This window comes from Mesorhizobium sp. BH1-1-4 (assembly GCF_020165665.1).
GTDB lineage: Bacteria > Pseudomonadota > Alphaproteobacteria > Rhizobiales > Rhizobiaceae > Mesorhizobium.
On record NZ_JAIUIN010000004.1, the window covers coordinates 115,343 to 173,013 of the forward strand.

A 57,671-nucleotide genomic window follows, 5' to 3' on the forward strand; every position below is an offset into this window, starting at 1 on the left:
TTCTTTATCAGGTCCAAGCTGTGCACGGAAGAATGGATCCGTTTCCGGACTGTTGCGCTGAGGGCTGAGGAAGTCGTTTTTTGAAACGCTTTGGAGTTTTTCTGGGAGTTCTACGGAGAGATAAGTGATGCTCTCGTTAAGCGGGAGGCACGCTTTGCCGAGTTTATCTGGAGTGGATGCCGTCACGCCGGTGGGAATCCCGACGCTACAGAGCATGGCAATGCCAAGAAGCCTGCGGGCCGCCAGATGCAGTTGAGAGAGGCTCATTTTGGATTCGCAATGAAATCCGGAATGACAATCGAAGGCATTGTGGCCGCGCTCTTGGCAATCGCACTCAAGGCGTCACGTCGAGCCTGGTCTTCCTCGGCCTGCTTCTGATTTGCAATTGTCGTTAGGGTCTGGCTGCCTTCCCCATTGCCGGCGCTCAGATCACCATTTTCAAGGCGACGAGCGAGATCCTGCGGGCCGTCATCAATGCCTTTGCCTTGCTCGTCTTCACTGCTGCCTAGGTTTCCCGAAAGCAGGCGGGCCGCGAAATCCGCCTCAGACTCCGTTTGCCCATTGCTTTTTTGATGAGACGAATCCCTGGTCGGCTTTTTTGTATCACCGGCGTTCGCGTGGCCCATGGAGAATACAATCACGAGCGTAGCCAAGGCTGCGCCGACCCAGTACTTCGACGGCCCCAATTTTGTATTGAATATCAAGTGTTCCCCCAAAGTCGCCCCAAGGGCATCATCGGACAAAATCTACCTAAAGGTCAAATCGTTTCCTGTCCCAGTGCCTATAAAAAAAGGCGAAGTTAGACGACAACCACACGCCGAAACTAGGGCTAAATGAGAATGCTCGCTTCTGGGCCTCATTGAGGTGGTCGATGATAATGCAAGGGATGGCCAGTAGCCCGGCAAGGATGGCTGCTTCGACACGTGCAGGGAGAACAGCCGGCCTGGCACAGTTGGCTGCTAGCGCGCGCCATGACCAAAACGGGCGCAATCGCGTCACTGCATGCTTTGTGCACTAGTAGCGGATAGTTGCACGCTACCGGCTTCGTAGTTCGCACACCAAGGTAGACCCAGTCACGTGCGCGCCGCGGCAGCATTGCCTCCGCCACCGCAGTGTTCGAGGTTCATCCAGCAGGCCAGTCGCATCGTCGTTGTGCCGTCAAGGCGTGGCCGTGACCATCTGCTGGAAGATAATATGGGGCGGATGTCAGCTTAATTGCGCAGCCATCTCCCGAGATAGCCAGATTATGGACACCCATAATTCTCAAAAAATGGAAATATAAATATCTTTTATTGATAAGAAGTGTGGACTTCCAAGAAGGCGTGTGACCTGCTTCAGAGGCACCTTGAACTCGCTTTAAAGTTCGACTCCGAAACTGGGCCCATTAATCAAAAGAAGGGGAACTCACATGCGCCTAACGTCCTCTATCGCGTATCTTTCCGCCGCGCTTGCGCTCGCAGGTGGAGCAACCACGGCGGCACATGCTACCGTGCTCGACAGCGTGAAGCAGCGCGGCGTGCTCAACTGCGGGACTGACAACACCACCCCGGGATTCGGCTATCTCAATCCAAAGACCTCCAAGATGGAGGGAGTGGATGTGGACCTTTGCCGCGCAACGGCGGCGGCGATTTTTGGTGACCCGGAAAAGGTCAACTTCGTGGTCGTCACAGACAAGAGCCGCTTCAATGCCGTTCAGACCGGCCAGGTCGATATCGTCTATGCGCACACCTCTGTGTTTGCATCTCGCGCAGCGGCGCTTGCGGTCGACTTTCTCCCGGCGTATTTTTTCGATGGTGGTGGCGTCATGGTGACGGCTGCGTCCGGCGTGAAATCGTTCAACGAACTTTCAGGCGCGGCGGTCTGCACCACACAAGGGTCCGGCAGCGAAGCCACGATTGCCCAAGAGGTCAAGGCTCGGAACATAGCGAACACAAAGATTCTGACGTTCGACAGCAGCGAGAAGCTCTTCTCTGCGCTGACCAGCGGGCGGTGCAATGCAATGTTCACTGACAAATCAGCTCTTGCTGCCTGGCGCGGAAGCTCGCAAAAGCCGTCCGACTACGTGATCCTGCCAGAGACCCTAGGGGTCGCGCCATTCGCGGGCATCGTCGTCCAGAACGACCCGGAGTGGCGAAAGCTGATGACCTGGACACTGTATGCATTGTTTCAGGCCGAGGATTGGGGCATCACCACAGCTAACCTGGCCGAGATGCAGAAGTCTGCTGATCCCTCAATTCAAAAATTCTTAGGTGTCAACGGCGGGTTCGGCGCGGACTTTCACGTTCCGGACACCTTTGTCTCCGACATGATCAAAGGCGTTGGCAATTACGGGGAGATCTATGATCGGTCTTTGGGGCCGAAGACCCCGCTCTATCTCGAGCGCGACAAATCGCCAAACGCACTCTTCAAGAACGGCGGTCTCTTGTACTCGATCCTGTGGCTCTGAAGGTCACATTCCGACGCCTCACGTTTTTACCTAGGGTCGCAATGGGATGAACAACGTTACGCAATTGCGGCTTGAGCCGGTTGCGCCGCCGTCGCGACGGCGGCGCGCCGCTCGCATCCGCCACAAAATGATACACGCCAGCGTCGTCATTGCCGCAATTGCAATCGTTGGACTCGCAGGTCTGGCAATCCAGCAAAGCCTGGGAGAGCGTGGGATCGCCTTTAGCTTCGGCTATCTATCGCGGCCCTCGCAGTTCAACGTCAGTGAGGGATTTGCAACTACCTGGCAGGGGTGGTGGCCCACATTTGCAGAAGCTACCTCCGCATCTACGAACCTGCAGATGCTTACCGTGGGCATATTCAATTCGATCAAAGTAGCGATACTCGCGATTATATTCTCCACGGTCATCGGTGTGCTCTTCGGCGTTGCCCGCCTGTCGACGAACTGGCTGATCCGACAGGCCGCTTTCATTGCGGTAGAGTTCGTTCGCAATACGCCTCTGCTGATACAGGTGGTCTTCTGGTATTTTGCCGTCTTCCTGCGGCTTCCGGCGGTCACAGGCGGGACGAACGTCGAGAAGTGGATCGTGTTTGGCCAATCCGGCCTGTTTTTGCCGTCGCTTCAAATATCCGATGGGACGGCGGCAGTGTCCTTGGCTCTGGTCGCACTCGCCATAGGATGCATGGTGTTCGCTTGTTCCCCGCGTTTCTCATCTGGCCGTCGTTTCGCTTTGCTTGGTGCGGGGATCTTGGCTGCCGGTACCGGGTACGCGACGGGCTTTCGCATGGACGTGGCCTTGCCCGTAATTGGACGCTTCGGTGCTACTGGCGGAATACAGCTGTCGCCCGAGATGTCGGCAATCCTGATTGCCATCACCGTCAACAGCACGGCCTATATTGCCGAAATTGTTCGCGGCGCGATCGAAGGATTGCCCAAAGGTCAGTGGGAGGCCGCCGCCGCGGTCGGACTGTCCCGCAGAGACACGATTCGAGATGTGATCCTTCCCCAGGTCTTCCGAATCATTCTGCCGTCCCTTGCGAACCGCTATATCAGCCTGACAAAGGACACGTCCCTTGGGATTGCGATCGGCTTTCCGGATCTTTTTAATGTAAGCGGCACGGTTGCCAATCAAACTGGGCACAGTCTAGAGACAGTCTTGATCGTCATGGCGATATATCTTGTTATCAGCTGGATGATCAGCGCTTTCATTCACGTCCTGAACAGGCGCGTTGTTTTGGATGGGGTGCGGTAATGAAAAAATCATTTAGGTGGCTTCGACGTAACCTGTTTGGAAATGCGCTAGACTCGGTTCTGTCAATTTTGGTCCTTGTGCTGGTTGCCTGGGTGATAGCGCGTTTTTCGAAATGGGCCGTCTGGGATGCGCATTGGCTAGGGATTTATGAGAGCCGCCGACTTCTGCTGGTTGGATTGTATCCGCCCGATCAGACGTGGCGAGCCTGGTTGATGCTGGGCATTCTTTGCACCGCAATTTGCGCCGTGATGGTACCCAAACTGCGCCGCTTCGCGGTTGTCGTATTGCTGACAGCCTGCGCGGCTGCCGTGCTTGTTTTGGCACCTCCCGGGCTCGATCGTTGGGGTGGGCTACTGCTCAGCCTGATGCTGGCTATCGTTGTCTCGGCTGCATCCTTGCCGCTTGGTATCCTCCTCGCGTTAGGCCGCTCCAGCCGCAACCCAAGCCTGAGAGCCTGCTGTGCTGGATATATCGAGGTGATGCGGTCGGTTCCGCTAATTCTCGTTGTGTATTGGATCTGGATTACCGTGCCGCTGTTTCTCCCGGAGATCTCGATCTCTTCTCTGCTGCGCGGCATGGTCGGCTACACGATATTCAATGCAGCGTATGTCGCCGAGTTTGTCCGCAGTGGCCTTCAGGCCGTGTCTCGTGGACAAAGGGAAGCAGCTCAGTCTCTGGGGATGTCGAATTGGACAGTCTCAACCGAGATCGTGTTGCCGCAGGCGATACGGGTCGTCCAGCCAGCTCTCGTCGGCAATGTGCTCGACGTTTTCAACGGTGCCACACTGGTGTTTATCATAGGGCTGACAGATTTCCTCCGAGCCGGACAGATGATCCTAGCCGACCCAGCCTCCAGCGGCGCAGTATATGAAGTATACATCTTTATGTTTGGTGTTTACTTCGCGATAGGATCGGCGATTACATTCGGAGCCCGGCGGATAGAAGCTCGTATGCAGAGGAGTACTCAGTGATGCTCAGGCAATCCAGTGGATCGATGCCGATTGTCACATTCGCCAACGTGAACAAATACTACGGTCCATTCCAGGCGCTATCGAACATCAGCCTTTCTGTTGCGACTGGCGAGGTCGTCGTGCTCATCGGTGCCAGCGGCTCAGGCAAGTCCACGCTCATCCGGTGTGTCAATGGCCTGGAGACGCATCAAAATGGCTCGTTGATGGTAGATGGGTTCTCGATGCCGACCACAGAAGATCTGGATCTTGGCGGCGCCAAGGCCTTGTCCCAAATCAGGCGTGGCGTCGGAATGGTATTCCAACAGTTCAACCTTTTTCCGCACAAGACAGTGCTGGAAAACATCACCCTTGCGCCGATGCGCGTTCGTCGCAAATCTCGCAGTGAGGCGCAGGATGTCGGCTTGCGGTTGTTGGAGCGTGTTGGCCTGCAAAGCCAGGCGCACAAGTACCCGGGGCAACTGTCGGGCGGTCAGCAGCAGCGTGTGGCTATAGCTCGATCCTTGGCGATGGAACCCCACGTCATGTTATTCGACGAACCCACATCAGCGCTTGATCCCGAGTTGGTGGGAGAGGTGCTTGATGTCATGCGTGAGCTGCGAAACGAGGGTATGACCATGATGATCGTTACCCACGAAATGGCTTTTGCCCGCGAAGTTGCTGACCGCGTGATCTACATGGATCGGGGCGCCATTGTTGAGGTGGGTCAACCCGAACAAATTTTCGATGAACCTCAAAATGACCGCACCCGGACCTTCCTGTCGCGGGTCTTGAAACACTAGGAACCGACGGCCGCACATAAGGGCAACCTTGTCCGTGCTGGCCGAGGCGACAAGTCACCGGTTAAGCGCTACCCGCTCTGGCTGGCGAGGTCCTTGGCCGACACGTGCGGGCACTCGTACGCAGCTTGAGCTGCAATTCGTAACTGATCCGACATGTGAGACTTTCGGACAGCGGACGCTGGGAACAGAAGAATGGAAACTGACAAGGGAAATATCCTCGTTTTGGCAACGGGTGGATCAATCGCGCAGACGTCGCCGAGTGATCCCACGTTGACTGGTGAGGCGTTGCTAGCGGCCAATCCCGAACTCAAGGAAAAGTTCGGCATTGTCGTAGAGCAGATCGCTCAGGTGTCTAGTCCCGACATCACCGCCGAACACTGGCTGGGACTGGCAAACCGTATCAACAAGGCGTTCACACACGACAAGGTCCGCGGGATCGTGGTCATGCACGGGACCGACACGCTCGAAGAGACCGCCTTTTTTCTCCATCTCATTGTAAAAAGTGACAAGCCGGTTGTCATCGTCGGAGCCATGCGTCGACCCTATGCGCTCGGTGCAGATGGGGCGGCCAACCTTTACCACGGCGTCGCCCTTGCCGATTGCCCAGAGGCGAGGGGTAGAGGTGTCCTCGTCGTGCTGAATTCAGAAATTCACTCGGCGCGTGATGTCACCAAGACCACCATCAATCTCGATGCTTTCAAGTCACCTGGTTGCGGGCCTCTTGGCCAAATGGTGAATGGGCGGCCGATTTTTTATCGGAGATTAGAACGCAGCCATACGCTTTGGAGCGCTTTCGCATCGGATCTGCGTCGCTTGCCCAGCGTTGCGATTGTCTGCAGCTACGTCGGCGTGACGCCTGATATACTCCAGGCAGTCGCGTCGTCCGCATATGAAGGGATTGTCTGGGCTGGAACGGGTAGCGGGAGCCTTCCCAAGGCAATCGTCCCGACTGCCAGAGCGATTGTGAAGAACGGGTTGGCGTTTGTCCGGTCTTCGCGTGTGAACTGCAGTTATATCCGGCGCAACGATGAGGTTGACGACGACGCGCTTGGTTTCGTCACCGCAGATTCTCTCAGTCCGCAAAAGGCCCGCGTCCTGTTGATGCTTTCCCTGAACCAGACCAATGACCCGGTGAAGATCCAAAGCTTTTTCGACACCCACTAGCAAAAAGGTGGCGTCGATGAATTGAAACGCACCCCTGGTCGCAGGTGCATCTCATCCGCGAGGAAGGAAACTAAACATATGTCATTTGGGAAACAGTCTTCCGCTGCGCACCTGCCGGAGCCAAAGCGGCTGCTTGTCGAAAGCGTTTTGAGTTACGCGGACGGCAATTTAGACGCCAGTTTAGATCGGCTGTTTGAGTTGTTGCGCATACCTTCTGTGTCTTGCGATCCGCTTCTCGCTCATAAGTGCCAAGAGGCGGCGTCGTGGCTGGCAACTAAGTTGGCCGACATTGGATTTGACGCCTCTGTTCGTCCGACAGCCGGCCATCCGGTCGTCATCGCTCACCAAAAAAAAGCAACGGGTCCTCACGTCCTATTCTACGGCCACTATGACGTTCAACCAGTTGAGCCGCTTGATAAATGGGAAGCAGATCCTTTTGATCCACAACTGAAGGTGCAGCCTGATGGCGATACCCAGATCATCGCCCGCGGCGCCTCGGACGATAAAGGCCAGCTTCTGACCTTCGTCGAAGCGTGCCGGGCATGGAAAACCGTTACGGGAGGTCTGCCTGTGAGCGTGTCCATGTTCTTCGAAGGGGAGGAAGAGAGCGGCAGTCCCAGCATGGATGAATTCCTGGATCAGGTCGGTGATGAGCTGCGCGCAGACACCATGCTGCTTTGCGACACCTATCTATGGAATGACGCTATTCCGGCAGTCACCGTGATGTTTCGTGGCCTGCTCGAAGGAGAAATTGAGATCGCCTGTGCCAGTCGCGATTTGCATTCGGGAGCTTACGGCAACGCTGCTCGCAATCCGATCCAGGTCCTGGCCGCATTGATCGCTAGCTTGCGAGACGACAGCGGGGCAGTGGCGATCGAGGGATTTTATGACGACGTCCAGGAACCTGATGAAGACCTCAAGTCCGAGCTAAAAAAACTCGATTTTGATAGCGACAGGTTTTTGCAGAATGTCGGCCTTTCACAGTCTGCCGGCGATCAGGCATATTCAGCCCTGGAGCAAATTTGGACGCGACCGTCCTGCGAAATAAATGGCATCGCCGGTGGCTATCATGGCGATGGGTTGAAAACGATCATTCCTTCGAAGGCTGTGGCCAAGATATCCTTCCGGTTGGTCGCAGGCCAGGATCCAGAAAAGATCCAGGCGAATTTCCAAGAGCATATCCGTGCCAGGCTGCCGGCCGACTGTACTGCGAAGTTCACCGCATTTGGTGGCAGCAAAGCATCGGTCATCCCTTCGAAAAGTGAATTCCTTCGACGTGCCCGTGTGGCTTTGAGAGATGAATGGAATTGCGAGTCCGTGCTGATTGGCAGCGGGGGATCGATCCCAATCGTGAGTGTCATGCAGAACCGATTTGGTCTGGCTTCCCTGCCGATTGGCTTTGCGCGCTCTGACAATCGTCACCACAGCCCGAACGAAAAGTACGATCTCTCCAGCTTTCACAAGGGGATCAGGACATGGATCAGGGTACTGGCCGAGCTTTCTGGTTGCGAGGACAATGGGCCGGAACGCTAGACGCAAATTCGTGGGCTGCGGATAAACCAGCTTAGCAGACTTCGAACAGCGTGGCGCTTCTGCGGCAGATGAGCTGCCTGCCCAAGAGACGAGCGGAGTAATGAAATGAACAGCAAAGCGGCTCAAGGTTTGGACCATCTGGGTCCCTTCCTCTCAAAACAACACCCTGAGTTCCTGGAAATCTTCGAAGCGGTCAATGCGCTGCCGATCGATGACGCACATTGCCATCTGGTCACCGATCGTGAGCCCTCCATGACGTCGACGCGGTTCCTGGAGCGCATGTCCCTGGCGGCCATGGACACTGTGCCTGCATATTTCCCCGCAGGGGTCTACGAGGAATGGCTCAGTGGTGACGAAGCCACGCGACATGACCTCAACAAGCGGTTCGGGATTCAGGAAAAGATCGACGGGATCATTGGGGACATTTCCCAAAGCATCTTTGTCAAATTTGTTGTGAAGGAGATGGCGCAATTTCTGAGCTGCGACCCACATATCGAAGCCGTTATGGAAGCCAGGAACGCTCGCACCAAAAATTACTGGGGCTACGTCAGCACTCTACTCCAGGACGTCGGATACGAAAACGTCATGGTGGATACCGGCTATTGTGAAGGCGCATCGGTGGAGGAGATCAATCGATATGACGACGGGATAAGGCCTTGTCGGATGAACAGGCTCGCCCGCATCGAGATGGTCCAAAAAGAACTCTTTCCTCTGGAAATTCCGTTCGACGAGTATGAGCAGCGCTACATCGCCCGTTTGTTGGAGCTGCTGGACGGCAAAGGAAATTACGGCAAGAAATCCTATGGGATGAAATCCTATCTTCTTCCCTACATCGGATTGATCGAACCGCTTCACGACAGGGAAACGGCTCGAGCATCCTGGGAGGCGCTGAGGCAATCCTATCACAAGATCCCGAAGATGGACCGCCAGTCCGAATACAATCTGTCCAAGGATCTGCGTCGATACAATTTCACACTTGCTCTTGAAGAATGCCTCAAGCGGGACATGCCCATGCAGATCCATACGGGCGACGGTGAGGCACCATCAGTTATCCTGCGTAACCAAGACCCGTTTTATCTTGAGGAAGTCTGCCGGTTTGATCGCGACGGGGTGATGCGCATGCCGAAGATTATTCCGCTTCACGCGGGCTATCCGTCTGTCGGCAAAGCCGCCTGGCTCAGCCACCTTTATCCGAACTGCTACTTCGAACTCTCGATCATGACACCGTTTGTGCACCAGAATTTGTTTCAACGGTATATGCAGGTGATGGAGGTCGTCCCGCTGTCGAAGATCCTATACGCCAGCGACGCGTTTCATGTTCCTGAGCTTTATTGGCTGGCCGGCCGCTGGGGCAAGCGCTACCTGGCCAAGGCGCTCACCGAGTATGTCGTTGGCGGAAGCCTAGACGTCGAGGAAGCAATCGAGGGCGCGAGAATGATCCTGTATAAGAACAACCGGTCATTGTACAAGCTCGGCTAAAGGTCGGGGCCACGTAACTAGAAGATATTCGACGGGGCTCCCTCCAAATTAGCAGTCGATTGCGAGCCGCCCGTGCCATGGCACGGGCGGCTTGATGCTTAACGCCTTTCTGTTTTTCGAGCTGAGACTAGAAGCATCATCGGACGCTCGAGCTCCTCGGCAAGTTCAGGCAACCGCTCAATCTGTTCGCGCGTAGGAGCGAATTCCTCAACCCGGCGTGACTCGAAGCCCGCATCAATCAGTGTGGTGAGCGTCGTGCCGAGGGTCCGATGGTACTTCAAAACGCCCTTGGCGAACCAGTCCGTGCGGCGTTCGCCCTCAAGTGAATAGCGGTTGACCGGCCAGGTCTTGCGGCCGTCTTCATCGGTGATCCAATGCGGATGCGCGGCAGCCATGAAGATCGGATGCTCTGCCGTAAAGACCAGATCTCCTGCGGGAACCAACGCCTTGTGGATCATGCGCGTGAGCCGCTGGAAATCCGCGACATAGTGGAAACTCAGAGCGCTGTAGACGAGGTTGAAAGCTGCCTCGGGCAGTTCCAACGTCGCGAGATCCGCGATTAGGTATTCAATGGTGGGGTCTGAGGTATCGGCCTTGGCGCGAGCGATCATGTTCTGGGACAGATCGACGCCAAGCACCGAGACTGCACCTTGCGCGCGCATCCACCTCGAGGCCCAGCCGAACCCGCAGCCCAGATCGGCTACGTGCTTGCCGGTCAGCTCAGGCAACATGGCCCGGATAGCCGGCCATTCGGGAGCGGCCTCCAACCCATGCACCTGGCGCGGCAACTGGCTGTAGCCAGAGAAAAAATCGGGGTTATCGTAGATATTCTGTGCCATGTTCAACTCCATCGTGAAAGGAGGACGAGGCACGTTTCACAGCCGAAGACCTCGTCCGCTAGGGGCGAGGCCTGGGTTGGCGATCCGCTTCTTCAGTTTGCGTGGTCGACATCCCGGCACCCCGCCGTGGGGATGCCGGCCAAGCGGGCGACAATATGGATGTCCTTCTCGACCATGGGCGCTATTTTGGCGAGACCTCGGCAAGTGTCAAGCCTGGGGCATTGATGGGAACTGCCTGGTCAGACAAGCCAGCCTTTGGCTGGTCCGTCACTTTGTACGTTGATGCAGGGGACGGCAAAGGACGATCGATGTAAGTCCACCTGTGGGCACATTAGCTGTCGTCTGGCAAAAAATCGCTACTTGACTCAAGTATCGTCTCGGACAGCAATTTGGCTGCGCGAACCAATGGTTCGCGGAAGTGCTGGAGGTCGTCAAAGCTGACGCGGGCAACTGGAACTGATACGCCGAGGCAGGCGATTAATGTACCGCCGGGCGCAAGGATTGGGACGGCGCAACCGACGACGCCCTTGACAAACTCCTCATTGGTGCGAGCCCATCCTCTTTTGCGCGTCTCCTCCAAAACTGTCAGAAGGGTATCGGGATCGGTTATCGTCTGGTCAGTATGCTGCTCCAGCTGCAATGACCGAACGAGCTTTTCGCGGGGCTTGGCAGGAAGCGTGCTCAAATAAATCTTGCCGGTGGACGTGCAGTGAAGTGGAGCACTGTGACCAGGATCAAATTGCAGGCTTTGCGGGGCCTTCACCCGTACGCTGTCAACATAGACAACGGCATTGTTGCGCACTATCCCGATCTCGCATTGCTCGCCGATTTCAGCCGCGACGTTTTGTAGAACGGCATGCCGGCGCGCTGTTCGGAATGCTGATCCGATCGTTTTGCCCGCTAGAACAACAAGGTTGTTTCCCACGACGAATCGCTTCGTTCCCGCGGCCCGCTGAAGCAGCCCGCGGGATTCGAGGTTGCCGATCAACCGGTGAGCGGTCGGCAGCGGCAGGTCGAGATTCTTGGCAATCTCTGCTGCCGTCACAGCCTTAATTTGTGTCGCGACGAAATCGAGAATTGCAAATGCCCGATCAAGTGGACCGTCGCCAGTGATGTTGTCGCTCATGGCCTAATTCACTCCAGGCATCTGGCTCAAAAAATGGACAAAATCGGATCGAAAATCGAGCATAGCAGCGAAAGGTGGGATTGGAAATTCCGATCACAGTCAGCGCCGTCGCTGCGAAGCGGGAGGTGCCGATCCGCTGCCAGATTGATTTGACGCTGACCAGTTCTGTCCTGTGCAGGTGGGGATGATCGTCCACGTCAGTCAGTTCCAAACCGTCTATAATTATCAAAAACCGGAATAAATAAAACCAAATAACGATATTACGATAGACCAGCACGCCTTTTTCAATATGCTCCGACTATCGCTGCCGGCATTGGCAGTGCGAGGCGCCGAGGGGGCAGTTTGGTCTCCGCCCGGATATGGAAGTGGTTCGCTCCGCCAGCAGCGTGGGTGGCCAGTCGGAGATCTAGATGAAGCAATACTATGATGTTGAGGCGGTGAGGAAGTTGTTCCCTGTCGCCGAGAAAATGACCTATCTCGACTCTGGCTTCCAGGCGCCAATGTCGACACCCGTGAAGCAAGCCCTCGAATTTTTTGTCAACGAAAGCTACGAGACAGCCGGCCCAAAGTCCGTATGGCTCGAGCGTATGGAAGCCACGCGGGCAAAGCTCGCGACCCTCCTCAACGCGACTGCAGAGGAGATCGCCTTTACCAAGAATACATCCGAGGCAATGAACATTGCCGCAAATGCATTGCCGCTGAAGGCCGGCGATAACGTCCTGATGATCCATGGAGATCACCCGAACAATGCATACGCGTTCTTGAACCTCAAAAAGAAGGGCGTTGAAATTCGGCTGATTGCGATGACGGACATCATCAACGGCGAAAGCTTCCGCTCTCAGATTGATGCAAATACCAAAGCCATCTCGATGTCGTACGTGACCTTTCATGCCGGACACCGCTTCAACATCGAGAGCGTAGGCGAGCTGTGCAAGGAGAAAGATCTCTATTTCATTATCGATATCATGCAGGCGGTCGGCATCGTTCCGATCGATGCAAAAAAGGTGGGCGCAACCTTCCTCGGATGCGGTACGCACAAAGGGCTACTCGTCCCGCAAGGTTTGGGCCTTCTCTACTGGGATCGCGCGCGAACCGAGTTGGAGCCGGCCTATCTCGCGGCAATCAGTCTCGACAATCCTCCTTCCGACTTCATCGCGCGCCCGAACGATTTGGTGGTGGCGGCAACCGCCGCAAGATTTGAAATCGGAAACTTCAACTTGCCGGCCATCCACGCCCTGGATGCCGCTCTCGATCTGATCGCCAAAATCGGGATCGACAACATTCAAGCGCATTGTTTTGATCTGGGTGACAGGCTCATCGCCGGGCTCGATGCGCTCAATGTCAACCTGGTAGGCCCCCGCGATCGCTCTCTTCGGGCGCCTCATATCTATGTGGCCGCACTCCCGGCAGATCAATGGATGGACTACTTCGCGTCAGCCGATGTGCGTGTCTCGCCAGAGCGCGACGGGATCCGGATCTCATTCGGGATGTTCAACAATGCTTCGGACGTTGATCGCCTCCTTGAGGTCATCAGAGCTCGAAACCGGACATCGGGCCAGTCGCCCAGGGCGGCCTAGTGTTCTGCGGTCCGTGGCGCTTGGACCGAGGGCTGTTCCCTATCAGCCCCTTCGTAAACATGCAGCCACGCAAGCTTGATGGATTGCCTGTTCCAGCGGTTCGCACCGAGGAGAGACACATTGACCAGCGCCCCACACGTTGAACGGATCGAGAGAGATTCACTTGGACCGGTCAGTATCCCAGCGGCTGCGTATTATGGGCCGCAGACGGCGCGAGGAATCGCCAACTTTCCGATCTCAGGGATAGCAATCAATCATTTTCCGAACTTCATCCGGGCGCTGGCCTGCGTGAAGATGGCAGCAGCGCGAGCAAACGCCAAACTCGGTGACCTCGACGCAGGCAAAGCCGATGTGATTTGCCAGGTATGCGAGGAACTCATCGTCGGCAAGCATCTTGGAGAGTTCCCGCTCGACGTTTTCCAGGGCGGTGCAGGCACATCGACCAACATGAACATCAACGAGGTGATTGCAAACCGCGGCCTTGAGATCATGGGGCTGCCACGGGGCAGGTATGACGAGCTACACCCCAACAACCATGTAAACTTCGCCCAGTCGACGAACGACGTCTACCCGACCGCGATCCGGGTAGCGATCCTGCTCTCGCAGGGGACGTTGCAACGTGCCCTGGACCAGCTCGCCAGCGACCTGGAAGAGAAGGCGCAGCAGTTCTCGAGCATCATCAAGCTTGGCAGAACCCAGCTACAAGACGCAGTTCCGATGACCCTGGGGCAAGAGTTCCAAGCGTTCGCCACCACACTGCGCGAGGACGTCGCACGCCTTGGTGAAATCGGCGCGTTTTTCCACGAAGTGAACCTCGGGGGAACTGCCATCGGAACGGGCATCAACACGAACCCCGACTATCAAGCCGAAGCGGTCGCCGAGCTGCGCTCGATTTGCGGACTGCCGATCGTGGCGGCCGGCAATCTGATCGAGGCCTGCTGGGATACCGGCGCCTTTGTCCTTTTCTCGGGAATGTTGAAGCGAACTGCCACGAAGCTTTCGAAGATTTGCAACGACCTGCGGCTGCTCTCCAGCGGTCCGCGTGGCGGCCTCAACGAGATCAACCTCCCGGCCCTCCAGCCAGGTTCGTCAATCATGCCCGGCAAGGTCAATCCCGTGGTTCCCGAAGTCGTCAACCAGGTTGCCTTCCAGATCATCGGCTATGACCTCACGATCACGCTTGCCTCCGAAGCGGGCCAGCTGCAGCTCAATGTCATGGAGCCGGTTATTGCTTACAACGTCCTGCATTCGCTTGAGCTTCTGACCAATGCCATTGACGTGCTCCGGACGAAGTGCGTGACGGGTATTACTGCCAATGCCGAGACATGCCGCAAGCATCTCGAAGCCAGCACTGCGGTCGCAACCGCGCTTACGCCAACGATCGGGTACGAGCGCGCCGCCGAACTGGCCAAGCAGGTGTTGGCGTCCGGCAAGACGATCCGCGAGGTCCTCGCCGAGCAGCCAGACCTTTCGGAGGATCTTATCGCACAAACCGCTGATCCGCACCTTTTGACGCGCCCAACGCGTTCACGCATGGCGTCGTGAGCGAGCCGCCGGTCGCACTGGATTCGAGGAACCCTATTTATGAAGAGCAGAGCAGCAGTTGCGTGGAACGCCAATACGCCTCTCTCCATCGAGACGATAGAGATCGGCGGGCCCCGGGCCGGGGAGGTCTTGGTCGAAGTCATGGCCACCGGCGTCTGTCACACGGATGCCTACACGCTTTCCGGCCTTGATTCCGAGGGAAAATTTCCTGCCATTCTGGGTCACGAGGGTGCCGGCATCGTTCGAGAGGTCGGCGCCGGCGTCACGATGCTGAAGCCAGGCGATCACGTCATCCCGCTCTACACACCAGAGTGCCGCCAGTGCAAAACCTGTCTGTCACAGCGGTCCAATCTCTGCACGTCTATTCGAGCCACCCAGGGCCTGGGGCTGATGCCGGACAAGACGACACGGTTTTCCTGCGATAGCGGTGAGATCTTCCACTACATGGGCTGCTCGACCTTTTCCAATTACACGGTCTTGCCTGAAATTGCGCTTGCCAAGGTCCGCGACGACGCGCCCTTCGACAAGATTTGCTACATCGGCTGCGGCGTCACGACGGGCATCGGAGCCGTGATCTACACGGCGAAGGTCAGGCCCGGATCGAGCGTCGTGGTCTTCGGCCTCGGCGGCATCGGTCTTAATGTCATTCAGGGTGCACGCATGGTTGGCGCCGACAAGATTGTCGGTGTCGATGTGAACCCTGCCAAGGCTGAAATTGCCCGGAAATTCGGCATGACCGATTTCATCAATCCCAAAGAGGTCGGCAACGACAAGGTCGTACAAGCCGTCCAGGATCTAACCGACGGCGGGGCGGATTACTCGTTTGACGCGACGGGCAACGTTGAAGTCATGCGTCAGGCCCTTGAGTGCTGTCATCGCGGATGGGGTGAATCCATCATCATTGGCGTTGCGGAAGCCGGCAAGGAGATTTCCACGCGCCCGTTCCAACTCGTGACAGGCCGCGTTTGGAAAGGCACTGCCTTCGGCGGGGCCCGCGGACGCACAGATGTTCCGAAGATCGTCGATTGGTACATAGAGGGCAAAATCAATATCGACGATCTCATCACGCACACAATGCCCTTGGAACAGATCAACACGGCATTCGATCTTATGCACGAGGGCAAATCGATCCGTTCGGTGATTATCTATTAAAAACGGGAACAGACTGCGCGTTGCAGCAAGCAGGAGGAAAATATGAGCACTCGACTTCTTCACCCATCTTTCCAAAACGGCATCCGCAAAGGGGGCGGCGAAAACGCTGGCGGGATTCTCACCTGCAAATGTTCCGACAGGCCTGTGAAAGTAAAAGTGTCAGGCGGAATTGCTCATAACCACGCCTGCGGGTGCACCAAATGCTGGAAGCCACAGGGTGCTGCATTCTCGGTCGTTGCGGTCGCACCGAGCGAGAACGTCTCCGTAATCGAGAATAGTGACAAACTGGTTGTCGTTGACCGTTCAGCGCTGATCCAGCGCCACGCATGTGGTGCGTGCGGCACGCACATGCATGGTCCGGTTGAGCGCGAACACGCCTTCCAGGGCTTGTCGTTCATCCACCCTGAACTGTTGGACAATAACAGCTGGCCCGAGCCAGGGTTCGCCGCCTTCGTGTCCTCCATCATCGAAGCTGGCGTCGATCCGTCGGAAATGGAAGGGATCCGTGCCACATTCAAGGATCTCGGCTTGGAGCCTTATGACTGCCTCTCTCCGGCTCTCATGGACTATCTCGCCACCTGGACGGCGAAAAAGAACGGGGTTCTTCACCAGTAATAGGCTTTGGAGTGCGCAGATGGCCGACGGCCTCTGCGCATTCCCGGCGCCCGTTGTTGTCGGCGCAAACATCCCCGAAGGCGTGTTCCACGCAACTGGCCCAACCTGGCGCTGAATACACACCGGTCCGGTGTGATCGGAGACGTCATAATGAACTCGATAGTCCCTCAGCTGCCGGTAAGCCCGTACAAATTCTATAGGCCTGACGCACGGTTGATAGAAATTGCCGCAAGAGGTGCGCTGCTCCTTGATTACTGGGACGCTCCGCTTGCCGACGCTGCTACCGATGGTGCTGAGTTCGGCTTCCGCGATGAGGTCTATTGGTTTTATAAAAGCGCACGGCCAATTACCAGGCCGCAGAAGGGCGCAGCTGATCTGTTAGAGCGCCGTGACAGCAGCGTTTTAAGACTGCCCAGTGGCTTTGCGACGCAGTGTACACTTTCCATGGGAACTGCGGGCGACCTGATACAAGCGGAAGGCCTTGAGCGGTCAAGAAATGTGCTGTTCTCGAATGTAGCCGACGTGCTTTTCGAGAAGGATGTGTCTTTCGCAAATTACGAATCCGTGGTCGCACAGGACGATGTGGTCAACGAAGCCCTGGGGGATGGCCGCTCATTTACGATGTGCTGCACAAAAGAGCAGTATTTGGCGCTGACCCGCCACAAAGACAAACGTTTCACAGTTCTAAATACAGCAAACAATCATACCTTCGATCTCGATCTCGCCGGTTTGGAAACGACACAGAAGCTGCTCGAGCAAGATGGAATCGTCAACATTGGTACACCGAAGTCTGCTGACGAGTACGGTCGCGGCACCATTTTGACCGTCAAGGGTATCAAGATCGGTTTCGTTTCTGCCGCGTTCGGTATCCGGAAATTCCAACTGCCGCCCAATGAGAAGCATCGCATTCACGTTGCCAAGCTCTGCTCCAAACATGTCGCCCCCGAGCTAGAGCTCTTGAAGCGCCAAATCGCGGATTGCAAAATGCTGGGCTGCGATTTCATCGTGGGCTCGCTTCACTGGGGTTGGGAATTCGAGTTCTTCCCCCGAGAGAGCCAGATTGAAGCCGCCCATGCCCTGGTCGAGGCGGGAGTGGATCTTGTCTTAGGTCATCATCCACATGTAATCCAACCGCTAGAGTTTTACCGGACGAAGCGTGATCCAAATCGGATTGCCGTGATCGCCTATTCACTTGGGAGCACTACCTTCGGCTGGTTCACGGCTCCGCACATGATGTTGAGTTTGCTGTTGGACCTCGAGCTATCGAAGGGCCTTATGGATGGCGCGCAGCGCACGTATATATCGGCAGCAAAGCCAATTCCGGTGTTCAGGCATCCGTTCATGCAGGATGGTCAGCTACTAATGCGCCTCGAGAAGCTCGCCGATCACGTCGCAGCTCGAGGCAGGATACCGCCTTCAGTTCAGAAAATGGACGAATACGCGAAGCTCGTCTTGGGAAACTCATACGCGTCATAGGTGGGAACCCGGCGATGCGCTGCACATGCTATTCGGCTGTGTGCTCCTTGCGCAGCACAACACCCGCGATTGCCGTGATGCCACCGCGAGATGATGATCGTTCCCCAGTCAAAGAGGTTGGTCGCAAACGGCCGCATCCCTCGACTGACCGTTCTGGGTTGATCGCCAGCGTTAGCCGACCATTATCTTCTGTTTGTAGATCTCACACCCTGGCGACAGCTCTCTTAACCCACTTATGAGCATGTTGGCGGCCTCTTCGAGCGCTTCCTGCGGCATCGCAGACAAGCTTTCCAAAATGAACCACATCCGCCCCCCTACGGTTTCCAGGCGGGTGCGCGTACCCTGCCGCCAGTTCCATCGCCGACATGTAGCTCCCACGTCGTCTCGCCAGATGACCTCTCCTTTGGAGGGCCTTTCGACAATCGCTTCGCCATTGGCGAGGGTCTCGAAGGGCTCTGTACCGTCGGCCATCGTCAGTCGTGGCCGTCCAACATATGCATCAAAGTTTTCGCCACCCACCGGTATCGCGAAACGCAGGCTCACTGCGTTGTAAAGGTCGACGACTGGGTTGATCGATGGAATGCGGCCATCCTTCTCCACGCGTTTCTTCAATGCCAACGCCGAGCACGGCGTGCGGTTTGGTTTTGCGCCGAACCGGCTGTATACGTCAGCCCAGTTGGCCAGATGTGCGGCTGCCCAATCCGGTCCCCCAGAGCAGACATAGTCACATGCGCTCTGCAAGACGTTGGGATCAGTCCCCGGCCTTTTCGTACCCTTGGCATCAACAAGAATGCTAATCGCCCGGAAGTCCGGGGCGATGCCCGCAATTTCCTTGTCGACCACCGGAAAGTTGAACACTGCCTCTGGCTCCCATTGACCAATTTGGTCTATATACCGACCATGAAGAAGAAAGTCAATATATCGACCGAAGCGGTCGCTGACGTTGAGCGCGTCAGCGCCACGGTGTCTCAAAACCTCAAGACGTTCAGGCGGCAAAACGGCCTGACACTCGATCAGCTGTCCCAAAAATCCGGTGTGAGCAAAGGCATGCTTGTGGAGATTGAAAAAGGGACCGCCAATCCCAGTATCGCGACGCTATGCCGTGCAGCGACCGCGTTGGGTGTATCTGTGGCCGATTTCGTCGGTGTGGCGGTGAGCGTGCCGGTGCGTATCGTTCCACCGCAGGACGCTTCCACCCTTTGGAGCGGTCCCAAGGGAGGCAGCGCTACACTCCTGGTTGGAACGCAAGGACCCGACCAGATCGAACTTTGGCGCTGGACACTGTTTCCCGGTGAGATATTTGAATCCCCTGGGCATTCGCCGGGGACACTCGAACTGCTGAATGTAGAGGCTGGCGAACTGACCCTGAAATTAGGCGACAGCTTACATCTCGTTCCAGCGGGTTCATCCGTGCTGGCGCGCACAGAAGACAAGCACGCCTACATGAACAGTAGCCAGCACGAACTCCGGTTTGTCATGACAGTGGCGGAGTTACAGCGGCCACGGGCGAGAACGGGTCTCTAGGCCGACAAGATCCAGTTCGCGCCAGTCCGCCGAAGACGCTCGGCGGCAAGATATCCGATGCATATTGCGCAAGATTGCCGAGGACATTTTTCAGCCTTCGGCGACACCTCGATGCCGACTGATCCGGCCGTCGTCTCAAATCCGGTTGCAAACCGGCAGGACAAGAAGATCTTTTACAGCACGAAGAGTGGCCGCTGCGGTGGCTTGCAGGCCACCATTGGCCCATAGGCGTCAACCGGCGACATTGCCGACCTGGTTCCAACCGAGCCGGCCGCCCACGAACCACTATCGTCAGCTTCGCAATGTGGCCTCTGCTGGCTTTCGGACATGCACGGTGCTGATAGAGGCGGTTTGAATGATGGGTGCAAAACAGTGCGGGTCCAGCGGTTCCACGCGCATCGCCACGGATCGGTGCTATTGATCGCGCTCGTCAAGTGCGTAGCCGCCTGAGCGGACGGTCCGAATAGTGGAACCCGATGAGACCGGCCTCAGCGCTTTTCTCAGGCGGCTAATATGGACGTCCACAGTGCGCGCATCGACACGACTGTTGGCAGGCCAGGCGGCCTTGATCAGGTCATCGCGGCTGGAGACACTGCCGCGGTTCTCGACAAGGTGGCGCAGCAGGTTGAACTCGATCGGCCCTACATGGAGCTGCCGGCCGGTGCACCGCATTTTATGGCTGGCGACCCTTACTTCGAGATCGCCGTAGGTCAGCGTTTCGCCCTCGAAGCCCTTGGGACGGGGTAATGCCTCCGCAAGCTTGGCTTGGAGATGGGCGAGCAGCTTGGCCGGCGCAAAGGGCCGCACGAAACTTTCATCAATGCCGGCTTTCAACAGTTCAAGGAGCTGGTACTCGGCACCGGGCGCGATCAGGGCGATGACCGGCTGGGCTCGGCAACGTGGGTCGCTTTTGAGCCGGGCGCAGACCGCCGGCCCGATGGCACCCGCCGGCTGGCAGTCGAGCACAAAGGCCTGCGGCTCCCGCTCACTGGCAAGCCGGACCGCTTGCTCGCCGTCCATGGCCAGTTCGTTTGCGAAGCCGGCCTCTTCCAGGATGTGGCCGAAGATCAGACAGAACTCCGCGTCCTCCGAACAGATTACGACCAGTGGCCTCATCAGCGCGCTGCCTCAACACCTCTGTCGGTCCCGATCAATAAGGCTGCAAGATTCGGGACGGCCTGCTATTGCCCCTAAGGCAAAGTTTATCTGTCGATGCTGCCGCTTCCAGTCAGCTGCCGATGGACAGCTTGGCAGATCGGCAATTTCAGTTTGACGTATAAACGTCTGTGCTACCGAAGCAAGCTTCCGCGGCGCCACACGAGAGGCGGCTCGGGAGGCCGGTGGGGACGCCGCTGCCCAGCTTCGGAAGCCTGATATTCGCGTTCAAATAAAAGACAAGCACACGGGCACCTCCGAATCGGGTGGGCAATCTATGCTATCGCAACCGGCAAGATTGCGGGACACCCAAGGCAGGCTTGCGCGCCAAGCATTATGCAATTGAAGAGGAGGTGCTTGTCTGGCTCGGCGAGCGTACCGCCGAATTGCACCGGCTCGTCGAGGAGATCTGCCGCGCATGTTCGCACAGCTGAGGGAGGCTGCAGACGGCTGACGGGCCGGTATGAGCCGCTGGTATCGATTGAGAGGCGAAACATTCCATAACCAGCCTCTACGAGAGAGTGTCGAGTGGCAAGCGTGTTTAAGAAAGCTGCAAGTGGCTGTTTTCAGGCTGACGAACCAAAAACCACGGCCGTGCATATGTCTGGCGGTGTATCATACGGCGCCCTTCGCCGGGGCCGGTCGGTCCCGCATCCCGCCTGACGGCGGCGCTATGCTGATGCTCCTACGGCCGCCCTGTTGAACCGGTCTCAGGGCCACGAACTTTCTCCAGCACCGAACTGACTTGCTCCCGCTGGCGGGCATTTCGGTGCTTCCGCCTTGTACGCCCCTTCTTTTAGGGGGCGCTGACGCGGCACGGCTGCGCCGACATGGATCCGCCTGGCGGCACTCTTCTTGGCTGAAGAGAGAGAGGCGCGCGGCCGTCTCTCCCAGCAAGCCGCCGCTGGCGGTTTCCCCTATCTGCCTCCCCTTCGCTCCGTGCAGCCCGGGAGACCCATCCGTCTCCAGGACTTGCCCTCGCTGCCCGGGCGGCCAGCTCGCATTGCGCTGCTGCGCCTCAGCTTTGAATTGCATCTGTAAGATTCCCGCGTATCCTGCTCATGCGCATGTGAGCATAAGGTGGCGCCCGGCGCGTCGACTAGCCACCCCCTCAAGAACCAGCATCGGCGTGGCGACCGAAAATGCTGAGGCAAGAGACCGCCATTCCCTAAGGAAACAGACATGGATAGCCATGCCGTTATTGCGTCCCTGCCAGTCGCTGGGGCCGACCGTACCGTGCTTATCGATGCCGCAAATGCGGCGTTCGAAAGGCGAGGAGCTGACTCGAACCCTTTGGGATCCCGAAGGCTATGTAGATGGTGAAAGCACCGCAGACATGTTGCCGATTTCACGAGAGGAGGCCGGGTACCTCGTTGATGTTTTCCTGTTGCATCACGTTGTCGAATTGGCAGTCGCAGCGGACTCCGAGGCCGCCGAATCTCGGCCTTGAACCTCACGGGCGGCAGCTGGGTTTACCTGAAGCAACCTGGGGGACACCCCGATCAATAGCGTGACTTTTACCGCCACCTCGTCAAGGGTGGCGGTGAGGCGAGTTATGTGCGAGGCGGTTGCGGCCATTTCTGGCCCGTAGCGAGTCACGAGGTATTCCCGGTTCTGACTGAGGGTCTGCAGATGCTTGGCGGTTTTCGCGCGAAGTAGCAGCCCCGCTGCCAGCGTATGTTCCGTCCGAGCAGACAAGTCGTGGTGCATTTTGCGGATCTGATTGGGATTGTGCCCGCGGTGGAGCAACAGGGCGGTCAGATAGAGTTCGATCGCATGGATTGCCGACAGTCTGAACGGAGCTCGGGTTAGCGGTTTCCCGGGCCGGCCGAGGGGAAGGAGGTGGTGTGCCGCCTTCCGGTATTCTTGCGCCAGTTCGTGAACCTGCTGCGGTGATGCCAACTCACCCGGATACTTGCCGTCCCCGATTGCCACTTCCGTCGCCCCCTACCGTCTGCGGTAGCAAGCATCCCATGCGAGCTTGATGTGCGCAAATGTCCACCCCAACCGTTGACCGTGGGCCGGACCTTTGCGAGCGTCGCCGCATTGCACAGGCTCGTCGAAGAGATCTGCCGCGCACGCCAGGCATAGCTGAGGGAAGCCGCAGACGGGTGAAGAGCTCGAGCCGTCTTTCAGTGTCAGCCGACTTTTTTGAGCGATTTGCCATACACAAAGGACCTGATCTCACGTTCAGGGAGTTCGTGTTCAGGCCAGAAGCGCGCTCTTTTCCAGTGCAGGAGTCCGGGTGTGTAGTAGCCAATACCTGGCGTCGCGACCCCGAGCGGCGTGCCGATCCCCGCGAAATTCAGTTTATAATGGTATCCGGACTTCACTACGACGAAATCCTGGCTGGCGACATCGATGCCTTGGCTCTCAAAAGCCGCCGGGTCATGCGTGAAACCCGGGCTGCTGGTCAGCAAGATGCTCAGCCGGTCATCGACAACCAGGACCGCCGTGTGGCCAAGGGATGTTTCTTCACCTGCACCGAACGGCCCCTTTATCACGAAGCGACCGTCGTTGATTGCCGCCACCACCCCGGAAACGGTGAGAGCTGCGAAACCAGGCGTCAAACGCCCGCCAATCCCAAGTGTAACCCGAGCGCCGATGCCGGCCTTGGCAGCGGCTTGCACGCTGTCAGGATCAGTCACCGGAATAGCACCCCGAAGCCTGTCGGCGCGCCCTAGCGCGTGTTCGATGATTGCCGTGCTGTCTCCAGGCGCCCCTGCAAGGACCCTGTCGCCCATGTCGGCAAGGATGTAGGGCCGCCGGCCACGATCTTGCCTAACCAGATCAAGCGCCTCGTCAATCGTGGAGAGATTGTCGCGGAAGCGCTCGCGCCAAGCCCAGAAAAGCTGGGCGAGCTCGTCTGCCGCACGCTGCGCAAGCTGAGTTGGGCCATGCGTCAGCACGACCACCGCTTGTCCCATATCGTTGTCATCCGCGTACGGATAGACGTTGAACAAGGAGATGTCCCATATCTCGGGATGGGCACCGGCGAGGGCCCTCGCACGCGCGTGGATTTCGGCAAGCGGTCCGCTCCCGGTCTCTGCTGCTCCCGGCAAGATCATGGGCACCTTGGCCATGGTGAGGACCGGTTCGAATGAGCCGTCTAGCATGGCGGCGAGACATTCGACGACGCGTTCGCCGCATGAAACCACGTCGGAATGCGGGTTCTCCTTGCATGCAATGCAAATTTCGACCGAACGGAGCATGGCTTGCGTGACATGGGCATGCAGGTCCAGACCGATCCCAATAGGGATGTCCAGCCCCACCGCCTCTCGCAAACGAACAAGAAGATCGCCGTCAGCATCCTGCACCTCGGTCGTGGCCATGGCCCCGTGCAATTCGAGTGCGATGGCATCATATCGTTCGCGGCGAACCAGAGCGATAAATGCCTCCCGGAATTGCGTGTAGAAGCTATGGTCTACCAGCCCGCCTGGGGGAGCAACGGCCGAGACGGTCGGCACCACCTCACAACCCAACTCGGCTGCCCGTTTGACAATCCCGCCAAGGGTTGTCCCGGAGTGCCCTGCGTGAGCGAGCAAGTCCTCGCCATGCCTGATTTCGAATGCCTTGCGCGACGTGACTTGCGAGCTGAAACTGTGCGACTCATGAAAAAGCCGCCCAACAAGAATGCGACGAGGAGTTGACGGCATCCCCCCGCGGCGGTGCCTTGTTTGGTTTGCTCCTGGCGAGGTTGCCCCATGCACCAATTTGTCTCCTTCTCGTAACAAGGGTTTCCCTGATGTCTGGGCGTCATTCCTGGCGGCCACGATCGCTTTGCCGGCTGGCAATCTTGATCGTGCTCATGAGCACCAGCGAAACCAGCGTCAGGATCGCTGAAACGGCCGCGATCACCGGTGTCAGGTTGAAATCAATGTCTTCGAACATCTTGCGCGTGATCGTCTTGCCCTCGATGCCGGAAATGAAGAAGGCGACCGTCGCTTCGTCGAAAGAGGCGAGGAAGGCGAAGACTGCGCCCGCGGCAACGCCCGGCCATATGTTCGGCAGCACGACGTGAATGAACGCCTGTATTCGCGTGGCTCCGCAATTGAGCGCTGCAAGCTCCAGGTTCGCGTCAAAGCGTTGCAGCGCAGCACTAACCGTGATCACCACGTAGGGGACAGCAAGCATCGAATGAGCAATGACAAACCCGTAGAAATTGCCGACCAGGCCCAGCGGGGCAAAGAAAAGGTAAAGCGCGACGGCAATGACGATATGGGGAACAATCAGTGGAGCCAGCGTCAACGCCTGCAGGAACTCTTTGCCCGGCACGCGGCCGCGGACCAGGGCGACAGCGGAAAGCGTGCCGATGATCGTGGCCGAGAATGTTGTGGCGACCGCAATGCGAAGGCTGAACCATGTCGCCGCCATCCAGTCTGGATCACCAAAATACTGTTGGTACCACTTGAACGTCAGGCCGTGCGGCGGAAACTCGATGTAGGGCGAGGTGCCGACTGACATCGGAATGACGATGAGTGTAGGCAAGACAAGAAAGAACAGGATCAGGCCGATCGGCAGCGCCGCAAGCAGCGCGGCCAGGCCGTTGCCGCTCTGGCGTTTTTCTCGCACGGCGCGTTGGGCAAGAGCCAAGTCTGCGTCAACCAAGTTTGAACCCCCCGTTGAGTGCGAGCGCGCGTCGGAAGACGACGACAAGCAACAGTGTCGCGAGCAGCAGGACGGCCGACAGGGCGCCGGCGAACGGCCAGTTGAGCAGTTCCGTCGTCTGCTGGCCGATCAAGGTCGACATCATGAGCGTGCCTGGCCCGCCGACGAGCGCCGGTGTGATGTAGAACCCTAACGACAGAATGAATGTGATGAGCACACCGGCGGTGACACCTGGAAGGCTCAGCGGCAGTGTGACGTGGAGAAAGGCCAGGAGACTGCCTGCGCCGAGATTGCGGGCTGCTTTGGGAAGATCGTCCGGAACCGTGCGGAGCACCGAGTAGATCGGCAAGACCATGAAGGGCAAGAGAACCTGCGTCATGGCCGCGACCACGGCGCCTTGCGTATAAAGCATCTGCAGCGGCGCCTGGGTCAGCCCGGTCTCCTGCAGGGTGTTGTTGATGACCCCGTTGCGCTGCAGCAGCACGATCCACGCATAGGAGCGGACGAGAACGCTGGTCCACAAGGGTATCAGTACACAGGCTGCAATCAGCATTGCCGCACGCCCCGAAACCCGTGCCATGGCCAGGGCTACGGGATAGCCGAGCAGCAAGGCGACAACAGTGACGAGGAAAGCAATCTCGAATGTCCGCCACAAAATGAGGAGGTAGAGCGGTTCCTGCAGGATGCGCAAATAATGCTTGGGGGTTGCCTCCGGGGCAAAGATGCTGCCCCAGAAAAGGCCTCCGATCGGATAGAGGAATCCACCCAACAGGAGCAGAAGAAGTGGCGTGACGAGAAGGAGCGATATTGCCGGCCCATACTCTCTGGACGACGTTGGACGGCCACGAAAGAAGGCGCGTCTCGTGATCGGCATGACAGACATCGTCAGCACCTCGCTTGAGGGAAAATGTGAACGGCCTTGCCTGGTATGGCCAAGCTGACGCGATCGCCTTTGCCGGGCTGCGAAATGTCATGACCCATGTGGGTCTGGACATGAACGATGTCTCCGCCGGCCAGCCGGACCAGGAAGGTGCGAAACGAGCCGACAAAAATGACGGCTTCGACAACGCCATCGAGCGCCGGCCTGTCTTCGTCTGCGGCGCGAAGCATCCGTATCTGCTCCGGGCGCACAGCCAAGCGCATTTTGTCGCCCGGCTTCGGCGCAGTTGCCAGTGTGGGCGGACACTGAGCTATGCGAATGAAGCCGTTGTGGCCAAGGCCGATCTCAAGACCGGTTCCATCGCATTGGCGGCATTCGCCTTCCAGGAAGTTGGTCTTGCCGACGAAATCGGCGACGAACGGCGTGGCGGGGGAGTCGTAAAGCTCGGATGGGGAGCCTATCTGCTCCAACGAGCCGTCGCGCATCACGGCGATGCGGTCCGACATGGTCATCGCTTCTTCCTGGTCGTGCGTGACGTAGATGACGGTCACACCCAGTCGCTGCTGTAGGCGCTTTATCTCGATCTGCATCTGCTCACGCAGTTTCTTGTCGAGCGCGCCCAAAGGTTCGTCCATCAAAAGCACGGGCGGCTCGAAGACGAGGGCACGCGCCACTGCAACGCGTTGCTGTTGCCCTCCAGAAAGTTCGTTCGGCAGGCGCTTCCCGTAACCCTCCAACTGCACCATGGCCAGGGCGTCGGCGACGCGGCGGGCTTTCTCGTGCTTGGGAACTTTGCGCATTCGCAGCGCGAAGGCGATGTTCTCGGCAACTGTCATGTGAGGAAAAAGCGCATAGCGCTGAAACACCATGCCGACATCGCGGCGGTTGGGAGGGACGTCAGTCACATCCCTGTCCCCAATCCAGATCTTGCCCGCGTTAGGCATCTCGAAGCCGGCAATCATCATCATCAGAGTGGTCTTCCCAGAGCCGGATGGACCGAGAAGCGAGAGGAACTCGCCGGGACGAACGTCGAGCGTGATTTCATTCACCGCGCGAACCGACCCGTACCGCTTGCCCAGTCCCCGTACCGATACATTCATGCCATCCACTGCCCAGCTTCCTCCGTTGGTCGTCTCTTCAGCGCCTTGCCACCTGGTCGGGAAGACCCATGGCGGCGTGGGTCCCTCTGTCTCACGCCAGTGCGCCTGTTCAGCTCGCAAGCCATGTGCTCCAGCGCTCCAGGACCGCTTCCCGGTTTGCCGCGAGCCAGTCACGGTCGATCTGGATGATCTGGGACCAGTTGGCGGGCTGAATGACGCTTGATGCCTGCGCATCCTTTGGCAGGAACTTGATAGCCTCGCGTTGAGCGGTTGATCCGAACGACTCCTGTGCGAAGGCGGCATGTGCCTGCGGTCGCGTGTAGATAAAGTCGAGGAGCGCAAGGCCGGCATTCGGATGCTGTGCGCCCTTGGTCACGGCCCAGAACGCGGCATCAAGTGGCGCTCCGTTCCAACTGATTGCGAGCGGAGTGTTCTCCGCGCGTAGCCGGAAGGCGCGGCCGGAAAACAGCATGGCCATGGTGACTTCGCGCGTGCGGAAGATCTGCTGGCTCTGATCGCCGCTCTTCCACCATACCGTCACGTGAGGCTTGATCTCGTCGAGCTTGCGGAAGGCGCGATCGACGTCCAGCGGGAACAAGGCATTACGCGCCACGCCATCGGCCTGCAGCGCTGCGATCAAGTTCCACCAGGGATTGCCGATATTCGGCAGTGCCCTCGGCCCGGGGTAAGCCTTTACATCCCAAAAGTCGGCCCAACTCGCCGGCTGCGGGTGGCTATCGGGGAAACTGCGTTTGTCGAACGCAAGGACGCCGCCGCCAATGTCAAACAGGACACCGTGGCTCAGACAGGCGCCGTCGACCCCGCGGCCACCGACGTCCGGCAGGCGGGCACAATCGCCCAGGTCCTCGAGGAGGTTCGTCACTTCCGGGGTGAGCGAGTCGATCGAAAGGGTGATGACGTCCCATTCAACCCGTCCAACCGATGTCATAGCCTTCAATTTTGCCAGCTTCTCGCCATAGCCGCCGCCGGTAGCGATCACCTCTATGCCGGTAGCCTCGGTGAACGGCAGATAGAAATGCTTCTTCACCAGGTCGCCATACGCGCCAGTGCCGCCCGCCACGACGACTTCGCGCTCTCCAGCCGCGCGGGCGCGCGCCACCAGTTCATCCAACGATGCAGCGACAACAGTGTTCGGCAACGCCAGGCCAGCGCCGATGGCACCAACGGCTCCTGCAGAAAATCTCAGCATCCCGCGCCTGTTCATCAACGTCCCAGAGTTCATGATTTCCTCCTTCAGCCGGCGCGGGCTTAGCGCTCGATTATGAAATATGAAATTTGGTGTAACAAAACTTTCAAGTTCGCGTCAAGACTGGCAAAGCCTTTGACCCGGAATTTTGTGGCGGCGGCCCCGTCTCGGGAATAGCTTGACCTTCAGTCTGCGCGATTCGATCCCCTTGTCTGGAGTTCGCGTGCAAGACGGCCGGGGGTTGTGATGTTTGCTACGTCAAAAGATAGAAACGAAGCGCTGCCGGGAGACCTGGCGCCGATCGGCCGGCATGGCAGCCTCGGGGAACTCGCCTACATTTCCCTGAAAGACTCTCTCACTCGCGGGGCGCTGCGGTCTGGCACGAAACTTACCGTTCGCTCCGTCGCTCAGGCGCTTGAAATCAGCACGACGCCAGCACGCGACGCCATCACGCGGCTGATCGGCGAGGGAGGGCTGGTCAATGCCGGTCCCAAGACCGTGATTGTGCCTAGCCTGACTTTGCCGGACCTTGATGAGCTGACCGCGATACGTCTGTCCCTGGAGGGGTTGGCGGCCGAGCAGGCCGCCAGCCGGATCACCAAGCAGGAGATCGGTGAATTGGAGCGTTTGCAGGAGCGCATCAATCTTGGTCTCGACGAGGAGCGCTACAGCGACGTGCTCGATGCCAATAAGGACTTTCATTTCCTCATCTATCGCCGCGCAGGCATGCGTCGGCTTGTGGCAATGATTGAATCGCTTTGGCTTCGCATGGGACCGGCCTTCAACGACCTCTACCCGGAATTCGCCGTGTCGCGAACGGGTGTTTCAAATCATTTGTGGGCCTTGCGTGGCCTTCATGATGGCGATGCGGCAGCCGTCCGGGGGGCGATCGAAAACGACATTCGCAGCGGTTATCGTCGCCTCTCGGCAATGATCGGAAATCAGGACGCCGCAAAACCGGACTGATCATCCGATTTTTGTTGCATCAAATATCAAAATCTGTTTTTCCTCACCCAATCGTCAGTTGGTTCGCGCAGCCGCGGCCATTGATCCTGGAGGTGAGACGTGATCCCGAGCCCGGCCTATCGGCAAAATTCTCAAGCAGCTGAATTCTCGCCAGGAGAGCGCTCGCAAGCGCTGTTTGAACGCGCTCGTGGTGTCTTTCCGGATGGAACGACACGCATCACGATCGACCGTGACCCATTCCCTCGCTACGTTCTACGCGGGGAGGGCGCTTACCTCATCGACGTCGACGGCCGGCGTTTTCTCGACCTCAATGCCAATTTTACCACGCTTATTCATGGCCACGCCTTCGAGCCGGTCATCGCTGCCGTCGAACGGCAAATGCGGAATGGCACCTGCTTTGCCAATCCTACGCAGGCGGAGGTCGAACTGGCCTCGCTCTTGTGCGAACGTGTGCCAAGGCTGGAGCGCATCCGTTTTGTCAACACGGGTACGGAAGCCGTCATGTTCGCCATCAAGGCCGCTCGTGCCTTCACAGGCCGACCTTGCATCGCCAAGATTGAGGGCGCCTATCACGGTGCCTATGACTGGGTGGAAGTGGCGCAGGCAAGTGCGCCGGAAAACTGGGGGGCACCCGATCGTCCTGCTGCAACCGGCTATTACCACGGCATGCCGGCTTCGGTACGGGACGACGTGGTGGTGCTTCGCTTCAACGATGCGGGCGCAGCGCGCGACCTGCTGAGCCGGCGCGCCGGCGAGATCGCTGCTGTTCTCATTGATCCCATGCCAAGCCGCGCTGGCCTTGTCGCACCGGAGCCTGAGTTCCTTTCCGCCGTTCAAGAAACGGCGCGCCAGCATGGGATCCTCGTTATCAGCGACGAAGTCCTCAATTTTCGTCAGGATTACCGCGGTGCCTCGGCGCGCTATGGTCTGGAACCGGACCTGTTTGCCTTGGGCAAGATCATTGGAGGCGGGTTCCCGATTGGCGCGGTTGGCGGGCCGCGTGAGATCATGGCGGTGTTTGATGCCTGTCACGGTCGCCCGTTGCTTCCGCAAGGAGGAACCTTTTCGGCAAATCCGATCTCGATGGTAGCGGGCCACGCCGCAATGACGGCGCTCGATCAGGCTGCCTTTGCGCGGCTCGAGGCGCTGGGAAGCAATCTTCGCAAGCGCCTGGAGGACGCAATCTCGCGGGCCGGCGCACCGCTGAGCATTACCGGGGCTGCCTCGCTGTTTCGAATCCATCCAAAACCGACGCCGCCGCGGGAGTTTCGCGAAGCGTATTGCACTCCCGCGCAAGCGAACATCAACAACGAGATGTCCCGCTTTTTTGCCCGGCAGGGCATCATTTTGCCCAGCGGCGCCGCGGCATGTCTTTCGACGCCGATCGGCGAGCCGGAGATCGATGCGATCGCCAGCGCCTTTGAAGCGTTCCTTGCTGAAAATTCAGCCCTGATCGAGGAGACATTGTGATGTCCGCGGCTCTCGAAACCGTCGCCGAGCGCATTGCCCAAGCATTGAAGCGCCATGGCGTTGAGCTCATTTTCGCGCAAAGCCTTCCCTCCGCGGTCATTCTTGCGGCCGAGGCGATTGGCATTCGGCAGATCGCTTATCGCCAAGAGAATATGGGCGGCGCAATGGCGGATGGATATGCACGCCGATCCGGCCGAACCTCCGTCGTCGCGGCCCAAAATGGCCCAGCTGCAACGTTGCTGGTCCCTCCGCTCGCCGAAGCACTGAAGGCCAGTGTGCCGATCGTGGCGCTCGTCCAGGAGGTTGAGAGGCCGCATTTTGATCGAAATGCTTTCCAGGAGCTTGATCATATCGCCCTGTTTCAACCCTGCGCCAAATGGGTCAGACGTCTCATCACCGCGGACCGCGTGGACGACTATGTCGACGCGGCCTTTACCGCGGCAGGAAGCGGCAGGCCCGGTCCCGCAGTGCTGTTGCTGCCGGCGGATTTGTTGCGGGAGACCGCAATCGAATCTGGGCATCCAAGGACAGCAATGCTCGGGGCGTGGCCAATTGACAGATCGCGACCGGGCGATGGGGCGATCTCCGCCGCCTCAAAATTGCTGGCACAGGCACGCCAGCCGATCGTCATGGCCGGCGGCGGGGCCCTGACCACAGGAGCGCCGCAAGCGCTTGCTCGCCTGCAGGACGTTGCGCATTTGCCCGTGATGACGACCCCGATGGGCAAAGGCGCGGTGAACGAAACGCATGCACTTTCCCTGGGCGTTCTTGGTCCGCTAACCGGCCCGGGATCCATGGGGCGCCACTCAAGGCGGCTCCTGGAAGAGGCGGACGTGGTCCTGTTTGTCGGTACGCGCACCAATCAAAACGCGACGGACAGCTGGCGCTCCATCCCGCAGTCCGCACGCGTCATTCACATCGATGTCGATCCAGCGGAAATCGGTCGCAACTACGAGGCGTTGCGCCTTGTCGGCGATGCGGCAGAGACAGTCACAGCCCTCGCCGAGGCGCTCAGTCACTGCGACTTGTCACATCGCCTGGCGGGACGTGGTGAACTGGAACGCAAGATTGCGCGGATGCGGGCTGCTTTCGAGGTCGAGCGCGGCAAAATCCTGGCCCGCCACCCGGCCTTGCTTCGGCCCGAGCGTGTCATGATGGATCTTCAGCGTTGCCTCACGGCCAACATGACGGTGGTTGCTGATGCCAGCTATTCCTCCATGTGGGTGGTCGGCCAACTGACTGCTCTCAAGGCCGGCCAGCGTTTCCTCACGCCGCGGGGCCTGGCCGGTCTTGGCTGGGGGGCGCCAATGGCCATCGGCGCCAAACTGGCCAGCCCTGCCGACCCGGTCGTCGCCCTCGTCGGTGATGGTGGTTTTGCGCACTCCTGGGCGGAACTTGAAACAATGGTGCGTCTGGGCATCAACATCACCATCATCGTCCTCAACAACGGCGTCCTTGGCTATCAAAAGGACGCCGAGACGGTGAAGTTTGGCCACTACACCAGTGCCTGTCATTTTGCGCCTGTCGACCACGCGGCCGTCGCCAGGGCTTGCGGTTGCAGAGCCTTCCGGGTCGAGAGTCCGGAGGAGGTCCTGCCTGCGCTTCAGGCAACCCTTGCTTCGCAAGAACCGTGGTTGGTCGAGATCATTACAGATCCCGACGCTCATCCGCCCTTATCTCTCTATGACGGGACACTTGACGCAGCCGAGCTGCCTCCTGCTCTGGCGGAGGCCGTCTGATGGCCGAACTGGGTGAGGAGACGCCGGTTGCGGTGATCACCGGCGCTTCGAGCGGCATCGGCCTCGCAAGCGCCGACGCGCTCTTGCGGGCCGGTTATCGTGTCGCCTTCTTCAGCCACCAGCCAGAGCGGGTTGAAGCTGCCGCTCGCAGCCTGTGCGATTCCTATGGGGCCGAGCGGATAAGATCGGCGGTGGTCGACCTGCGTGATCCCGAGACCGTGCGGCGGTTCTTCGGCGATCTCATGGCAAACTGGCCGGCACCCTCAGTCCTCGTTTGCAACGCCGGATTCTCGCCCAAACGCAATGGCGGACGGGTTCCTATCGAAGAAATCGACCTTGCCGAGTGGCACGAAGTCTTGGCGGTCAATCTCACCGGCGCCCTGGTTTGCTGCCAATGCGTTCTGCCCGCCATGGTCAACCGGCGATACGGACGCATCGTTTTCATCGGTTCGCTGGCTGGTCGCACGATGCCGAAAATAGCTGGTGCTGCCTATACCGCATCCAAGAGCGGTCTCGCCGGCCTCGCCCGATCGATTGTCAGCGAATACTCGCGATTCGGCATCACCGCAAACACGATCACACCCGGCCGGATCGTCACCGATATGGCAGGTCCGACAGATTCGCTCGTCAACAAGGAGAGCCTCGCGCGCATTCCCATCGGCCGCCTCGGTCGACCGGAGGATATCGCCCGCGCCGTGGCTTTCCTGGTGGCGCCGGACGCCGACTTCCTCAACGGAGCGGTGCTCGACGTCAACGGTGGTGAATTCACGCCGCCATGATCCTTGAGTGTGTTCTGATTGCCACCCCTATCGCGGATCCTTGTCATGCCCTTTGCAACAACCACCTTCAAGGCGCCGGCCGGGTCCAACGGGCCGCAACACTGTGATCTCATTGTCCACAATGCCACGATCCTTACCGTGGACGCCGATGACCGCGTTGTCGCGGGCGGCGCGCTTGCGGCACGAAATGGGCGCATTGTCGCGCTTGAGCAGCAAGACGAGATCTTCGCCAAGTATACCTCAGAGCACTTGTTGGATGCGCGCGGTGGCATGATCCATCCGGGCTTTATCGATGCCCACGTCCATGTCTCCCAATACACCGCACGCAGCATCTTGCCCTTGATGGACGGGACATCCGTTACCATGGGGCATTGGAAAGGCGAGCTAACGCCACAGGACGAGCGCGTAAGCGCCCTTTTGGCGGCGCTCGACTACCTGCTGTGCGGCTATACGGGTTTTGTCGATCCAGGTACCGTTTTTGCCCCCGATGCAGTCGCAACCGTTGCCGATGAAGCCGGGATCCGCATCTGGCTCACCGATCCATACGTTGCCGATGGCGGCGAGGCGCTGGCCGCGAATTTGCCTGAACTCGTCAGCGAAAGCTTTCTTGCTCGCTGGCCACGAAACACCGATGAAGCGCTCAAGAGACTGGGGTCCCAGCTTTTCCGTAACAGGAACCAGGACAGCCTGGTGAAAGCCTTCATCGGACTCTATGGAGAGGCCACCGATTCACCCGAACTCTACCAAGCCGCGCTGAGCCTTGCCCGCGATCACGGTGTGCGGTTGCAAGAGCATCTGGGCTATCTTCCGGCATTTCAGCTCAAGCGGGAGAAGACGCTGGGGCGCCCGTTGCTGAGGTGGTTCGAGGAACGCGGCTTCTTGGACGCCCATGTCACCTTCATTCACATGAACTTGGTGCGCGAAGACGAGATTTCTGTTCTGGCCAAGCATGGCGTGCGCACAGTCTGGTGTCCCTGGGGCCAATTGCAGATGCTGGGTCAGCACGGTGCGCAGGCGCGCATGGTGGAACTGCACCGGTCCGGCGTCGCCGTCGGCATCGCCAGCGACATCCCCCGTGTTGCTGATTTCGATGCGCTTGGAAGCCTGGCCACCTGCGCTGCCGCTGCCTCGGGACAGCCGGCAACGCCGCGCGAAATTCTGCGCATGCGTACACTGGGCGCAGCAGCAACCATCGGCGCCGAGACGGAACTGGGAAGTCTGGAGCTTGGCAAGCGCGCCGATTTCGTGGTGCGCAGCCCAAGCGCTTCGGTAAATTTCGGCTTCGATCCGGGGCTCGAGCTGGCGGTGATCGGCGGCCGCCAAACCGTGGAGGCGGTGTTCGTGGGCGGCCGTCAGGTCGTCGATCGCGGTAAGGTCCTCACCCTGGATGAAGGCACCGTCATCGCTTCAGCGCACCAATCGGCGCGCTCGCTCGCTTCCAGGATTGGTCTTTGCGCCTGAGCCTGGTCAGGCAAGTCCAGTCTGTCTCAAAAGGTGGCGAACGCAGCAGTGGCGCTACCTGTAGAAAAGGACTTTGCCGCCAGGAAAGAGTTGTCCGCAGAAGTCGTAGTCGGCGATGTTTCGAGTCAACAGAACGAGGCCCGATTTCGATGCCTGCAGATATAGGGTGCAGTCGTACAGGCAGCGCAGCTTCTGGTCGTTCTGATAGCCCTGTAGGCGACAGAGCACGCCATTCAAAACAGCAGCGCGGCCAAGGACGTCCGCATCAGGCGTTAGGATCCGGTGTCTGGGCATGGATCGGATTACCTCCGACACAGCTCGGTAGACGCCCGGGGTACGGGTATCTTTGGGCTTCAGCACACCAAGCGTATGGCCCAACTCCTGAATGCAGATGGCTGAGTGGTTGTTGTGCCGAGCGTCCATGATCTGCTTCACCAACACAGGGGCTTTGCCTTGGAGCCTGTCGATGTACACACAGGTGTCAAGCAATAGGGCTTGGCCACCGAGCTCGCCCTCGTTCACGAAGGACAGTTGATCATCAGGTCGGCGAGCAAGTGTTTTGGTCGGAAAGCCTCTCAGCGAGCGAAGGGCTGCTTCAACATCAAATTCTGACACTCAAACCTCAATCAGAAGCCGAGCTTGATGTCTGGATCGATGGTTCCCGCGAGCTTGTTCATCGTCGCGGGGAAATTGTCCTCGAGCGCGACATTCGCAAGGGCGAATTCCAGCAACTCGGTGTCGCCCTTGATCCCCGTCTGCAGTTTGGCTTGCTCAATGAGCGCATGGCTCAAACGTGCTGTGATCCGCTCGTCCTTCGAGCCGATCAGGCCTTTGCGTATAGCGGCACGAAGCGTCTGCCGAACGACAAACGTCTGCTCACCCGGCGTGTCCTTGTCGGCGTTCTTCCGGATCGGACCCCGCATGCGCTTCTTTTTCGCAACGAGGGGCTGTTGCGGAGCAGTCGGTGACGACCGCATTCTCAGGGTCTTGGCCATTTTGCTATCTCCTATGCTGTTAGCCAAGTCGTGCGCTTTGTCGAACATAACAGGTGAGAGTAGCTTTGTCACTCGCAAGCTCGCCCAGTTTGCTTGATATTGCGCCGGGAGAGCCGTGTGTCGAATGTGTGATCTATCTTGCTGTTGAGCGAGATTCAGTGACGTGTCAGGTCAAGGCGGGCGGCAAGGCTTCGCACCGACTGATGGGCACGGGCAACCACGGCGGGCGTGTCGTCCTTCAGCACTTCGCCATGCTTTACCACGCACTTCCCGTCAACGAACACTGAATCAATGGTGCTGGCGTCGGCTATGACCGCGAATTCCAGCGCGGGATCACGCCCCAGGTTTTCAGAGACGTCGGGCCGGCGGACGACAAAGTCGGCGCGCTTGCCGATCTCGAGACTGCCAAGCTCGGAAGCGGCGCCCACCGTGGCAGCGGAACCGACCGTGCGCATGCGCAGGATTTCACGGCCCGTCGCGGCTAGACCCGTCGCCGCCGCCGTGACCGCGGCCAATGTGCCAAGGGCGCTGAAATGAACGACGCGAGGAATGTCGCTTGCGATGCCGACAGCCACGCCGGCCCTATGCAGCTCCACCATTCGGCCTTCGGCGCCGCCGCGCCCAAGCATTTGCAATTGTCCGTAGGGGCACCACACAACGCCCACGCCATGCGCTGCGAGGAGCCGGACGTCGCCGGGATGAACAGCATTCATGTGCACAAAGGTGACATGGCTGTCGAGGAGGCCCTCACTGCTCATGTGCTGCATCATGCTGACCCTGAGCACCGATTCGCGCTGCCGGTATAGAAGAGGCGCGTAGCCCAGATGCTCCTGCATCTGCACGCCATGCTCACGCGCCAACTCGAAGGCGGCGCGAAAGAGCGCTTCGGAGTCCGTGCCTTCGCCGTAGAGGCCGACAAAGGCCCTGACGAGACTGTTCTTGTTCCTGTTGCGAAACAGTTGCGAGCCAAGGCGGCGGAAGGCTTCGTCCCGATTTTTTGGCCATAGGGCAAGGAATGGCTCGCTGACAAGCTCCGGAAAGTGTTTCTTGAGCTCGATGCCGGCGTCGGCGACGTAGGGATCGGTCAGCCATATGCGAATGCCGAATTCATCCGCGACCGGGGCGACCGCGTCAGGCGAGAAGATCGTGCCTGGGTCGACGAAGCCCGTGTAGCCGCTCCTTAGATAGTCGACGGCCGCCAAGGCCGCGCTCGCATGCTCATCTTGCGGGGTCAGGGCGCTCTTCCAGTCGCCCATCGTGATACTCGTCCCCTCCATGGAGGAAAGGATGCTGCGAGAGGTGTATTGGGAAATATGGACATGGGCGTCGATGAAGCCGGGATGGACGATACCACCACCAGCGTCGAGCGACTGGCGCGACTTGTAGCGGGAGAGAACGTCGCGACTGTTCTCGACAGCAACAATGACCCCGTCATGAACCGCGATGGCGCCGTTCGCGATCACCTTGTCTGTTTCATCGACCGTCAGCAGCACCGCGTTGTGAACGACGAGATCGCAAACTTGCTTCTCATGGTCTGGCACATCAGTCTCCTTCGTCAAGACGCTCACAAGTTCTGCCCCTGTCGGCGCGTTAATCGCGATCGAGCGTTTCACCATCAGCCCGCTTGTCTGCTGGGTCCGCCGCTCTGGGAGCGCTGCCGTACTGGGCCCGGCCGCACCTCGTAAAAGCCCTTCACGCGATCGCCATACTGTCTGTCTTCGACATGCGTGAATCCGATCTTTTCGGCGGCGCGAACAGCGCGTTCGTTCTCTGGCCGGATCAGCGCAACCACCCGCTCCAGGCCGAGTTCTTCGAACGCATAGCGCAGGATTGCCGTGCCAAGTTCTGGACCGATCCCTCGGCCGGCAACATGCCCAAACAGGCAAAGGCCGTACTCGACATCCGCCGTATCTTCGAAATAGCGCAAGCCAGCGCGGCCCACGAATTCGCGCTCTGCCTGGCAATGTCCTTTCAAGATCACGCCGAAAAAGCCAAAGCCATTCTGCCGCCAGTCTCGCACATACAGCTCGATCTTTTCCCGCGTGTGCTGAGGCGAGGGAGGCTCGCCGGAAAACAGCGATTGCACGACGAGGGGATCGGTGTGCAGGCGATGAATGTCTTCCATATCCGTAATGGCCAAGGGGCGAATGAACAGCCGCGGCGTCTCAAGAGCATACATGATCGTTCTCCTGAAAAGGCGTGTCATAATTTTTGTGAGATCAGTCCGTGAGCAATGACGATGCTTGCGATTATCGGTCCCATGAGAAGTATTTGAAATAGATTCAATCCTTCGCCCAGAAATGCTGCGCTGAGCACAATACTTAAGGGCGGGACAAGGTAATGATGCATGCTTGCAAACGCTGGCCCGCTCAACCGTATCAGTCGATAGTAGACGACGTAGACCACTGCCGTGGACATGACGCCGAGGAGCAGGAGGGCGGCCACAGTCCGCACGGTTGGGGTAATCATCCAGGGCCGCTCGAAGGCGAGGCTTAGCGGCAGCAACATGGGAATTGCGCAGATCATGACAGCCGTTCCGGTCACGAGGGCATTTCCGTCCTGCAACCGGGCCACTGTGCGGGCCGAAAGCGCATAGCATGCAGCTGCTGCCAACAGGGCCAGAAGGGGTGCCGCACTTCTGCTCGCATGCGATGTGGAAACTGTGGAAAGGCTCAGGAATGCAGCGAGCCCAATGAAGCCTGCCGACAGACCGAAGAGGGTCGCGCGTGATGGCCACTCGCGCCGGGCAAGATGGGCGAAGAGCACCGCAAACAAAGGCGTGGTGGCGACCAGGATCGCCATTTCGCTTACGGGCACCGTCATGGACGCCCAAGCGATCAGATAAAGAGGCGCCGCGTGGCCGAACAACGCTATCCGGGCATAACGCGCCCATGAACCAAGATTCAACGGAAGGGGTCCCGCATCGCTTAGCCTCAGCCACACGAGCAGCACGACGGCGGCGATGAGGAGCCTGGCCGTGGCTAAGGTCGCCGGAGGCACATCCAGAACGGCAATCTTGATGAGAAGATAGGAACCTGCCCACCAGATCGAGACGGCGGCGAGCAGGAGATAGGCGAGCAGCGATAAACGGTCGCTCACAGCAGCAAAGGCGCCCTTCATGGCAGTCATTCTCCTGCCTCACGCGACAGCGGCGGATGTTGTGTCGGCAAGCTTGGCCAAAGCTCGACCGAACCGAACGGTGAGCGTGGCGATCTCGGCCGTCGCCATGGGGGTCGAGAGGGCGCCTAGGCCAATGCGCGAAAGCAGAATCCCTTCGTCGCGACAGAGCGCGATGAACTGCGAAAGGCGCTGTCTTTGCTGCCATGCATGGTAGGCGCTTGCGTAGTCCTTCACGTCTCGGTCACCGATGAATACGCAAAAAAGCGAACCGGCGCCGGTGACATGCCCTCCTACAGCGGAGGCAGCGAGTGCTGCGCTGAGCTGCGAACGCGCTTGCGCTCCCAGAGCGTTGAGCCGCTCGATTTCCACTTCGCTAAGGGCGCGCATGGCGGCTGCACCCGCCACCATGCTGAGCGGATTGGCGGTGAAGGTGCCTGACTGAGAGACGGGAGGCTTGCCGCGGCTTGGGTCAAACACCCGCATGGTTTCGGCCCTGCCAGCGACAGCCCCGATAGGCAGTCCACCGCCGACGATCTTGCCGAAGGTGCACAGGTCTGGTTCTACCCCATAAGTGGAGATCGCGCCGCGATAGCTTAGCCGGAAACTCAGAACTTCATCCGAGATCAGCAAGATTCCGTGGCGGGCCGTGAACTCGCGCAGGAAGCGCAGGTAGGAAAGGTCGACGGGCACCAACCCCACGCGCGATGGGAGAGGGTCGACGACAACGCACGCCAGCGTCTTCTTATGCCGCTCCAGCACCCGCTCAGTGGCAACAACGTCGTTGAAGGGAATGACAACCACCTCGGCCAAGACCGACGCCGGGGTTCCATCGTTGTAGGCCTTGCCCTTTGCGGCCCCCGTTTGCCAGTCGGCAGGAACGGGATCGAGACTTACTTCCACATAGTCGTAATTGCCGTGGTAGGCACCTTCACATTTGGCGATTTTCGGGCGCCTGGTGATGGCGCGCGCGGCCTTGATGGCCATCATTACCGCTTCAGAACCTGTGTTTGTGAAGCGCACCTGCTCGAAGAAGGGCACCCTGTGGCAAAGTATCTCGGCGAGGTCGATCTCGCTTTCGGTGGGATTGGCGAAACTGAGCCCCCGGCGGATTTGTGCCATCAGCGCCGAATTCACACCGGGGTGGTCGTACCCATGGATCAGGGCAGTGAAATTGTTCTGGAAATCCAGATAGGCGTTCCCGTCTACGTCGACTACATGCGCTCCATTTCCGGATTTCAGATAAAGCGGAAAGGGTGCCTCGTAGACGCTGCTGCGTGTGTTTCCGCCAGGCATGACCTTTTTCGCGCGCTCAAGAGCAAGGCGCGAGATGCTTGTTTGATGTTGGCAGGCCATGATGCCAAACTCCCATAATCCGTGTTGTCTGGATGAATTTCATTGTGTGGAAGGTGACCCGAGTAGCCGCGACCGGAGCAGACTTGATGCTGCGTCGGCATCGTATGGCTCAGGCCGCGGCAAGCGCCTGTTGTTCGCGCACAATCTTGGAGCAGAGCTGCTCCAGGTTCGAAAGCTCGTGATTTGCCGTTAGGCAGATGCGTATGCCTGCGCGGCCGCGAGCAACCGTGGGAAAGAACGTCACGGACGTATAAAAGCCGTCATCCAGCAGGCGCGCTGCGAAATTGATGGCCGCGAACTCGTCGCCCACCATGACCATGCGAATTGGCAGCGGGGCGCCGCGTTGATCTGTCTCGATGCGCTCGTCGAAAACGGCGATGCGCTCGGCCAATCGACCTTGGCGGAGCTTGAGTTCGCTCGCTTGGTGGATGTTCGCCGAGGCGAGGCCGGCGCCAATGGCTGCGACATTGGGCGAAGCGGAGAACGCATGCGGGATCGAATAGCAGCGAAATAGCCCTTCCTGATGCGCCGTCCCAAGCATGAGCATGCCGCCCGAAGCGCCGAAGCCCTTGCCGAGCGAGGCCGCGACGATCGTGCGCGTGCCGAGTTCAGAGGGCAATTGCGAGCGCACGAAACCTTGTCCGGTATCGCCAAAGATCGAAATTCCGTGCGCGTCGTCGATGTAGAGGAAAAGGCCGTATTTTTCCTGCAACCGTAGAAGCCCTTCGATCGGCGCGAAGCCGCCCATCGAATAGACGCCATCGCACACGTAGGCGACGGCTGGATGCTTGCGGCAAATCTGCTCCAAGGCATCGAGATCATTGTGAGGAATTGTCTCGACTTGCGTTTCCTGCGCCATCACCGGCTTATGAAAGGCGAGCGAGGCATGGGCGAGACGGTCGAAAACCATGACCGGTCTCTGTCCATCCGTCAGATGTCCGGAGGCAATAATCGGCAGCGCCCCCATATTGGCGACCATGACCGTTGAATACGCGATGACGCGCGCCCCAAAGAGTTGGGAAAGGGTGTCCTCAAGATCCCCTATGAGTCCGAAATTCAGCCGTGTGCGCGCGCACGACCAGTGGAGTGAGCCATATTCTTCTACTGCGGCAATTGCGCCGGCAATGACAGCCGGATGATTGTCCAGGCCAAGATAGGAACAGCGCACATAATCTGTGATGACAGTACCGCGACGCTCTCCGGCCGTCAGTGAGACGGCCCTTCCTTCCATTGAGCGCCCATAGACGGCCATAAGCCCGCGGCGATGAGCCTCGTCAAAATACATTCGCGTCCGATCGATGACCGAGGCGGTGTTGCGGAAACGGGTGGCGTGCCCAGCTCTTAGGGGATCTGTTGCCGACATCTGAACCTCTTTTCGCAATTAAAGTCTCAAAAAAGACGCGGCCGTTGAGCCCGTCTTTTCGGCAAGAAAAACCTTGCGTGAGAGAAGATAGATATAGACTAGACTAGTGTAAAAAGCGTGAATTGTTGTTAATTACTTGTGACTGGCTGATTAATAATCAATCAAAAATTCACAATTCTTGTAGCAAATCTGGAACGGGTGGCATTTTCGAGCAAGTGGGTCAGCCCGGGCCGGACCCGGGGCATCCTGCTCGGTCTTCAAACCCTCGGCATTCCGCAAAGTGGCGAAGTGTGAAATGGTGCGACGGGGCAACGGCTTTGCCGTTCAACAACCGGTCGTGTCATCAAGCATGTAGCCTGCTGACCGGACGGTTCGGATGGAGACGCCGGGCCCGAGCTTTTGCAGCGACTTGCGTAGCCGACTGACATGCACGTCTACAGTGCGCGCATCGACGTAGATATTGTTTGGCCAGGCGCGCGCAATCAGGTCCGCGCGGCTGAAAACTTGGCGTGGCTGTTCAAGCAGGTGTCGCAACAAGCGGAATTCGATCGCCCCGAGTTGGACCTCGCTTTCGCCCCGCCGCACGCGAAAGCTGTCGGGGCGCATTTGGGTGTCGCCAAAATGAAGAACGTGGTGAGCGTGAACATTGCTGCGAGCGCCCGTCGATCGCTTCGACCGCAAGGAAAAAAGCAGCTTCGACGGCACCAGAGGCCGTATGAGGCTGTCGTCCACGCCGGCCTTCAAGAGGGCGATGTGCTGGTCTTCCGCGCCAGGTGCGATCAGCGCGACAACCGGGATAGCGCGCGTCGTCTGGTCCTGTTTCAACTGGGCGCATAGCCTGGCGACTGGAAGGCCGCTCGGACGGCAGTCCAGGATGACCGCAGCGGCGGATGGTTCCCTCGTCCGTTCCGCCGCCTCCTCGACGTTGCCGGCGAGCACGGTATCGTAGCCGTCCACATCAAGAATGTATTTGAGGATGATGTAGAGCTCTGCGTCTTGTGAGCAGACAATTGCCACTGGCTCCATCGGCAGTCCTGTTCCGGTCGAAAGCGAGCGGGTCCAGAAATACGCGCGCGCGCGGACTTTCTCGTCCTCGCCGGAACTTTACCGCCTGCTGGTTTTCGAGCTCAAAGGGACACGGTCAAAAGACAACCGTTAAAGCAGTCGCTGGCAGCGGCATAGGTGGTAGAATTACCACCTTCCTGGCGCTTTTTTTCGAGCCTGGAACACGCACCGCGATTTGCCTTTCCTGCATCGATTTGGAATAATCCGGCTCACGCCAAGAGGCGCTCAGCGGCATCGATGCCGCGCGCCTCAACCGCAAGGCCAGGGACGGCACGACAGCGTCCGGGCAGATGCCCGAGACCGTGGCTCACTTCTGTGGGTATTCAACGTCCGGCCTTCTGGCTTGCTCAGCCCCGCGCCGGACGCAACCCGCGGGAGATTTTGGCGTGGCACGATATGATTGCGATTTACTGGCGGGCGGTGATCCGCTGACACTGTGGCATTTTGCCAGTCCTTCCGAGGCCGTCGATGCGGCGATTGCCCTATATGGCTCAAGAGCATCGCTGGCGGTCGCATCAGCAGCCTTTACGGCGCGCTATGCCGGCCGCGAAGACGACTTCCGCTTTTGGTTCGCGGTCTTTTCGCAATTAAGACGCAAGGATGGGAAGGAGCCTTCGACGCAGAAAATCCTCCCGCAGGACGATGTGGGGCCGCTTGTGTCCTAACATAGCTGCAAAGAAAACTGACAGCGCTGGTCGGCTGAGTCTTGCTGCGGCATTAACGCTTCTCGCCTCAGCTTGTATTGTAGCTTGCAGTGGCTCAAAGTCACTTCCAAGGGGCTTGGGACATCAGTACGATCCCATCGTTTTCGCGGGATTCATGCAAGGGAGCGGGCGATGAATACCACGCACGTGCTTCAGGGCGCATTGCAACTGGCGAACGCAGCCAGCGTCGGGGCACTTGTGGACCTTTACCGTGCAACAATCGTGCAGTTCGGGTTCAGCTACTTTATCCTGACGGGATTGCCGAGCCAGGGCCAGCGTTTCGAAAACCTGGTTCTTGAACGCTTCTGGCCTGAAGACTGGATGTCTCACTATGTATCGCGCGAATACATCAAACGCGATCCGGTCGCGCTTGCCTCCCTTGCCCATAGGGCGCCCTTCACCTGGAAGGACGCCACAATACAAGCCAGCGAGTTTGGCTCTGCCGGCGATCGCATCATGATGGAGGCGGCCGATGCCGGGCTGAAGGACGGCGTGTGTGTGCCCATTCCCGTCCGCAACGCGCTTGCCGGCTGCATTTCACTGGCGGGCGAGGCGCCGATCACGGAAAAGGGCGCTCTTGAATCGGTAAACGTTCTTTCCCTGACTTTCGCAAGCAGGCTTCAGCTGCTCGTCGACCATAGCCGTCCCAAAGGCCTGACGCTCTCGGTTCGAGAACGCGAGGTGCTGACCTGGGTGGCCAAGGGCAAGACGGCGTGGGAGATCTCCCGGATCCTCGGCATATCAGACTCCACGGTGAACAAGCACATCGCCGGCGCGATGCGCAAGACCGGGTCCGTCACGCGCGCTCAGGCCGTCGTCAAGGCCTTGACCGCGATGGAGATCGCCGGCTGAGCAGAGGCTGCGCGTCAATGGCTAAAGGTGGCCATAGCCCGCGACAGCATCCCCTAAGAGTGTCGGTCCAAACAGGAGTGGCCGCATTCATGATTCGCCTCATCACAGGGAGCGCTGACCCTCGCCATCAGGATCTCCTGGAGGAACACCACAGGCTGCGTCACGACATTTTTGTCGGCGAACGTGGGTGGGCGACGCTCGCCCGACCCGACGAGCGCGAGGTCGATGCCTATGACACACCCCAAACCGTTTACGTGCTCGCGCTAGACGATGGTCACGTCGTCGGCGGCTACAGGTTTTTGCCGACGAGCGCGCCTCATCTTCTCCAGGATCGCTATTCCCACCTGGTCGACGGACCGGTGCCGCGGGGCCGTGAGATCCACGAATGGTCGCGATTTTTCATAAAAAAGGATCGTCGCGGAGGACGGCTCCTGCGCCAATTGATCAGCTCCGTTCCCGGGACGTGCAGGCTCCTGGGCATTGCGACCCTAACCAGCGTGATCGAGCCAGACTGGCTGTCTCGGTTCGATGCCGCCAGCTTCCGCTACCAACTGCTCGGGCCGTTTATCGAGTCCGCCGGCATGCAGCTCGCGGCAGTGGAGATCGACATTCAACGGGCTCCGGCGTCGGGCCAGGCATTCGGCTGGGAGAGCTGACGTTGAACTCCGAGACGGGCGAGGCCCGCGTTTTGGGCGCCGGCTCACCGCGACCCGGCTTGAGAAGGAGACCATGAATCTCACGGATGACTCGGAGTCATCCCGGCTTGCGACAGTGCGCGGATTCTGCAGGCGCATGCGGCTCCCGCCCGAGCCTTAGTCTTAGCAGACACGATCACCAGCCGCGCTGCCTGAAGCGCGCCGGCGATGCGCTACACGGTCGACCGAGGAAGATCCACACGTTCGGCCAGCGAGCCTCCGTTGCCAGTCGCATCCTTCAGCGCGCACTCTTCCTTGGCGTGCCGGCATGACCAGGGCCCGTGCGAAGGATCGCGGACGGCATGTCCGACTTCGGGAAGGGCTATGCGACAGCGTGGGGTCCCGCTTGAGGTCCACTCCGCTCTCATGTCCGGCTTTCCTGGTTCAGGTCCTGGCCTTCCACGGTCAACCCGCAAGGGGTTCGCTACGCAAGCGTGCGACCTCTGCGGCTTCGTCTTCGAGGTGACCACGGCCAAGCCCTGAACACGACGGGCGCCTGTCAAGCGGGGATGGGCCCGCCCAAGGACGGGAGCCAACCGATGTCGCACGATCTCACCCTCGCTCAGAACCACGCCTTCGATCTCGCACGAACCTTGATGGTCCCGGTCACGCTATTTCGGGTCGACGACGAGTTCGGCGTCATGGTGTCGAGCGAATATGACGGCGACGAGGGCACGGTGGTCCACGAGTACGATCCCTTCGAGTAAGGCGTGACTCACTGAGCCGGACCGTTGCCTGCCACTAGCGCCCGGGAGCGCGCAAGGGAGGCTTCGCCGCGGGCAGACCCGGCAGATTTGCCGGGCTTGGAGCCGCGCCCTTGCCCCCTTCGGTCTTCGCGGCCGGCCGATGGTCTCCCCAGAGAAAAAGGGGAGGACAATCCCGATAAAAAAGAAGGACCGAGCGCCGCTTCGCGGCTCTCGATTGAGGTGACACTATGGATAAGAGAGATATCGAAACCGTGCGGGAGCAAGTTTCCTGTGCAGCCGTGCTTGAGCGCGGCGGCTGGAAGGTCGACACGAAGCAGAGCACGCGCCGCGCCGTCAAATATCGGCGCGGTGACGGCGAGATCGTCATCGTGATCCACGAGGGAAAGGGATGGTTCGACCCGCTGTCGGAAGCGAAGGGCGACGTGTTCTCACTTGTGATCCATCTCGACGGTGTGGGGTTTGCTGATGCGCTCGTTCATGTCCGCGGCCTTGTCGGCTTTGTTTCTTCCGAACCGGAATGGGTGCGGTCATCACGACGCAAAAGCCCAGGGCCAATAGGAACGCGGTGGATGCGCCGTCCACCGCCAAGGCCGGGCTCGCCGACCTGGCTCTATCTCAGTGAGATGCGATGTATCCCGGACGCCGTCCTCGTCGAGGCTAACTGCCAGAACCTGCTGCGGGAGGGACCGTATGGCAGCATGTGGGCCGCACATATGGATGCTTTCGGCGTAGTGATTGGCTGGGAGCAGCGTGGTGTTGACTGGAGGGGTTTTGCGGTCGGCGGAGCCAAGGAGTTGTTCCGTCTCGGTACCGAACACCCCAAACGGCTCTGTGTCACCGAGGCTGCGATCGACGCAATGAGCCTCGCCGCGATCGAAGGTCCGCGGCGGGACACGCTCTATGTCAGCACCGGGGGTGGGTGGGCGCCGGCGGCTGATGCCGCGATCCGCAGCTTCGCTATCCAACCAGGCCTCCTCCTCGTCGCGGCGACGGATGCCAATGCTCAAGGCGACGCCTATGGGGAGCGCATCCGGCTTATCGCGAAGGCAACTGGGAGTCAGTATGCGCGGCTGCGGCCAAACACGGAGGATTGGAACAAGGACCTGACCGGATGAGGGAGGAGAAACATGGGTAATGAATACCATTCGTCGCCAGATCCGCGACGCCGAACACGAGATCAGCCTGTCGTCAGGGCGCATGGCTGAAATTGCTCAGGACATCGAGCGCCTGGTCTTCGACACATGGTGATGATTTCCCAATGACCATCGCCGGCGACGCGTGGTCATCGCCTCGATCGGCGGCTTCGATCTGGCGTTGGCCAGCGAACGCTCCGCCAAGGCTTCGATTATATCACCATGCTCAGGCGAACCGGTTCGAAGCACGAGGTCGAGCTCCTCGTCACGACCAGTCGCTCGGCGCGATCGCCAGGCTTGAGCACGCTTTCGATTTTCATGGCGAGCGGGACAATTATGCACGCCGTCTGGCGGATGCTCGCAGGCCGCCTGCCGCCCATCAGCCGCGCGTTGGGGACGCTTTGCCTTTTCGGCCGAACTCAAGCTGAAGCGCGAACTGCTCGCCGAAATCGAGGGCTGATCTTGGGGCCGCTACCGACTGGAGCGCAAGCAACCGTGGCAAAGAAGGGGAAAAAGGAAAGCCGGATCGCGGCGTAAAATGAACCTCCTCGCAGCGTAATCGGGCCGGTGACGCTCACGCTCAACCGCGCGTCTCGCGATCCCGGCCGCGTCGCCCTTCGCAGGGCTGTGAGCCCCGCTTGGGCGCCGGACAGGGATGCTCGCCCGCAATTGCACCGGCCCGATCGCGCTGCGCGGTGAGGGATGTCTTCGAGAAGAAGACGGAACAGGACCACTGGCTAGGCCTGGTCCATAACCCCGGAAATGGAGAAGCATCCCATGGAACTCATGATGGTCGATCCGCGTGCGCTGAAGGAGAACCCCGACAAGACGCGCCGGACGAAATCCACCCCTCAATCCGATGCGTTGCTGCTGGCGACGATCAAGGCGGTCGGCATCATCCAGCCACCGATCATCCTGCCCGAGCGGGGCGGCGGCAACGGCTACACCATCCATTTCGGCCATCGCCGCGTTGCACAGGCGATCGCCGCCGATCTTGCGGAGATACAGGTACTCGTAGCCAACCCCGACGAAGACCACGACGCCATGCGAGCGCTCATCGAAAACGTCGCCCGCGATCCGCTTAACCCGGTAGATCTGTGGCGTTCGATCGAACGCCTCGTCGCGCTCGGATGGACCGAGGAATCCACCGCGCTTGCGCTTGCGCTGCCAGTGCGACAGATCCGCAAGCTGCGCTTGCTCGCCAACGTCCTGCCCGCCATGCTCGACCAGATGGCGAAGGGCGATATGCCGACCGAGCAAAATCTGCGGATCATCGCAGCCGCCAGCCAGGGAGAACAGTCCGAGGTCTGGAAGAGATACAAGCCGAAGAAGGCCGATCCCACAGTCTATTGGCATGAAGTTGCCCGGGCGCTCACGAAAACGCGACTGTTGGCGAAGCACGCGAGCTTTGGCGAAGATCTCGCCCAGGCTTACGGCATCGTGTGGCAGGAGGATCTGTTCGCACCGGCCGATGAGGACAGCCGGTACACGACCGATCTTACAGCATTTTACGGGGCGCAGCAGGAATGGCTGGCCAACAATCTGCCCAAGCGTGGCTCGATGGTCGAAGTGAGCGACTATGGCCAGCCGAAGCTCCCCGCGAAGGCCGAGCGGGTCTATGGGAAGCCTGGCAAAGGTGACCATACCGCCTGGTACATCGACGGCCGGTCTGGTGAAGTACAGTCGATTGCCTACCGCATCCCGGAGACGAAGGAGGCGAAGGACAAGTCTGGTTCCAGCAGCGTCGCTGCTGTGGCAACGCAGAGATCGGACGTGACCCGCAAGGGCAGGGAGATGATCGGCGATCTTCGCACCGATGCGCTCCATGAGGCGTTCGCCCGTGCGCGGATCGAGGACGACACACTGATGGCTTTACTCGTTCTGGCGTTCGCCGGCATGAACGTGTCCGTCGCCAGCGGCTCCTCCGACAATCCTTATGCACACGCAAACTGCAACGCGCACGCCGCGCGCTTGATCAGCGAGGACGGCAAGCTCAAACCGGATCGGGAAACGTTGCAGCAAGTCGTGCGCTCAGTGCTGATCGATGTGTTGTCGTGCCGGGAAAACCGATCCGCCAGCGGTATCGTCGCGCGGATCGCCGGCGAGGCCATCGGCGCGGACGCGTTTCTGCCGAATATGGGTACGGATGATTTCCTCTCTTGCCTGTCGCGCGCAGCACTTGAGGCTTCGTTGAAGGGCACGCCGGTCGCGGCGCGCAATCGCGTGAAGGACACGCGCGCGGCCCTGGTCGAGCATTTCGCGGAAGGCCGCTTTGTTCATCCAGCAGCTCTGTTTGCGCCGAAGCTGGAGGCGATCACCGACTGGGTGGCGAAGCACTCAACGTCCGACCCCGGCGACGCGTTCGACGATGGCGCGGCGCAAGAGCTCGCCGAACTGGATGGCGACCAGTCGGACGCACGGGCGCGGGACTGTCACGGCGATGACGACGCCGGCGAGCCCACTAAGGACGAATTCGCGATCGCAGCCGAATAGGGGCGGTTCCCCTTCTTTCCGAAAGATCTCCGCCGCCGGCAGAAATGTTGGCGGCGGTTCAGTTTCACCGATGAGAAAAACGAGGACTAAAATGTCCTCTCAACTGATCCACGATATCGCGCCGCTCGGCTCGCTCGTCCGCTATAGCCACGGCACGGCAAAGCTGCCTCAGCGTTTAAAGCGGAAGCTCGCTGCCTGGGAGAACGTGAACGGGAGCGGCCGCCTGGTCCGCAAGGTCCCGGCGTGCCAGAGGGCGAGCTATGCGCCTGCCGCCAGCATCGCTTCACAAGGGCGGCTTTTCCGGCGGCGGCGTCATCGTCATGGTGCTGCATCAGACCTGTGCGTCACCAGCGCGATGCAGTTCGACCTCGTCAAGAGTCCCGCCCCTGGGTCGGTGCGCGTTCTCAGTCGCCCGGCGACAATGCCGAACTGTTGCACCTCGCCGCCGATCATACTGGCGCGGAGGGCTGGCTAGCGGTTCACCGGCTTCGCGGCGCATTCTGGAAGAGGTCACGGCCGAGGAGCTCGTTGCCGATATCGTCGAGGGGAGGGGCAGCGGCATGAGCCCGGCTCTCCCGGTGCTGTCGCAGAGATGAAGGAGGCCTCTCGATTTCCGCGGAATCTCGACCACGACGTGACCGGGAGGTGGGGGGAGCATTCGGCTTGGGCGCCCGTTCCGGCCAGGGCTATTTCTCATGCGGATCATCCCATGCCGGTCGTCCCCTCGGGTTTGCCGCGGTCTGAACCGGACGGCGGGACGGTCCAAGGCCGCTGGCGCGCCGCGGAGCGGCCGGAGCCTGCCGATCTCGCAAGGCGGCCTGCGTTCTTCGCAGGGCAATTGGCCCCGCTCATCCCGCAAACCTGCCTCGCTCGCCTGGCTGACCCCGGACCTTGGGCCGACCCGCTTCGCCGGTTCGAAAGGACCGCACCCGAAGGGAAAACCGGCACGAGCCGGATCATCCGAAGGGAGAAACAGGAAAGGACCTGAACCCATGACCAAATCCGTTCGCTCACCCCGCACATCCGCCCGCGTCGTCCCACTTCGTCGCGGCACCACACTCGAAATGGTACGGCTCGTCTGTCCGGACGCCTCCCAGGTCACGCTGATCTCACAAAGCTTCGGCCTTCCCGTTCTCGACAGCGAGGGCATACGCGATCTGCATGAGCGGTTCATCATCGAGACAAGTGAGGCCTTGCGCGAGGGTCTGAGCGACAAGGCGATGCAAATCCACTTGCAGCGCATCGCCGGATCCTATGTCGGCTCGGCCCACGGCGCGGGCCAGTTCTACTCGAAGGCCGTGACCGAGGCGCGCGACGCCACGTCCAAGCTTGCCAACGATGTCCGCGATGAAGACCGAGACGGGCCCGTCGGCTTCGACGGCCAGGCCCAGCGCAAGCGCGAGTTTGCCGCTGACATGGGGCTCCAGTCCCACGCGCTCCGGATGGCCGCCGAGGGAGCCGTTGCAGCCTATGAGCACATCGTCGGTGAGGCCTGGAAGCCTTTCGAGCGACAGGTCGACAATCCCGGCGCGGGCGTCAGCCGAAAAGCCGCCGAACACCAGATGGCGGCGCTTGGATAGCAGACCTGGCGGGGCTTCAGCCGCGCCTTAATCGTTGCAACGACAAGCGGCCGGTTCCATCGGGACCCGGCCGCTTCGCGTGTCACCGTTCAAAGTCGTTCCCAGATGGAAAGAAGCGGAAAAGAGGGTCAGGCCTCGCCCGTCGCGGCCCGTCCCGGATAGCGGTCCTACTGAGGTCCGAAGCCCAGCGCAACGGCTACGCCGTCCTCCACTTCGTTTCGGCCCGTTGCCGACAATTCCCTTTCTTCGATCGACCTCCCCGGGTGCTCTGACCTTGCGGTCCTCAGACGCCCGATCCCGTGACAGGTCCGCGATGGTTGCGGCCTCTTTAACGGAGATCTTGGAAATGAGCAGGAAAGAAGTACAGCCGCGTGTCGACGTCTACGCGCGAATTACCGATCGCATCGTCGCCGAGCTCGAGCATGGCGTGCGCCCTTGGATACAGCCATGGAGCGTCGCCAACACGACGGGTCGCATCACGCGACCGCTTCGCCATAACGGCGAGCCCTATTCGGGCATCAACGTCCTCCTTTTGTGGTCGGAGGCAGTCGTACGCGGCTTTACTTCGCCGATCTGGATGACATTCAAGCAGGCAATGGAACTTGGTGGCCATGTCCGCAAGGGTGAGAGGGGCACGGTTGTCGTGTACGCCAATCGAGTCACAAAGACGGAAACCGACGCGTTGGGAGATGAGGTCGAACGGGCGATTCCATTCCTGAAGGCATATACGGTCTTCTGCGTCGACCAGATCGAAGGTCTCCCCGAGCACTATTGCGGCACGCCCGCCATTGTAGCTGATCCCGTCGAGCGCATCGCGGTCGCTGATCGTTTCGTTGTCAACACGGGTGCTGTCATCCGGCATGGCGGAGCAAAGGCCTTCTATGCCCCAGCCTCCGATCATATCCAAATGCCGCCATTCGAGAGTTTTCGCGACGCAGGGTCATATGTCGCGGTGCTGAGTCATGAATTGGTCCACTGGACAGCGGCACCCAATCGGGTGAACCGCGATCTCAGCCGCTACGCTAAAGATCGCAGCGAGCGGGCGAGGGAGGAGCTCATTGCAGAGCTTGGCAGCTGCTTCCTTTGCGCCGATATGGGCATTGTACCCGAGTTGGAGCCGAGACCGGACCACGCCAGCTATCTCGCATCCTGGCTCGAGGTGCTCTCCAACGACAAGCGGTTCATCTTCTCAGCCGCAGCCCATGCTCAGCGTGCCGCCGCCTTTCTGCATGATCTCCAGCCCAGCATGAATACGATCGGGGAGGCAGCTTGATGTTGCACGCTCATATCGCTGCCGGTGATGCGGGGTGCAATGTCCGGCGCGACCAGACCGGTGGGCACATCCCGCTCCTTTGACGTGTTGGGGGGTCCGAACCAGGGAGCGAGCGTTCCTGCATGCGGTGGTCACGTCGTTGTCCTTCCTGTTTGCGCTGTGCCGCCCGTCATCTCTCAAACCGGCGCGTGGAATGCGGAAGATCCCTTCCTGTTGGAGCTGCCTCTAGATTGTGCCAGAGAATGTCGTGCGGCCGGTATGATTACACCTGGCCATTCCTGCTATTTCGTAGGTGACCGATCGCTGATCGCCTGCTTTCATTCCGGCGGTTTCACACAAGGCACACCCATCTGCGTCCTTGATGTGGCTTGTCTGACCGGAGGCCGCCTTCGCTGCGCTTCGTCTCGCTCTCATACCCGCAACGGCGTTCGCGACTTTCTTCCCCTGGACGCTGCGCGCCCATTCCTCGCGGGACAAGAAAGTCTCGTCCAGCCGCCCTTCACGATGTTTCGGCCCCTGCGGGGTGCAGGTCGATCGCCTCCTGTCCTTCGACCCCCATCGAGGTCGCGATGGGCGCGGCCCGAGAAACCAAAGGAATGAGACAATGGCTACCATCGGAACCTTCACCTCAAACGGCAACGGCTTCAACGGAACGATCAAGACCCTCAACCTCAACGTCAAAGCCAAGATCATTCGCGCAGAACGCACCAGTGACAAGGCTCCAGACTTCCGCGTCCTCGCTGGCAATGTTGAGTTCGGCGCCGCCTGGCAGAAGACCTCAAAGGAGACGGAACGGGGTTACCTCTCGGTCAAGCTTGACGACCCGAGCTTCCCTGCTCCGATCTACGCTACCCTGATCGAGGTGGAAGGCGAAGAAGGGCTCCAGTTGATCTGGTCCCGGCCGAACCGGGACTGACGCCCCGCCTGAGGGCTCCGCCGCGAGGCGGGGCCTTCAGTGCATGCTTGCGGAGTCGCGCTTGAAAGAGCGCGTGAGCGCGCCGCGTCGGCTTTATGACTGGCAAGGTTTCCGTCCCGAAGGATTTTTTGATCGGATGAGAAGTGATGAAGTCGAGCAGCTGTTTGGCGGCGATGCATGAAGCTGCTGTTGGACACACATCTCCTGCTCTGGGCGGCCGGTGAACCCGATCAGCTTCCCCTTGCAGCCATGGCTGGAATCGAGAACCCCGACAATGATCTCGTCTTCAGTGCGGTGAGCCTGTGGGAAGTCGCCATTAAGCGAGGTCTCGGCCGCGCCGACTTCACTGTGGACCCGCGACTGCTGCGACGTGGATTGCTCGACAATGGATATCATGAACTGACGATCACGAGTGAGCATGCCGTTGCCGTGGACGGGCTTCCGCCTATCCACAGGGATCCATTCGATCGTATCCTGATTGCGCAGTCGATCGTCGAAAGCATCACGCTCCTGACGGTCGACGATCTCGTTGCACAGTATCCCGCGCCTGTCCGCCGGTTCTGACGGATCAACCGTTGAGCGTGTCCTTGATCGCCTTAGCCGGCGTGAAGGTCAGCTTCTTGGACGCGGCGATTTTGATGGTAGCGCCCGTTGACGGGTTGCGCCCCTCTCGCTCCGGCGTCGCCTTCACTTTGAATTTTCCAAAACCCGGAATCGATGTTTCGGCGCCACCCGAAGCGGCATCGGCAATCGCCTTGAAGACACCATCGACAATCGATTTTGCTTGCGCCTTGGTCAGGCTGTTGTCGGCGGCGATCTTGTCGGCGATATCGTTTGCTGTCGTCATGGAATGTGGCTCCTTTTTCCCTTCTCCTGTTTGACATGCAGAATCCAGAATATGGTAGCCTCCGGTGGCCGCAAACTGCGAGAATCCCCCGTTTTCAACCGCATCTTCGAATTCAGAGAGCAGTCGCACCTATTTTTTGATCGTTCCTGCTGCCCGCACGAAACCGAGGACCGCAAGAGGCAGGCCAGCCGGTCACCGTTGGCTCGTCCGGCACGCTGGCTGGCTTCGCGCGCTATAGATACGAATAGCGGATGACGCACGCCGTCTCGATCTGGTCGCAGCTCATTGCCGTCTCGCTTCCGCCAGGTTCGCGGTCGAGGTTCCGTCCACCGAGAAACGGCGAGCAGGTCTCGATACTGACCCGCGTCGTTGGACGATTCTCGGCGCGTTTTATGCCACCTTGTCGGTCGATCGTGTTGAGCCTGAGCCGCCCATAGGTTGGTATAGCAAAGCATTCTTCTAGCGCTGCTGTCCCAGGTCATCCCACACCTCAAATGCTCACCGAGGTAAATCGGCGCCGGTGACGCTCGGGTCTACGTAGCCTCGCCGTCGCTTTGCGCGCTCAAGTCGGATGAATGCGCCCTCGACCTCTTGCGGCTCATCAAAGGTCTCGACTTTCACTTGGCCATTGGTTCCGATCCGTCCCCAATTGCGGATGAGCGATGCACCGCCAAAAAGCGTCGGCTGGATCGAGAGCGAATAAAACCGTGCCATGTTGCGGGCGGCGTCGATCCGGTGAAGGTAAGCGGGTCTTGTCTGGGGGTTAAGCATGGGATCGAGTCTCGCCCCCCGAAGGAACCAGCGTCCAACGAGTTCGATGAATCGATCTCGGCCAAATGATTCATCACGCTGATGGATTGCTGTCGAAGTGGCTGTCCGAAGGGCCGCCGCCGGCGTAGCCGGGGGCGAAGCGGAGGGGCTGAACGCGCTATTCAACCTGCGCCGAAGAGAAGCCCCGGAGCTTCCACGGGAGAAACAAAACCTTGGCCGATTGGCCAAGTCATATTTTCTTCGGCCCAAATCTGTTCGCTCCAGCGATTGCGACCATCTCCTTGCGCCGGAAATAGATCGCGCGGCCGCAGCGCAGTGGAGGATTGCCGGCGGTGAAGACTATCTGCTCGTCGGTGCGCATTTGCATGACCTCATGTGGAAGGATCAGAGGGCGTCGGACGAGTTGCTTCGAGCGGGTTCTCGAGGTTCCGTTCATCCGCGAGGATGTGCTGGTTTGTCCTACCTCGACCGTCGTGTCGCCACAACGCTTCGAAATGTATTCCGCTGTTTCAGGGTCATTAATCGCGGCGAACGATGTCCACGAGGCGGACTCGAACCATTTCGAGGAGGCATCGCGCCCGCCATAGGCTTCACGCATCTGGCCGATCGACTGGAACAGCATCAGCAGACTGATACCGTATTTGCGGCCAGCGTCACGGGCGGTTTCAAGTATCCGCATGAAGCCGAGGCGCGCCACCTCGTCGAGGAGGAAAAGGGTGCGGTCTTCGACATCGCCATTGCGATTGTAGATGGCATTCATCAGCGAGCCAATGATGACGCGGGCGAGGCCCGGATGGTTCTCGAGTGTCCTAAGGTCGAGGTTGATGAAGATGTCGGTTTTACCCGCTGCAACCTCGTCGGTCGCAAAACTTCTGCCCGAGACCAGCGCGGCGTAGTTCTCGTAGGACAGCCAGTGCGTTTCCTTGGATGCGGCGCCATAGATGCCCGAGAATGTCTCCGGTGTCATGTTGATGAAGGGGGCGACGTTTTCGCGGACAAATGCGCTTTGCGACGAGTCGTAGATTTCCTGCAATCGGGTTCGCAGTTTTGGTTCCGGCTCGGCAAGATTGGTCCGGACCTGGCGTAGCGTCTGGCTCCCGGATGGCGTGTGTCCCGAGAGGCAGACGTCCGCTATCATGGCCGTCACCAACTGCTGCGCCGATCCACGAAAGAAATCGTTTCGGCTGGCGTCGACCCGCGGATTGTCGGTCATGATCCAGGATGCGACCGCGGCGATGTCCTCCTCTTTCGTACCGCCAAATTTGCCAATCCAGTCGAGCGCGTTAAAGCCGGTACCGTCGCGTCCCGGATCGATGACATAGACCTGTCGATTGAGCGATTTGCGATGCGAGGTGACGATCGGGGCGACCTCGTTGGAGGGATCCAGAACGACCAATCCACTCCTCCATTGAAGCGCCGTCGGAACGGTCACCGACGTCGTCTTGAAGCCGCCCGACCCGGCAAACACGATCGCATGACCCGATCCGAAGTCGCCTGCGAAGCCGAGCAGCGGTTTTCGCCCACCACTTCCCCAGCTTTCGTGATCGCTCGCCTTGAACGATCTGGCGGCAACTGTGTCGCGGTCGACGCGATAGCGCTCTCCAACGACGATGCTGGCTTGTGCGGGAAATAGTTTTGCGGCCTCGGTCAATCTCATCCAGTCGGCGTCGCCGTGGATCGCGCGCTTGCCCATGGTGCGTTTTGGTGATGGTGACGCGAAGGCCGTGTTGCCGTGCAGGGCAACACGGAGCGCAAAGACGCCGACGAACAGCGTGATCGTCGCGCCGCCGATCGTGAACGGATCGGCATAGGACAATAACGTTCCCTCGGCGACGCGATCGGCGAATGATAGGAGCCTACCGCCTTCGTTGATCATGGCGATCGCGACCACAAGCATCGCGCCGAGAAGCGCGCCGAGGCCCGCCGACCTGATCGATGCCGAGCCGGCGGCAGCAAACAGAAAGATCAGTCCGACGCCGCCCGCCGTAGCGTAGGGCAGAGCCAGCCCGAGCTGGCCCAGAAGCAGATGGGCGGCACGTGATGCTCCAAGCGACGCGAGCGAGGTTTCAATCCCGGTCAGGCCCCACAAGGTTGCGATCATCAGTGCCGCCGGCGCGATTGTGAGCCCGAGTTTCTTCCATGTCATTGCCAAAGGCAGCCTTTCCGATCGCGCGCAGGCGCCGCCATTCCGCCTGGTTGTCAGCACGGCGCGCCAGATCGACAAGAGCGCCAAGGATGATGGCGCGGTCGGCCGAGCGAAGGCCCGCCTTAACGACCAGACCGCCAAGTTGGATTTTCTCGCGGGTATCGCGCTTGCGCTCCTCCGCCGACTGCCGTCGCTGTATGTTTGTCACTCGCTCAAGCATCGCCTTCAGCAGGCCTACCCGGCTTCGGCGCGGCTTGCCGGCGCTTCTCGCTTCCCGCCTGAAATCGTCCGGCGATCTCCGCGAAAAGGTCAGCGAGCTTGTCCTCGTCGATGTTGAGATCGCCGAGACCGGCCTTGACCGCGATGCGGCCGATCCGCTCGGCCTCCTTGGTCTCAGCAGCCTTCAGTTGATCGTGCAGGCGATCGATCTCCTCGCGGATCTTTGACGATGATTTTCTCACGATGTTTGCGCTCCCTCATTGCGATCATTTTCCGAAGCCAATCATGACGGTGAAGCCTGGTGCCAACAGCTGCGGATTTCCGAAGCTGTTTTGCGGCAAGCGCTGCCGCAGGATCCCGCCGAACAAAGAGAGGGTTGAAGGGCGCACTTATACGTCGGTTGGGCGACGTTGTGCTCCCGGCGGGAGTTTTGGAGCCGAATGGCAATCTACCACCTGCATGCCCAGATCATCGGCCGGGGAGAAGGTCGGAGCGCAGTCGCATCCGCCGCCTACCGCCATTGCGCGCGGATGGAGATCGAGGCTGAGGCACGGGTCGCCGACTATTCCAACAAGAAGGGGCTTGCCCATTCCGAA

General features: G+C 59.5%; 54 protein-coding genes and 1 pseudogene (2 of these 55 running past the window's edge). 29 read left to right on the top strand and 26 right to left on the bottom strand.

The features are described 5' to 3' along the window. Both LB569_RS09560 and LB569_RS09565 read right to left on the bottom strand, forming a co-directional pair. A protein-coding gene (locus LB569_RS09560; protein WP_224692002.1) for a hypothetical protein crosses the window boundary here: on the bottom strand, positions 1-267 show its 5' end (the start). Its footprint begins 969 nt before the window's first position; the window shows 267 of its 1,236 coding nt (coding positions 1-267); its start codon is at positions 265-267; the stop codon falls past the left edge of the window. Then, entirely contained in the window at positions 264-704 is a 441-nt protein-coding gene (locus tag LB569_RS09565) for a hypothetical protein (protein ID WP_224692003.1), read from the bottom strand. Before LB569_RS09565 ends, LB569_RS09560 begins: the two co-directional genes overlap by 4 nt. 704 nt (positions 705-1,408) lie before the next feature. On the opposite strand from LB569_RS09565, the gene LB569_RS09570 reads away from it, so the two are divergent. The 7 genes from LB569_RS09570 to LB569_RS09600 all read left to right on the top strand — a co-directional run bounded on the left by LB569_RS09570 (position 1,409) and on the right by LB569_RS09600 (position 9,624). Beyond that, positions 1,409-2,446, top strand: a complete 1,038-nt coding sequence (locus LB569_RS09570; protein WP_224692004.1) for a transporter substrate-binding domain-containing protein — start codon at positions 1,409-1,411, stop codon at positions 2,444-2,446. Positions 2,447-2,492: 46 nt separating this feature from the next. Beyond that, on the top strand, positions 2,493-3,698 hold the full coding sequence (locus tag LB569_RS09575) for an ABC transporter permease subunit (protein WP_224692005.1): 1,206 nt from the start codon (positions 2,493-2,495) through the stop codon (positions 3,696-3,698). Continuing rightward, positions 3,698-4,669 (top strand): amino acid ABC transporter permease, encoded by a 972-nt coding sequence (locus LB569_RS09580; RefSeq protein ID WP_224692006.1) that lies wholly within the window; start codon positions 3,698-3,700, stop codon positions 4,667-4,669. The genes LB569_RS09575 and LB569_RS09580 overlap by 1 nt, the downstream gene beginning before the upstream one ends. After that, positions 4,669-5,448, top strand: coding sequence for an amino acid ABC transporter ATP-binding protein (locus LB569_RS09585; RefSeq protein ID WP_318013101.1), 780 nt, complete (start codon positions 4,669-4,671; stop codon positions 5,446-5,448). The genes LB569_RS09580 and LB569_RS09585 overlap by 1 nt, the downstream gene beginning before the upstream one ends. Positions 5,449-5,640: 192 nt before the next feature. Beyond that, positions 5,641-6,612 carry an asparaginase gene (locus LB569_RS09590; protein ID WP_224692007.1) on the top strand — a complete coding sequence of 324 codons (972 nt, stop codon included), beginning with the start codon at positions 5,641-5,643 and terminating at the stop codon, positions 6,610-6,612. Between the two features lie 78 nt (positions 6,613-6,690). Then, a complete protein-coding gene (locus tag LB569_RS09595; RefSeq protein ID WP_224692008.1) occupies positions 6,691-8,145 on the top strand; it encodes a M20/M25/M40 family metallo-hydrolase in 1,455 nt (484 codons plus the stop codon). A gap of 105 nt (positions 8,146-8,250) precedes the next feature. Next, positions 8,251-9,624 carry an amidohydrolase family protein gene (locus LB569_RS09600; RefSeq protein WP_224692009.1) on the top strand — a complete coding sequence of 458 codons (1,374 nt, stop codon included), beginning with the start codon at positions 8,251-8,253 and terminating at the stop codon, positions 9,622-9,624. 98 nt (positions 9,625-9,722) lie between these two features. Here the strand turns inward: LB569_RS09600 and LB569_RS09605 are convergent, their stop codons facing one another. The 3 genes from LB569_RS09605 to LB569_RS09615 all read right to left on the bottom strand — a co-directional run bounded on the left by LB569_RS09605 (position 9,723) and on the right by LB569_RS09615 (position 11,866). Then, complete coding sequence (locus tag LB569_RS09605; protein ID WP_224692010.1) at positions 9,723-10,463, bottom strand: class I SAM-dependent methyltransferase; 741 nt, start codon at positions 10,461-10,463, stop codon at positions 9,723-9,725. Between the two features lie 331 nt (positions 10,464-10,794). Further along, the gene (locus LB569_RS09610) at positions 10,795-11,589 is read right to left on the bottom strand and encodes an IclR family transcriptional regulator (protein WP_224692011.1); all 795 of its coding nucleotides are present in this window, start codon (positions 11,587-11,589) and stop codon (positions 10,795-10,797) included. Next, complete coding sequence (locus LB569_RS09615; protein WP_224692012.1) at positions 11,555-11,866, bottom strand: hypothetical protein; 312 nt, start codon at positions 11,864-11,866, stop codon at positions 11,555-11,557. The genes LB569_RS09610 and LB569_RS09615 overlap by 35 nt, the downstream gene beginning before the upstream one ends. A gap of 133 nt (positions 11,867-11,999) precedes the next feature. Here LB569_RS09615 and LB569_RS09620 point away from each other — a divergent pair, with 133 nt between their 5' ends. The 5 genes from LB569_RS09620 (at position 12,000) to LB569_RS09640 (ending at position 17,954) form a co-directional block, all read left to right on the top strand. Then, complete coding sequence (locus tag LB569_RS09620) at positions 12,000-13,166, top strand: aminotransferase class V-fold PLP-dependent enzyme (RefSeq protein WP_224692013.1); 1,167 nt, start codon at positions 12,000-12,002, stop codon at positions 13,164-13,166. A gap of 78 nt (positions 13,167-13,244) precedes the next feature. Further along, complete coding sequence (locus LB569_RS09625; protein ID WP_224692014.1) at positions 13,245-14,711, top strand: aspartate ammonia-lyase; 1,467 nt, start codon at positions 13,245-13,247, stop codon at positions 14,709-14,711. A gap of 39 nt (positions 14,712-14,750) precedes the next feature. Further along, positions 14,751-15,863, top strand: a complete 1,113-nt coding sequence (locus LB569_RS09630) for an S-(hydroxymethyl)glutathione dehydrogenase/class III alcohol dehydrogenase (RefSeq protein ID WP_224692015.1) — start codon at positions 14,751-14,753, stop codon at positions 15,861-15,863. 42 nt (positions 15,864-15,905) lie between these two features. Next, positions 15,906-16,478: an S-(hydroxymethyl)glutathione synthase gene (gfa, locus tag LB569_RS09635; protein WP_224692016.1), complete on the top strand. Its 573-nt coding sequence runs from the start codon at positions 15,906-15,908 to the stop codon at positions 16,476-16,478. Between the two features lie 150 nt (positions 16,479-16,628). Next, a complete protein-coding gene (locus LB569_RS09640) occupies positions 16,629-17,954 on the top strand; it encodes a CapA family protein (protein WP_224692017.1) in 1,326 nt (441 codons plus the stop codon). Between the two features lie 171 nt (positions 17,955-18,125). Here LB569_RS09640 and LB569_RS09645 read toward each other — a convergent pair whose 3' ends face one another. Then, positions 18,126-18,812, bottom strand: coding sequence for a B3/4 domain-containing protein (locus LB569_RS09645; RefSeq protein WP_224692018.1), 687 nt, complete (start codon positions 18,810-18,812; stop codon positions 18,126-18,128). A 42-nt stretch (positions 18,813-18,854) separates the two neighbouring features. On the opposite strand from LB569_RS09645, the gene LB569_RS09650 reads away from it, so the two are divergent. Further along, a complete protein-coding gene (locus LB569_RS09650; RefSeq protein ID WP_224692019.1) occupies positions 18,855-19,478 on the top strand; it encodes a helix-turn-helix domain-containing protein in 624 nt (207 codons plus the stop codon). Positions 19,479-19,892: 414 nt separating this feature from the next. Here the strand turns inward: LB569_RS09650 and LB569_RS09655 are convergent, their stop codons facing one another. The 7 genes from LB569_RS09655 to LB569_RS09685 form a co-directional block, all read right to left on the bottom strand. Next, the gene (locus tag LB569_RS09655; RefSeq protein WP_224692020.1) at positions 19,893-20,594 is read right to left on the bottom strand and encodes a response regulator transcription factor; all 702 of its coding nucleotides are present in this window, start codon (positions 20,592-20,594) and stop codon (positions 19,893-19,895) included. Positions 20,595-22,025: 1,431 nt separating this feature from the next. Further along, complete coding sequence (locus LB569_RS09660) at positions 22,026-22,568, bottom strand: hypothetical protein (RefSeq protein ID WP_224692021.1); 543 nt, start codon at positions 22,566-22,568, stop codon at positions 22,026-22,028. Between the two features lie 203 nt (positions 22,569-22,771). Continuing rightward, the gene (locus tag LB569_RS09665) at positions 22,772-24,289 is read right to left on the bottom strand and encodes a M81 family metallopeptidase (RefSeq protein WP_224692022.1); all 1,518 of its coding nucleotides are present in this window, start codon (positions 24,287-24,289) and stop codon (positions 22,772-22,774) included. A gap of 100 nt (positions 24,290-24,389) precedes the next feature. Beyond that, complete coding sequence (locus LB569_RS09670) at positions 24,390-25,205, bottom strand: ABC transporter permease (RefSeq protein WP_224692293.1); 816 nt, start codon at positions 25,203-25,205, stop codon at positions 24,390-24,392. 28 nt (positions 25,206-25,233) lie between these two features. After that, positions 25,234-26,124 (bottom strand): ABC transporter permease, encoded by an 891-nt coding sequence (locus LB569_RS09675; RefSeq protein WP_411970200.1) that lies wholly within the window; start codon positions 26,122-26,124, stop codon positions 25,234-25,236. Positions 26,125-26,126: 2 nt separating this feature from the next. Beyond that, positions 26,127-27,230 carry an ABC transporter ATP-binding protein gene (locus tag LB569_RS09680; protein WP_411970201.1) on the bottom strand — a complete coding sequence of 368 codons (1,104 nt, stop codon included), beginning with the start codon at positions 27,228-27,230 and terminating at the stop codon, positions 26,127-26,129. 100 nt (positions 27,231-27,330) lie between these two features. Beyond that, on the bottom strand, positions 27,331-28,464 hold the full coding sequence (locus LB569_RS09685; RefSeq protein WP_224692023.1) for an ABC transporter substrate-binding protein: 1,134 nt from the start codon (positions 28,462-28,464) through the stop codon (positions 27,331-27,333). 210 nt (positions 28,465-28,674) lie between these two features. On the opposite strand from LB569_RS09685, the gene LB569_RS09690 reads away from it, so the two are divergent. From LB569_RS09690 to LB569_RS09710, 5 genes are all read left to right on the top strand, one after another. Beyond that, positions 28,675-29,394, top strand: coding sequence for a GntR family transcriptional regulator (locus LB569_RS09690; RefSeq protein WP_224692024.1), 720 nt, complete (start codon positions 28,675-28,677; stop codon positions 29,392-29,394). 99 nt (positions 29,395-29,493) lie between these two features. Further along, positions 29,494-30,864, top strand: a complete 1,371-nt coding sequence (locus tag LB569_RS09695; RefSeq protein ID WP_411970202.1) for an aspartate aminotransferase family protein — start codon at positions 29,494-29,496, stop codon at positions 30,862-30,864. After that, positions 30,864-32,603, top strand: coding sequence for an acetolactate synthase catalytic subunit (locus tag LB569_RS09700; RefSeq protein ID WP_224692025.1), 1,740 nt, complete (start codon positions 30,864-30,866; stop codon positions 32,601-32,603). The genes LB569_RS09695 and LB569_RS09700 overlap by 1 nt, the downstream gene beginning before the upstream one ends. Then, positions 32,603-33,382, top strand: coding sequence for an SDR family NAD(P)-dependent oxidoreductase (locus LB569_RS09705; protein ID WP_224692026.1), 780 nt, complete (start codon positions 32,603-32,605; stop codon positions 33,380-33,382). The genes LB569_RS09700 and LB569_RS09705 overlap by 1 nt, the downstream gene beginning before the upstream one ends. Before the next feature lie 45 nt (positions 33,383-33,427). Further along, on the top strand, positions 33,428-34,843 hold the full coding sequence (locus LB569_RS09710; RefSeq protein WP_224692027.1) for an amidohydrolase family protein: 1,416 nt from the start codon (positions 33,428-33,430) through the stop codon (positions 34,841-34,843). Between the two features lie 54 nt (positions 34,844-34,897). On the opposite strand, the gene LB569_RS09715 is transcribed toward LB569_RS09710, so the two are convergent. From LB569_RS09715 to LB569_RS09750, 8 genes are all read right to left on the bottom strand, one after another. Continuing rightward, entirely contained in the window at positions 34,898-35,458 is a 561-nt protein-coding gene (locus LB569_RS09715; RefSeq protein ID WP_224692028.1) for a type II toxin-antitoxin system VapC family toxin, read from the bottom strand. Positions 35,459-35,469: 11 nt separating this feature from the next. Further along, positions 35,470-35,838 (bottom strand): hypothetical protein, encoded by a 369-nt coding sequence (locus LB569_RS09720; RefSeq protein WP_224692029.1) that lies wholly within the window; start codon positions 35,836-35,838, stop codon positions 35,470-35,472. 155 nt (positions 35,839-35,993) lie between these two features. Next, positions 35,994-37,454 carry an amidohydrolase family protein gene (locus LB569_RS09725; protein ID WP_224692030.1) on the bottom strand — a complete coding sequence of 487 codons (1,461 nt, stop codon included), beginning with the start codon at positions 37,452-37,454 and terminating at the stop codon, positions 35,994-35,996. Beyond that, positions 37,454-38,017 carry a GNAT family N-acetyltransferase gene (locus LB569_RS09730; protein WP_224692031.1) on the bottom strand — a complete coding sequence of 188 codons (564 nt, stop codon included), beginning with the start codon at positions 38,015-38,017 and terminating at the stop codon, positions 37,454-37,456. The genes LB569_RS09725 and LB569_RS09730 overlap by 1 nt, the downstream gene beginning before the upstream one ends. A gap of 23 nt (positions 38,018-38,040) precedes the next feature. After that, the gene (locus LB569_RS09735) at positions 38,041-38,958 is read right to left on the bottom strand and encodes a DMT family transporter (protein ID WP_224692032.1); all 918 of its coding nucleotides are present in this window, start codon (positions 38,956-38,958) and stop codon (positions 38,041-38,043) included. 18 nt (positions 38,959-38,976) lie between these two features. Continuing rightward, on the bottom strand, positions 38,977-40,311 hold the full coding sequence (locus LB569_RS09740) for an aspartate aminotransferase family protein (RefSeq protein WP_224692033.1): 1,335 nt from the start codon (positions 40,309-40,311) through the stop codon (positions 38,977-38,979). Between the two features lie 109 nt (positions 40,312-40,420). Beyond that, positions 40,421-41,674, bottom strand: a complete 1,254-nt coding sequence (locus LB569_RS09745) for an aminotransferase class I/II-fold pyridoxal phosphate-dependent enzyme (protein ID WP_224692034.1) — start codon at positions 41,672-41,674, stop codon at positions 40,421-40,423. A gap of 324 nt (positions 41,675-41,998) precedes the next feature. Next, a complete protein-coding gene (locus LB569_RS09750) occupies positions 41,999-42,700 on the bottom strand; it encodes a response regulator transcription factor (RefSeq protein ID WP_224692035.1) in 702 nt (233 codons plus the stop codon). Between the two features lie 425 nt (positions 42,701-43,125). On the opposite strand from LB569_RS09750, the gene LB569_RS09755 reads away from it, so the two are divergent. From LB569_RS09755 to LB569_RS09800, 10 genes are all read left to right on the top strand, one after another. Continuing rightward, a complete protein-coding gene (locus LB569_RS09755) occupies positions 43,126-43,404 on the top strand; it encodes a hypothetical protein (protein ID WP_224692036.1) in 279 nt (92 codons plus the stop codon). 171 nt (positions 43,405-43,575) lie between these two features. Beyond that, on the top strand, positions 43,576-44,295 hold the full coding sequence (locus LB569_RS09760; protein WP_224692037.1) for a LuxR family transcriptional regulator: 720 nt from the start codon (positions 43,576-43,578) through the stop codon (positions 44,293-44,295). Positions 44,296-44,384: 89 nt separating this feature from the next. Beyond that, complete coding sequence (locus LB569_RS09765) at positions 44,385-44,951, top strand: acyl-homoserine-lactone synthase (RefSeq protein WP_224692038.1); 567 nt, start codon at positions 44,385-44,387, stop codon at positions 44,949-44,951. Positions 44,952-45,529: 578 nt separating this feature from the next. Next, complete coding sequence (locus tag LB569_RS09770; RefSeq protein WP_224692039.1) at positions 45,530-45,697, top strand: hypothetical protein; 168 nt, start codon at positions 45,530-45,532, stop codon at positions 45,695-45,697. A 227-nt stretch (positions 45,698-45,924) separates the two neighbouring features. Then, positions 45,925-46,812, top strand: coding sequence for a DUF3991 and TOPRIM domain-containing protein (locus LB569_RS09775; protein ID WP_224692040.1), 888 nt, complete (start codon positions 45,925-45,927; stop codon positions 46,810-46,812). Positions 46,813-47,607: 795 nt separating this feature from the next. Next, on the top strand, positions 47,608-49,323 hold the full coding sequence (locus tag LB569_RS09780) for a ParB N-terminal domain-containing protein (RefSeq protein ID WP_224692041.1): 1,716 nt from the start codon (positions 47,608-47,610) through the stop codon (positions 49,321-49,323). A 992-nt stretch (positions 49,324-50,315) separates the two neighbouring features. Continuing rightward, positions 50,316-50,903: a hypothetical protein gene (locus LB569_RS09785; RefSeq protein ID WP_224692042.1), complete on the top strand. Its 588-nt coding sequence runs from the start codon at positions 50,316-50,318 to the stop codon at positions 50,901-50,903. A 346-nt stretch (positions 50,904-51,249) separates the two neighbouring features. Further along, positions 51,250-52,176 (top strand): ArdC family protein, encoded by a 927-nt coding sequence (locus tag LB569_RS09790; RefSeq protein WP_224692043.1) that lies wholly within the window; start codon positions 51,250-51,252, stop codon positions 52,174-52,176. Between the two features lie 604 nt (positions 52,177-52,780). Beyond that, a complete protein-coding gene (locus LB569_RS09795; RefSeq protein ID WP_224692044.1) occupies positions 52,781-53,092 on the top strand; it encodes a DUF736 domain-containing protein in 312 nt (103 codons plus the stop codon). A gap of 177 nt (positions 53,093-53,269) precedes the next feature. Next, complete coding sequence (locus LB569_RS09800; protein WP_224692045.1) at positions 53,270-53,656, top strand: type II toxin-antitoxin system VapC family toxin; 387 nt, start codon at positions 53,270-53,272, stop codon at positions 53,654-53,656. Positions 53,657-53,660: 4 nt separating this feature from the next. Here the strand turns inward: LB569_RS09800 and LB569_RS09805 are convergent, their stop codons facing one another. From LB569_RS09805 to LB569_RS09825, 5 genes and pseudogenes are all read right to left on the bottom strand, one after another. Beyond that, positions 53,661-53,939, bottom strand: coding sequence for an HU family DNA-binding protein (locus LB569_RS09805; RefSeq protein WP_224692297.1), 279 nt, complete (start codon positions 53,937-53,939; stop codon positions 53,661-53,663). A gap of 498 nt (positions 53,940-54,437) precedes the next feature. After that, the gene (locus tag LB569_RS09810) at positions 54,438-54,710 is read right to left on the bottom strand and encodes a WGR domain-containing protein (RefSeq protein WP_224692046.1); all 273 of its coding nucleotides are present in this window, start codon (positions 54,708-54,710) and stop codon (positions 54,438-54,440) included. 229 nt (positions 54,711-54,939) lie between these two features. After that, complete coding sequence (traG, locus tag LB569_RS09815) at positions 54,940-56,856, bottom strand: Ti-type conjugative transfer system protein TraG (RefSeq protein ID WP_224692047.1); 1,917 nt, start codon at positions 56,854-56,856, stop codon at positions 54,940-54,942. Next, positions 56,846-57,076 (bottom strand): annotated as a pseudogene (gene traD, locus LB569_RS09820) (conjugal transfer protein TraD); the annotation flags it as partial. The gene traG and the pseudogene traD, both read right to left, overlap by 11 nt. Then, positions 57,069-57,317: a TraC family protein gene (locus LB569_RS09825; protein ID WP_224692048.1), complete on the bottom strand. Its 249-nt coding sequence runs from the start codon at positions 57,315-57,317 to the stop codon at positions 57,069-57,071. The gene LB569_RS09825 and the pseudogene traD, both read right to left, overlap by 8 nt. Positions 57,318-57,515: 198 nt before the next feature. On the opposite strand from LB569_RS09825, the gene traA reads away from it, so the two are divergent. Further along, a protein-coding gene (gene traA, locus LB569_RS09830) for a Ti-type conjugative transfer relaxase TraA (RefSeq protein WP_224692049.1) crosses the window boundary here: on the top strand, positions 57,516-57,671 show its 5' portion. It continues 3,210 nt past the right edge of the window; 156 of the gene's 3,366 nt are visible here — the first part of the coding sequence; the start codon lies at positions 57,516-57,518; the stop codon falls past the right edge of the window.

Coding starts and splice junctions, on each gene's coding strand:
- LB569_RS09620 (WP_224692013.1), top strand. CDS start 12,000: ATGAAGCAATACTATGATGTTGAGGCGGTGAGGAAGTTGTTCCCTGTC.
- LB569_RS09735 (WP_224692032.1), bottom strand. CDS start 38,958: ATGAAGGGCGCCTTTGCTGCTGTGAGCGACCGTTTATCGCTGCTCGCC.
- LB569_RS09575 (WP_224692005.1), top strand. CDS start 2,493: ATGAACAACGTTACGCAATTGCGGCTTGAGCCGGTTGCGCCGCCGTCG.
- LB569_RS09630 (WP_224692015.1), top strand. CDS start 14,751: ATGAAGAGCAGAGCAGCAGTTGCGTGGAACGCCAATACGCCTCTCTCC.
- LB569_RS09780 (WP_224692041.1), top strand. CDS start 47,608: ATGGAACTCATGATGGTCGATCCGCGTGCGCTGAAGGAGAACCCCGAC.
- LB569_RS09760 (WP_224692037.1), top strand. CDS start 43,576: ATGAATACCACGCACGTGCTTCAGGGCGCATTGCAACTGGCGAACGCA.
- LB569_RS09775 (WP_224692040.1), top strand. CDS start 45,925: ATGGATAAGAGAGATATCGAAACCGTGCGGGAGCAAGTTTCCTGTGCA.
- LB569_RS09745 (WP_224692034.1), bottom strand. CDS start 41,674: ATGTCGGCAACAGATCCCCTAAGAGCTGGGCACGCCACCCGTTTCCGC.
- LB569_RS09585 (WP_318013101.1), top strand. CDS start 4,669: ATGCTCAGGCAATCCAGTGGATCGATGCCGATTGTCACATTCGCCAAC.
- LB569_RS09805 (WP_224692297.1), bottom strand. CDS start 53,939: ATGACGACAGCAAACGATATCGCCGACAAGATCGCCGCCGACAACAGC.
- LB569_RS09700 (WP_224692025.1), top strand. CDS start 30,864: ATGTCCGCGGCTCTCGAAACCGTCGCCGAGCGCATTGCCCAAGCATTG.
- LB569_RS09790 (WP_224692043.1), top strand. CDS start 51,250: ATGAGCAGGAAAGAAGTACAGCCGCGTGTCGACGTCTACGCGCGAATT.
- LB569_RS09600 (WP_224692009.1), top strand. CDS start 8,251: ATGAACAGCAAAGCGGCTCAAGGTTTGGACCATCTGGGTCCCTTCCTC.
- LB569_RS09595 (WP_224692008.1), top strand. CDS start 6,691: ATGTCATTTGGGAAACAGTCTTCCGCTGCGCACCTGCCGGAGCCAAAG.
- LB569_RS09725 (WP_224692030.1), bottom strand. CDS start 37,454: ATGGTGAAACGCTCGATCGCGATTAACGCGCCGACAGGGGCAGAACTT.
- LB569_RS09580 (WP_224692006.1), top strand. CDS start 3,698: ATGAAAAAATCATTTAGGTGGCTTCGACGTAACCTGTTTGGAAATGCG.
- LB569_RS09750 (WP_224692035.1), bottom strand. CDS start 42,700: ATGGAGCCAGTGGCAATTGTCTGCTCACAAGACGCAGAGCTCTACATC.
- LB569_RS09785 (WP_224692042.1), top strand. CDS start 50,316: ATGACCAAATCCGTTCGCTCACCCCGCACATCCGCCCGCGTCGTCCCA.
- traG (WP_224692047.1), bottom strand. CDS start 56,856: ATGACATGGAAGAAACTCGGGCTCACAATCGCGCCGGCGGCACTGATG.
- LB569_RS09705 (WP_224692026.1), top strand. CDS start 32,603: ATGGCCGAACTGGGTGAGGAGACGCCGGTTGCGGTGATCACCGGCGCT.
- LB569_RS09605 (WP_224692010.1), bottom strand. CDS start 10,463: ATGGCACAGAATATCTACGATAACCCCGATTTTTTCTCTGGCTACAGC.
- LB569_RS09665 (WP_224692022.1), bottom strand. CDS start 24,289: ATGCCGTCAACTCCTCGTCGCATTCTTGTTGGGCGGCTTTTTCATGAG.
- LB569_RS09740 (WP_224692033.1), bottom strand. CDS start 40,311: ATGGCCTGCCAACATCAAACAAGCATCTCGCGCCTTGCTCTTGAGCGC.
- LB569_RS09625 (WP_224692014.1), top strand. CDS start 13,245: ATGGATTGCCTGTTCCAGCGGTTCGCACCGAGGAGAGACACATTGACC.
- LB569_RS09675 (WP_411970200.1), bottom strand. CDS start 26,124: ATGTCTGTCATGCCGATCACGAGACGCGCCTTCTTTCGTGGCCGTCCA.
- LB569_RS09710 (WP_224692027.1), top strand. CDS start 33,428: ATGCCCTTTGCAACAACCACCTTCAAGGCGCCGGCCGGGTCCAACGGG.
- LB569_RS09795 (WP_224692044.1), top strand. CDS start 52,781: ATGGCTACCATCGGAACCTTCACCTCAAACGGCAACGGCTTCAACGGA.
- LB569_RS09690 (WP_224692024.1), top strand. CDS start 28,675: ATGTTTGCTACGTCAAAAGATAGAAACGAAGCGCTGCCGGGAGACCTG.
- LB569_RS09655 (WP_224692020.1), bottom strand. CDS start 20,594: ATGAGGCCACTGGTCGTAATCTGTTCGGAGGACGCGGAGTTCTGTCTG.
- LB569_RS09685 (WP_224692023.1), bottom strand. CDS start 28,464: ATGAACTCTGGGACGTTGATGAACAGGCGCGGGATGCTGAGATTTTCT.
- LB569_RS09590 (WP_224692007.1), top strand. CDS start 5,641: ATGGAAACTGACAAGGGAAATATCCTCGTTTTGGCAACGGGTGGATCA.
- LB569_RS09610 (WP_224692011.1), bottom strand. CDS start 11,589: ATGAGCGACAACATCACTGGCGACGGTCCACTTGATCGGGCATTTGCA.
- LB569_RS09765 (WP_224692038.1), top strand. CDS start 44,385: ATGATTCGCCTCATCACAGGGAGCGCTGACCCTCGCCATCAGGATCTC.
- LB569_RS09800 (WP_224692045.1), top strand. CDS start 53,270: ATGAAGCTGCTGTTGGACACACATCTCCTGCTCTGGGCGGCCGGTGAA.
- LB569_RS09730 (WP_224692031.1), bottom strand. CDS start 38,017: ATGTATGCTCTTGAGACGCCGCGGCTGTTCATTCGCCCCTTGGCCATT.
- LB569_RS09810 (WP_224692046.1), bottom strand. CDS start 54,710: ATGCTTAACCCCCAGACAAGACCCGCTTACCTTCACCGGATCGACGCC.
- gfa (WP_224692016.1), top strand. CDS start 15,906: ATGAGCACTCGACTTCTTCACCCATCTTTCCAAAACGGCATCCGCAAA.
- LB569_RS09640 (WP_224692017.1), top strand. CDS start 16,629: ATGAACTCGATAGTCCCTCAGCTGCCGGTAAGCCCGTACAAATTCTAT.
- LB569_RS09770 (WP_224692039.1), top strand. CDS start 45,530: ATGTCGCACGATCTCACCCTCGCTCAGAACCACGCCTTCGATCTCGCA.
- LB569_RS09650 (WP_224692019.1), top strand. CDS start 18,855: ATGAAGAAGAAAGTCAATATATCGACCGAAGCGGTCGCTGACGTTGAG.
- LB569_RS09570 (WP_224692004.1), top strand. CDS start 1,409: ATGCGCCTAACGTCCTCTATCGCGTATCTTTCCGCCGCGCTTGCGCTC.
- LB569_RS09720 (WP_224692029.1), bottom strand. CDS start 35,838: ATGGCCAAGACCCTGAGAATGCGGTCGTCACCGACTGCTCCGCAACAG.